Origin of the sequence: Micromonospora sp. NPDC005707 (assembly GCF_040631005.1) — a bacterium.
Lineage (GTDB): Bacteria > Actinomycetota > Actinomycetes > Mycobacteriales > Micromonosporaceae > Micromonospora.
The window spans coordinates 372,916-429,165 of sequence record NZ_JBEXYR010000004.1; the positions used below are offsets into that span (position 1 = coordinate 372,916).

Genomic DNA, 56,250 nt, shown 5'->3' on the forward strand with positions numbered 1-56,250 from the left:
CGCCGGCGTCTGCCGGGAGGCCCGGGTCGCGCACGGGCCGGTCCCCGGCGCCCGCATCGTCTGAGTCCTCCGGCCCGCCGACCCGGTGTCGATCATGGTTGGCGGGCGGCGCGCCGCGCGGTCCGCGTACCCTTGACGGCGGGCGTCCCGGGCACCGGGGCGCCTTGATCATGAAAGGGTGGCTCCGTGGCCAACATCGTCAACCTGGACCGGGTGTCCAAGGGGTACGGCGCCGCCGGGCCGCTGCTCACCGACGTCTCGCTCGGCCTCGACGACGCCGACCGGGTCGGCGTCGTCGGCCTCAACGGCGCCGGCAAGTCCACCCTGCTGCGCCTGCTCACCAAGCAGGAGGACCCCGACGACGGCCGCGTCACCCACCGCCGCGACCTGCGGGTCTCCTGGCTGCCGCAGAACCTGACCCTGGCCCCCGAGGCCACCGTCCGGGACGTGGTGCTCGGCACCGCCTGGCTCGGCCAGAGCATGGGCGCCGAGCACGAGTGGGCCGGCGACGCCGGCGTCCGGGCCATCCTCGACGGCCTCGGCATGCCCCACCTCGGCCTCGACGCGCCCGTCGGGACGATGTCCGGCGGCGAACGCCGCCGCGTCGCGCTCGCCGCCCTGCTGGTCCGCGACGCCGACCTGCTCATCCTCGACGAGCCCACCAACCACCTCGACGTCGGCGGCGTCGACTGGCTGGCCCGGCACCTCGTCACCCGCAAGGGCGCGCTCGTCGTGGTCACCCACGACCGCTGGTTCCTCGACGCCGTCTGCACCACCACCTGGGAGGTCGCCGACCAGACCGTCCGGGCCTACGAGGGCGGCTTCGCCGCCTGGACCCTGGCCCGCGTCGAGCGGCAGCGCGTCGCCGCCGCCACCGAGGCCCGCCGGCAGAACCTGCTCCGCAAGGAGATCGCCTGGCTGCGCCGCGGCCCGCCCGCGCGTACCTCCAAGCCGAAGTTCCGGATCGACGCCGCCAACGCGATCATCGCCGACGTGCCGGAACCCCGCGACACCATGTCGCTGCAACGGCTCGCCACCGCCCGGCTCGGCAAGCAGGTGTACGACCTCGACCAGGTCACCCTGCACGCCGGCCCGAAGGAGATCCTGCACGGCACCACCTGGCAGGTCGGCCCCGGCGACCGCGTCGCCATCCTCGGCCGCAACGGCGCCGGCAAGACCACCCTGCTGCGGATGCTCGCCGGAGTGACCCGCCCCGACGGCGGGCGGTTCGCCGCCGGGCAGACCGTACGCCCCGCGTTCCTCTCCCAGGAACTCGCCGAACTCCCCGGCCACCTGCGCGTCCTCGAAGCCGTCGAGGAGGTGGCCCGGCGGGTGCAGCTCGGCGACCGGGAGATCAGCGCCGCGCAGCTCGCCGAGGTCTTCGGCTTCGACGACCGGCGGCTCTGGACCCCGGTCAGCGACCTCTCCGGCGGCGAGCGCCGCCGGCTCCAGATGCTGCGGCTGCTCGCCGGCGAACCCAACGTGCTCCTCCTCGACGAGCCCACCAACGACCTGGACACCGACACGCTCGCCGCGCTGGAGGACCTGCTCGACTCCTGGCCCGGCACGATCGTCGTGGCCAGCCACGACCGCTACCTGATCGAGCGCGTCACCGACGTCGCGTACGGCATGTTCGGCGACGGCCGGCTGGTGCACCTCCCCGGCGGCGTCGACGAGTACCTGGCCCGCGCCGCCGCGCACGGCGGCCCCGCGCCCGCGGACCTCACCCCGGCCGCGGGCGCCCCGGCCCGCGAGGGCATGTCCGCCGCCGAGGTACGCACCGCCAAGAAGGAGCTCAGCCGGCTGGAACGGCAGATCGCCAAGCTCGAACAGAAGGAGGCGACGCTGCACGAGCGGCTCGCCGCGAACGCCACCGACTACGCCAAGGTCGCCGAGCTGGACGCCCAGCTCAAGGAGGTCCGGGCCGAACGGGACCGCACCGAGGAGGCCTGGCTGGCCCTCGCCGAGGAACTGCCGGCCGGCTGACCCCGACCCGGGGTGGGGGGTGTGCGGCGTCACTGACGGGCGTGCGGGACAATCGCAGGCGACCCCTCTTCCGTTCGGTCTTGGAGACGCACAGATGGCCCACACCCCCGTCAACCACCCCGCGCGGCCTGTCTACCGGGCGATCGGCGGGCTCGTTGGTCTGTACTTCGTCGTCTTCGGCGTGCTCGGCATCATCGCCAGCGCCGGCAACGACGTCCTCGCCCAGGACGACACCAAGGTCCTCGGCCAGGGCACCAACCTCGGCTTGTCGATGCTCGCGATCCTGCTCGGCGCCGCGATCCTGGTCGGCACCGCGATCGGCCGCAACCTCGACGTGGCGATCAACCAGTGGCTGGCCTACGTCCTGATGGTCCTCGGCCTGGCCGAGCTGGCGTTCCTCCACACCGACGCCAACGTCTTCAACTTCTCGATCATGACCGTCATCGTGGTGCTCACGCTCTCCCTGGTGCTCCTGATGGTCGGCATGTACGGCAAGGTCGGCACCGACGACGAGCACGAGGCCTGGCAGAAGGCCCGGCTGGTGCTCTGACCCGCAGCCACCCCCGAAGGCCCGGCGCCCGCCGGGCCTTCGGCGTTTTCCGGGGACGGGAGCGGGTAACTCGGGGGACAATTGCGCCAAATCAGTCAGCAGACCGGAGGCTCCCATGGCGCACTTCCCGGTGAACCACCCCGCACGGCCGCTCTACCGGGTGCTGTCCGGGCTCATCGGCCTCTACATCCTGGTATTCGGCGTCTACGGGGTCTTCGAGACCTGGGGCGACGGGCTCTTCAGCCGGGAGAACACCACGGCCCTCGGCCTCCGCACCAACCTGGCGTTCTCCCTGGTCTCCGTGGTGTTCGGCGCCTTCCTGCTGATCGGCGCGTCCCGCCGCGACAACCTCGGCCACTACATGAACCTGACCGCCGGGGCGGTCTTCCTGGTCACCGGCATCCTCATGATGGCCGTGCTGCAGACGTCGGCGAACTTCCTCAACTTCTCGATGTCCACCGTTCTCATCTCGCTGGTGTTTGGGCTGATCCTGCTCGCCACCGGCCTCTACGACAAGGTCGGCACGGACCAGCACGCCGCGGACGAGCGACGCCGCCGCGAACACCCCGTCGCCGACGCCCACCGCTGAACCGGCTCAGCCCCGCTTACGGACGGTGATCAGACCCGGCTTCGCCTCCAGGTGCGACAGGCCGTTCCAGGCCAGGTTCACCAGGTGCGCCGCCACCGTCTCCTTCCGCGGCTTGCGCACCTCCAACCACCAGCGCCCGGTCAACGCCACCATGCCCACCAGCGCCTGCGAATAGAGCTCCGCCAGCTTCGGGTCGTAACCCCGGCTGGAGAACTCGGCGCCCAGGATGTGCTCCACCTGGTGCGCCACATCGTTCATCACGCTGCTGAAATTTCCCGTCGCCGACATCAACGGCGACTCCCGGACCAGCACCCGGAACCCGCTGGTCTCCTCCTCGATGTACGTCAGCAGGGTCAACGCCGCCTGCTCCAGCAACTCCCGCGGATGCCCCGCCGTCAACGCCGTGGTGATCCGGTCCAGCAGCGAGCGGACCTCCCGGTCCACCACCACCGCGTAGAGCCCCTCCTTGCCGCCGAAATGCTCGTAGACCACCGGCTTGGAGACCTTCGCCCGGGCCGACACCTCCTCGATCGAGGTCGCGTCGAACCCCCGCTCGGCGAAGATCTGCCGGGCGATCGAGATCAACTGCTCGCGCCGCTGGGTCGCGGACATCCGTACCCGGGAGGGCTTCGCCGCCGGGACGGCCCGCCGGCGGGCGGTGCTGGCGTCGCTGCCGGGAACGTCGGTCACCCGGCCCATCCTGCCAAACCCGCCCCAGCAGATCGACCGGTCACCGCGCCGGCCGGCCGCGCACCCGCCCCGGCTCCACCAGCTTCGCCGTGATCCGCTCCGGTTTCGGCCACCGCACCGACCACGCCGCACCGACCTTCTCCAGCAGCCAGATCACCCGCGCCGACGGATCGACCTGCCCGCGCAGCACCCCGTGCCGCGCGCTGGTCGGCTCGGCGTGGTGCAGGTTGTGCCAGCTCTCCCCGAACGACAGCAACGCCAGCGGCCAGAAGTTCGACGCCCGGTCACCCTGCCGCACCGCGAACGGGCGCTCACCGTAGACGTGGCACACCGAGTTGATCGACCAGGTGACGTGGTGCAGCAGCGCGATCCGGACCAGCCCGCCCCAGAAGAACGCCGTCAACGCGCCCTGCCACGACCCGGTGAGCAGCCCGCCCATCGCCGCCGGCCCCAGCACCGAGACCACCACCAGCACCGGGAACAGCCGGTCCACGCGGCGGGTGATCGGATCGGCGAGCAGATCCGGTGCGAACCGCTCCCGGTTCGACAACTCCCGGTTGAACAGCCACCCGACGTGCGCGTGGAACAGCCCCCTGGCCAGCCCGCCGACGCTCTCCCCGAACCGCCACGGCGAGTGCGGGTCGCCCTCCTGGTCGGAGAACGCGTGATGCCGCCGGTGGTCGGCCACCCACTGGATGATCTCGCCCTGCACGGCGAACGAACCCGCCACCGCCAGGGCCGCCCGCAGCCACGGTTTCGCCTTGAACGAGCCGTGCGTGAAGTAGCGGTGGTAGCCGACGGTGATGCCGAGTCCGGACAGCACGTACCAGAACCCGGCCACCAGCACGTCGGTCCAGCCCAGCCAACCGCCCCAGGCCACCGGCACGGCGGCCAGCAGGGCGAGGAACGGGACGGCCACGAAGGCCCACAGGGCGATCAGGATGCCGCGGGACTGGTGGCCCTGGGTGAGTGGCTTCGGGCCGCTCTCCGGGCCGGTCAGGGTGGTCGACATGGCACCTCCCAGCGGTACGGGCTACGCCTACGTCACCGTAACCAGGAACGGGCCGGACCGCAGCGGACACGTCACTCCGTCGATGGCCCGACCTGTCGTACGCCAGTCCTAACCTGTCGAAGTGACCGACCCGCTCACCGCCGAGGCGCGCCGCCTGCGCGTCGAGGAACAGCTCTCCGTCGCGCAGATCCAGGCCCGCCTCGGCATCGGCCGCGACCGGGCTTACACGCTGCTGCGCGGCGTCCCGCCACCCGAGTGGACCCGGCGGCCCCGGGCCCGTGACGCGGTCCGCGCCGAAGCCGAGCGGCTACGGGGCGAGGGGCGGTCGGTCACCGAGATCGCGGCGCAGCTCGGCGTCGCCAAGTCGACCGCGTACCAGTGGGTGCGGCACCTGCCGTTGAACCCGGACGAGGCGACGGCCGAGCGGCGGCGGGCGCATTCGAAGGCGATGACGGACGCCCGCTGGGGCGCGCACCGGCAGGCGCGCGACGCGGCCCGGGCGGCGGAACACGAGCGTGCGGCCGGTGTGGTCGGCGCGCTCGACGAACGTGACCTGCTGGTGCTCGGCGCGGCGATCTACTGGTGCGAAGGAAGCAAGTCGAAGCCGTGGCGAGCACAGGATCGGCTGGAGTTCGTCAACAGTGACCCGGGCCTGCTCGCCCTGTTCCTCAGGTTCCTCGCCGGGTGCGGGATCGGCCGCGAGGTCCCGAGCTACCGGTTGCTCATTCACGAATCCGCCGACGTCGACGCGACCACGCGCTGGTGGGCGGAGCGGCTGAGGCTCCCCGTCGAGCGGTTCGGGCGACCGACCCTCAAGCGGCACAACGCGACGACGGTCCGCCGGAACACGGGCGACGACTACCACGGCTGCCTCGTGATCACCGTGCCTCGCAGCCGCCCGCTCTACTGGCGCGTCGAGGGGCTGATCGCCGGCATCGGGGCCGCCGTGGAGGGGGTCGCCGGTGAGTGACGACCCGTCCGTCCGACGGAGAAACCTCAGGGATGACCTGCTGAGCGCGGCGCAGCGGCTGCGGGCGGAGGGTCGCACGGTCGGCGAGATCGCGGATCGGCTCCGAATTGCGAAGTCGACGGCCTATCGCTGGGTGGGGCATCTCCCGCTCGACGGCTCGTCGGAGGCTGCGGTGCAGCGCCGCCTCGCGGCGGAGGCGCGCCGCGCACCGCATCGGGCCGATCGCCGAGCACGGCGAGAGGAGGCGGAACGCGAGGCGGGGAACCGTGGTGGGCCGCTCAGCTGCGCGTGGACGCGGGGTCGTTCCAGCGGCCGACTCTGAAGCGGCACAATCCGCGGACGACACGGACCAACGTCGGTGCGAACTACCGGGGTTGTCTCGTGGTGCGCGTGCCCCGGTCGCGGGAGCTCTACCTCTGGATAGCGGGCGTGGTGGAGGGTCTGGCAGAGGTGCGTGGCCCCGATCCGAACCACCGGGAGGTGGACGACAGGCGCTAAGCTGTTGGCGACCCTTCGGCCGTGGTGTAACTGGCAACACCCAAGATTTTGGTTCTTGTGTTTCAGGTTCGAATCCTGGCGGCCGAGCAATTCTCTGGTATAGGCGCCCTTCTTGGGGTATCCGGCGGCCTGCCCGGCGGTCTGGTTAGCATGGCCGCGAGACTGTCGCCGTCCCGACTGGAGCCACGTCGTGTCCCAGCCCCACCTCCGCACCGTTGTCGTGCTCGCCGCCGGTGAGGGCAAGCGGATGAAGTCGGACCTGCCCAAGGTGCTGCACCCGCTGCTCGGCCGTACCCTGCTCGGTCACGTGCTGGCCGCGGCCGCGCCGCTCGGCGCGGACCGCCAGGTGGTGGTGGTCGGTCACGGCGCCGACCAGGTGCGCGCGCACCTGGCCGAGGTCGCCCCGGCGGCCACCCCCGTGCTCCAGGAGCGTCAGCTCGGCACCGGGCACGCGGTCCGGATCGCCCTGGACGCGGTCCCGGAGGCCGCCGGCACGGTCGTGGTGATCAACGGGGACGTGCCGCTGCTGCGGCCGGAGACCGTGGCCGCCCTGGTCGAGGCGCACGAGGGTGCCGGCGCGGCGGCGACCGTGCTGGCCGCCGAGGTGCCCGACCCGACCGGCCTGGGCCGGATCGTCCGGGACGTCGAGGGGCGGCTGGCGCAGATCGTCGAGGAGCGCGACGCCACCCCGGAGCAGCGTGCGCTGCGGGAGATCAACGCGGGCATCTACGCGTTCGACGTGGCGCGGCTGCGGGACGCGCTGGGCAAGCTCTCGACCGACAACGAGCAGGGCGAGGAGTACCTCACCGACGTGTTCGGCCTGCTGCGGGACGCGGGGGAGCCGGTGGCGGTGCACTGCGCGGCCGACCACGTGGAGACGCTGGGCTGCAACGACCGGGTCGAGCTGGCCGCGTTGCGCCGGCTGCTGCGGGACCGGGTGAACGAGGGTTGGATGCGGACCGGGGTGAGCATCCTGGACCCGCACACCACCTGGATCGACGTGACGGTGACCGTCGAGCGGGACGCGGTGCTCGACCAGAACACCCAGCTCCAGGGTGCGACGGTGGTCGGCGCGGGCGCGCTGGTCGGCCCGGACACCACGCTGGTGGACACCACGGTGGGCGCGGGCGCGAGCGTGGTGCGCAGCCACGCGGTGGGCGCCGAGGTGGGCCCGGAGGCCAGCGTCGGGCCGTACGCGTACCTGCGGCCGGAGTCGCGGCTGGGCCGCAAGGCGAAGGTCGGCACTTTCGTGGAGACGAAGAAGGCCGCCATCGGCGAGGGTTCGAAGGTGCCGCACCTGTCGTACGTGGGTGACGCGACGATCGGCGAGCACAGCAACATCGGCGCGGCGACGGTGTTCGTCAACTACGACGGGGTGCGGAAGCACCACACCACGATCGGCAGTCACGCGCGTACCGGGGCGGACAACATGTTCGTGGCGCCGGTGCGGGTGGGTGACGGGGCGTACACGGCGGCGGGTTCGGTGATCATCTCGGACGTGCCGGCGGGTGCCATGGCGGTGGCCCGGGGTCAGCAGCGCAACGTCGAGGGCTGGGTGCTGCGCAAGCGGTCCGGCACGGCGGCCGCGGAGGCGGCGCAGCGGGCCCGCGAGGGTGCGTCGGACCCGGCCGGTGCCGCAAGCGAAGGTGACTGAATCCACGGGGGGCCGGAGACCGTGGGAGGACCGGTGAACGCGGGGGATACTGCAACCGAATAGTCCCCGGCTCACCGCCGCCGGGAACCACCGACATACGGGAGCAGACGGGCCCATGGGCAGCATCGTCGCCGAAAACCGCAAGAGCCTGATGCTCTTCTCCGGACGGGGTTTTCCGGAGCTGGCCAAGGAGATCGGTGAGGTGCTCGGCGTCGCGCCGACTCCCTCCGACTCGTACGATTTCGCCAACGGGGAGATCTTCGTACGTTTCAAGGACTCGGTACGCGGTTCGGACGCCTTCGTGGTGCAGTCCGTGACGCACGGGGTCAACACCTGGGTGATGGAGACCCTGATCATGGTCGACGCGCTGAAGCGTGGTTCGGCCAAGCGGATCACCGTGGTCCTGCCGTTCTACCCCTACTCGCGGCAGGACAAGAAGCACCGCGGCCGGGAGCCGATCTCGGCGCGGCTGGTGGCCGACCTGTTGAAGACCGCGGGCGCGAACCGGATCCTGACGGTCGACCTGCACACCGCGCAGATCCAGGGCTTCTTCGACGGCCCGGTGGACCACCTGTTCGCCATGGACGTGCTGGCCGAGTACGTGGAGCACAGGTACGCGGGCCGGCCGATGACCGTGGTGGCGCCGGACTCGGGCCGGGTGCGGGTGGCGGAGCGGTGGACGGACCGGCTGGGTGGCTGCCCGCTGGCGTTCATCCACAAGACGCGGGATCCGCTGAAGCCGAACCAGGTGGTGGCGAACCGGGTGGTCGGTGAGGTCGAGGGCCGGGTCTGCCTGATCGTCGACGACATGATCGACACCGGTGGCACGATCACCAAGGCCGCCGACATCCTGAAGGAGTCGGGCGCGGCGGAGATCGTGGTGGCCTCCACCCACGCGCTGCTGTCGGACCCGGCGACGGAGCGGCTGAAGAACAGCCCGATCAGCGAGGTCGTCGTGACCAACACGCTGCCGCTACCGCCGGAGAAGCAGCTCGACAAGCTGACCGTGCTGTCGATCGCCCCGCTGCTGGCCCGGGCGATCCGGGAGGTCTTCGACGACGGCTCGGTGACGACCCTGTTCGGTGGCCTGAGCTGAGGTCCGGCGCCTGCCGGCGGTGGCCGTCCGAGACGGTCGCCGCCGGCGGGAAAGTCGGCCTGCGGGGTGTCGCCGGCGGTGATATGGGGACTGCCGGATAGCTCGGAAATCCCTCGGGTAGACTGGTGCGGTTGCCACGGCGAGGGTGCCCGGCGGGCTGCTGAAAAGCACCGCACGGAGGCGCCGTCATCGACGCGGTGCTCCGGGCGGTCGTTCATGACCTTGAGCCCCAGCGAGCCCCTCGCCCAGCACCGCCAGACGACAAGCCGCCGCAGCGAAGCATCAGGAGTTTCCCCGTGTCCGAGGTAAAGATCAGCGCCGAGCCCCGTACCGAGTTCGGCAAGGGTGGTGCCCGTCGTACCCGCCGGGCCGGCAAGGTGCCCGCCGTGCTGTACGGCCACGGCGAGAAGCCCAAGCACATCGCGCTCCCGGCGCGTGAGTTCGCCGCCGCGATCCGCAAGGGTGGCGCGAACCAGCTCTTCGCGATCGAGGTCAGCGACGGCACCCAGGTGCTGGCGCTGCCGAAGGCGATCCAGCGTGACCCGATCAAGGACACCTTCGAGCACGTGGACCTGCTGCTGGTCCGCCGGGGCGAGAAGGTCACCGTCGAGGTCCCGGTCCAGCTGACCGGTGAGGCCGCGAAGGACACCCTGATCGTGCACGACCACGACACCCTCACGGTGACCGCCGACGCCACCAAGGTGCCGGACCACCTGGAGGCTTCCATCGAGGGCGCCGAGCCCGGCACCCAGATCACCGCCGCCGACGTCGAGCTGCCGGCCGGTGTCGAGCTGGTCGCGGACGGGGAGCTGCAGGTCGCCTCGGTGACCGCCGCCCCGACCGCCGAGCAGCTCGAGGCCACCCTTCCCGAGGTGGAGGTCGCCGAGTCCGAGGCCGAGGCCGAGGTCGGCGAGGAGACCGCCGAGGCCCCGGAGGGCGCCCCGGCCGAGGGCGAGCCGGCTGCCGAGGAGCCGAAGACCGAAGCCTGATCGTTTCGCAGGCTGTGCGACAGGCGTCCCCGGTTGCCGGGGGCGCCTGTCGGCGTATCGGAGACGGACCGGCGGGGCCGGGCGGAAGGGACGTGTGGTGACGGACGAGGCGGGGCCGTGGCTGGTGGTCGGCCTGGGCAACCCCGGTCGGGAGTACGCGGGGAACCGGCACAACGTCGGCTTCATGGTGGCGGAGCTGCTGGCCGGCCGGCTGGGCGGGAAGTTCGGCCGGCACAAGCGGGCGGTGGCCGAGGTGGCCGAGGGGCGGCTGGGTTTCGGCGGCCCGAAGCTGGTGCTGGTGAAGCCGCTGACGTACATGAACCTCTCCGGCGGCCCGGTGGTCGGGCTGGCGCAGTTCCACAAGATCCCGCCGGGGCGGGTGATCGCGGTGCACGACGAGCTGGACATCCCCTACGGCCAGCTGCGGGTGAAGTGCGGCGGCGGCGAGGGCGGCCACAACGGCCTGCGCTCGATGTCGAAGTCGCTGGGCACCAAGGACTACGTGCGGGTGCGGTTCGGCATCGGCCGGCCGCCGGGCCGGCAGGACCCGGCTGACTACGTGCTGTCGGACTTCTCCGCGGCCGAGCGCAAGGAACTGGAGTTCCTGGTGGACCGGGCGGCGGACGTGGTGGAGTCGGTGGTCACCAAGGGTGTGGAGCCGACGCAGAACCTCTACCACGGCGCCTGAGGCGCCGGGCGGGGCATCCCGGGCGGGCCGGTCCGGTGCCGGTAGTCTGCGCCTTCTGACGTGCGACGGCGGGCGACGGGAGCGGGAACACCATGGGCAGTCCTCCGATGATCGACGGGGCGTTCGCCCGCTGGTTGGCGGCCCGGGCCGGGCAGGCGCTGATGGGCCTGCGCGCGGAGCTGGGCTTCGCCGACGCGGGGGCGCTGAAGTCGGCCGGGGACAAGGTCTCGCACGATCTGATCCGCACCGAGCTGGCGAAGTGGCGGCCGGCGGACGCGGTGCTGTCGGAGGAGGACGAGGGCTCCCGGCTGGCCTGGACGGCCGAGGTGAGCAGCGACGCGGTGTCCCGGCTGAACGCCGACCGGGTGTGGATCATCGACCCGCTGGACGGCACCCGGGAGTTCGCCGAGGAGGGCCGCTCGGACTGGGCGGTGCACGTGGCGCTCTGGTCGCGCAGCGCGCCGACGCCGCACGGTCTGGTCGCGGGCGCGGTGGGGCTGCCGGCGCAGCACCGGGTGCTGGGCACGGACTACCCGCCGGCGTACCCGCCGATGACCCTGGAGGCCGCCACGGCGGGCGGCGCGAGGACCATCCGGTTGGCGGCCAGCCGTAGCCGTCCGCCGGTTTTCCTGACCGATCTGGCAGAGGACATCGGCGCGCATCTGGTTCCGATGGGCTCGGCGGGCGCGAAGATCGCCGCTGTGGTCACCGGCGAGGTCGACGCGTACATCCACGCGGGCGGTCAGTACGAGTGGGACTCCGCCGCTCCGGTCGCTGTGGCGACGGCCACCGGACTGCACGCTTCCCGGATCGACGGATCTGCGCTGAAATACAACGAGGCCGACCCACGCCTGCCCGACCTGCTGGTCTGCCGCAAGGATCTCGCCAGCCGGTTGCTTGCAGCGCTGCAGAGGCATTCCGGGTAGCCTGAGCGTTCTTCTTCACGAGTCCGACCGGAAAGGTCTGGAATTCCGATGTGCGGATCCGAGCGAATCGAGTTCGTGTCATGACGGCCACCGCCGCGTACCAGGTGTCGCATCTGGACGCTCTCGAGGCGGAGAGCATCTTCGTGATGCGAGAGGTCGTCGCCGAGATGGAGCGCCCCGTGCTGCTCTTCTCCGGCGGCAAGGACTCGATCGTGATGCTCCGGTTGGCCCAGAAGGCGTTCGCCCCGGCCAACATTCCCTTCCCGGTGATGCACGTCGACACCGGGCACAACTTCCCCGAGGTTCTCGAATACCGGGACCAGCGCGTGGCCGAGCTGGGTCTCCAGCTCATCGTGGCCAGCGTGCCGGAGGCCCTCACCAAGGGGCTGGTGCGCGAGTCGGCCGACGGCATGCGCAACCGGATCCAGACCCCGGTGCTGCTCGACGCGGTGGAGAAGCACCGCTTCGACGCGCTGTTCGGCGGCGCGCGCCGGGACGAGGAGAAGGCCCGGGCCAAGGAGCGGGTGTTCAGCTTCCGCGACGAGTTCGGCCAGTGGGACCCGAAGAACCAGCGCCCCGAGCTGTGGGCGCTCTACAACGGCCGGCACCACCCGGGCGAGTCGATCCGGGTGTTCCCGCTCTCCAACTGGACCGAGCTGGACGTCTGGCACTACATCGCCCGGGAGCGGATCCCGCTGCCGTCGATCTACTACGCGCACCAGCGCGAGGTGATCGAGCGCGACGGCATGCTCTACGCGGTCAACGAGTTCTTCCGGGGCCGCGCCGGTGAGCAGCCGTTCAAGGCCCAGGTGCGGTACCGGACCGTGGGTGACGCCTCCTGCACTGCGGCGGTCCGCTCGGACGCCGACACGGTGGAGAAGGTGATCGAGGAGGTGGCCGCCACCCGGATCACGGAGCGCGGCGCGACCCGCGGCGACGACCGGGTCAGCGAGGCCGCCATGGAGGACCGCAAGCGGGAGGGCTACTTCTGATGAGCGTCGAGACTGTTGCGCCGGCCGAGGCCGACGCGTCGGCCCGGCCGATGGACCTGCTGCGGTTCGCCACCGCGGGCAGCGTCGACGACGGCAAGTCGACCCTGATCGGCCGGCTGCTGTACGACACGAAGTCGCTCTTCACCGACCAGCTCGCCGCGGTCGAGGCGGTCAGCGCGGCCCGGGGCGACGAGTACACCAACCTGGCGCTGCTCACCGACGGCCTGCGCGCCGAGCGGGAGCAGGGCATCACCATCGACGTGGCGTACCGCTACTTCGCCACGCCGCGGCGGAAGTTCATCATCGCCGACACCCCGGGGCACATCCAGTACACCCGGAACATGGTCACCGGCGCCTCCACGGCCGACCTGGCGCTGATCCTGGTGGACGCGCGCAAGGGCCTGGTGGAGCAGTCCCGCCGGCACGCGTTCCTCTGCTCGCTGCTGCGGGTGCCGCACCTGGTCCTGTGCGTGAACAAGATGGACCTGGTCGACTGGTCGCAGGAGGTGTTCGAGCAGATCGCCGACGAGTTCACGGCGTTCGCCGCGAAGCTCGACGTGCCGGACCTGACCGTGGTGCCGATCTCCGCGCTGCAGGGCGACAACATCGTCACCCGTTCGGAGAACATGCCCTGGTACGAGGGCCCGTCGCTGCTGCACCACCTGGAGCGGGTGCACATCGCGTCGGACCGCAACCTGGTCGACGTCCGCTTCCCGGTGCAGTACGTGATCCGGCCGCAGTCCACCACCGTCACCGACTACCGGGGCTACGCGGGCCAGGTGGCCTCGGGCGTGCTCAAGGCCGGCGACGAGGTGATGGTGCTGCCCTCGGGCTTCACCAGCCGGATCGCCGCCGTGGAGACCGCCGACGGCCCGGTGGACGAGGCGTTCCCGCCGATGTCGGTGACCGTCCGGCTGGCCGACGAGATCGACATCTCGCGCGGCGACATGATCTGCCGGCCGAACAACGCCCCGGCCGTCGCGCAGGACATCGAGGCGATGATCTGCTGGATGGACGAGACCCGCCCGCTCCAGGTCGGCGGCCGGTACGCCATCAAGCACACCACCCGCTCGGCGCGGGCGATCGTGCGCGGGCTGCACTACCGGCTGGACGTCAACTCGCTGCACCGCGACGAGACGGCCGGCGAGCTGAAGCTCAACGAGATCGGCCGGGTGCGGCTGCGGACGACGGTCCCGCTGCTGGCCGACGAGTACCGGCGCAACCGCACCACGGGCGGGTTCGTCATCATCGACGAGGCCACCAACCGCACGGTCGGCGCCGGCATGATCGTCGAGGCCGGCTGACCGCTGCCCACGTGTGAGGAGGGGCCCCCGGTCGACCGACCGGGGGCCCCTCCTCGTCGTCAGTCGAGGCGGGTCGCGCCGGGGGAGGGGAGAACGGTGAGCGTGCCGGGCGCGGCGAAGCCGCGGTCGGCGTACGCGGCCGTCACGGCGGCCGCCACGGCGTCGGCGGCGTCCGCGTCGACCAGGGCGAGCACGCAGCCACCGAAGCCGCCGCCGGTCATCCGCGCCCCGTACGCCCCGGCGGCCAGGGCCGCGTCGACCGCGGTGTCGATCTCCGGAACGGTGATCTCGAAGTCGTCCCGCATCGAGGTGTGCGAGGCGGTCAGCAGCGGGCCGATGTCGCGGACCCGGCCGGCGCGCAGCAGCTCGACCGTGTCGAGCACCCGCTGGTCCTCGGTGACGACGTGCCGGACCCGGCGGCGGGTCTCGTCGTCGTCGAGGCGGGCCAGCGCGGCGTCCAGGTCGGCGGTGGCGACGTCGCGCAGCGCGGCCACCCCGAGCGCCTCGGCGGCCCGCTCGCAGGACTTGCGGCGGGCGGCGTACTCGCCGTCGGCGTGCCGGTGCGGGGCGCGGCTGTCGACCACCAGCACGGCCAGCCCGGCGGCGTCCAGGTCGAACGGGATCTGCTCGACCTCCTCGGTGCGGCAGTCGAGGAAGAGGGCGTGCCCGGACCGGCCGCGGATCACCGCGGACTGGTCCATGATGCCGGTGGGCGCGCCGACGTAGTCGTTCTCGGCCCGCTGGGCGAGCCGGGGCCGGCGGTCGGCGGGGAGGTCCAGCCCGCCGAGGTCGACCAGGGCGGCGAGCACCGCCGCCTCGATGGCCGCCGACGAGGAGAGCCCGGAGCCGACCGGCACGTCGGAGGCGATGGCCAGCCGGGCGCCGGGGACGTCGTGGCCGGCGGCGCGCAGCGCCCAGACCACCCCGGCCACGTAAGCGGCCCAGCCGTCGACGCGGCCCGGCTCGTCGGCCTCGGCGGGCCCGAACTCCACCGGCTCGTCGTCCAGCTCCGACCAGACGGCCCAGCGCCCGTCGTCGGCGACCGCCGCGGCGACCACGGTACGCAGCGGCAGCGCGAAGGGCAGCACGAACCCGTCGTTGTAGTCGGTGTGCTCGCCGATCAGGTTGACCCGGCCGGGAGCCGCCCAGCGGCCAGCCGGCTCCGCGGCGTACCGCTGCCGGAAGCCGGCGGTGGCGCGGGCCGCGACGTCACTTCCCACGCTCATTGCTGTCCCAGGATGTGCGTGCGGTAGAACTCCCACGCGTCGCCGACCATGTCCTGGAGGGTGGGCTTCTCCGGCACCCAGCCCAGCTCGGCGCGGGCCAGCGCGGAGGAGGCGACCAGCTCGGCGGGGTCGCCCTCGCGACGCGGGGCCACCTCGACCGGCACCGGGTGCCCGGTGACCTCGCGGACCACCTCGATCACCTGCCGGTTGGTGAAGCCGTTGCCGTTGCCCAGGTTGTAGATCCGGTGCCGGCCCCCGGTGGCCGCGTCGAGAGCCAGCAGGTGCGCGCGGGCCAGGTCCGCGACGTGGATGTAGTCGCGAACGCAGGTGCCGTCGGCGGTCGGGTAGTCGTCGCCGAAGAGCTGGAGCTTGTCGCGCCGGCCGGCGGCCACGTCGAGGGCGAGCGGGATGAGGTGGGTCTCGGGGTCGTGCCGTTCGCCGATGGTCCGCCCGTCGTGCCGGTAGGCCCCGGCCACGTTGAAGTAGCGCAGCGAGACGGCGGCCAGGTCGTGCGCGACCGCCTCGGAGGTGAGCGCCATGTCGACGGCCAGCTTCGTCGCCCCGTAGGTGTTGGTGGGGGCCTTGACGGCGGTCTCCGGGATGGGCAGCTCGGTGGGGTTGCCGTAGACGGCGGCCGTGGAGGAGAAGACCAGCCGGGGCACCCGGGCGGCGCGGACCGCGTCGATCAGGGCGAGCGAGCCGACCGTGTTGGTCTGCCAGTAGAGCTCCGGCTTGACCATCGACTCGCCCGCGGCGATCAGGGCGGCGAAGTGCAGCACGCCGTCGAACCCGGCGTCGGGGGTGAGCACCCGGGCGGCCTCGTGGATCGGCAGGTCGACGTGGGTCGCCTCGGGGGCGAGCGCCTCCCGATGACCGGTGCGCAGGTCGTCCAGGACGGTCACCTGGTGACCGTGGTCGAGCAGCATCCGGGTCACCACGCTGCCGATGTAACCGGCGCCGCCGGTGACGAGCAGTTTCACGTCGCTCCTCCTGCCTGGCCGCGCGCCGCGGCGGCCGTCCGTGATCACCCTAAGGCCGCGGGCGGTGTCGCGGCTGCGGGTGGGGCGTCCGCTATTCCATCATCATCCTTCATGATTGAACAGATCCGAACATCGCCCCGGCTGCCCGGCGCCCGCTGTCTACCATCCTTGTCATGCGGGAGGGAGGTGGTCCCGGGCCCCGGCGACGCCCGCCGGGGCGGCCGAGACGCGAACCCGGACCCGTGGCCCGCACCGTGGCCCGGCTCGTGGTGCGCGCCGCCGACGGCGCCACCCGCCTGGTCACCGACCTGCTCGGGGCCAGCCCGACCGCCGGCCGGGAGCGGATCAGCGAGGCCGAGCTGCGTGACCTCGTCGCGGCCAACACGGTGCTCGACCCGGACGAGCGGCGGATCATCGACGAGGTGCTGGTGGCCGGCGCGCGGCTGGTCCGCGAGGTGATGGTGCCGCGCACCGAGGTGGTCTTCCTCGCCACCGGGCTCACCGTGGCCGAGGCCGAGCGGCTGGTCCGCGCCGAGCCGCACACCCGCTACCCGGTGGTCGACGGCACCCACGACGACGTGGTCGGGTTCGTCCACCTGCGCGACGTGCTGCTGCGCCCCGAGCGGGACCCGCGCGCCACGGTCGGCGAGCTGACCCGGGAGGTGAAGCGGCTCCCGGGCAGCAAGCGGGTGCTGGCCGCGCTCACCGAGATGCGCCGGGAGGGCCACCACCTGGCCGTGGTGGTCGACGAGTACGGCGGCACCGCCGGCATCGTCACCTGCGAGGACCTGGTCGAGGAACTGGTCGGGGAGATCCACGACGAGGACGACGTCCCGCCCGACCCGGCCCACGCTGGCCTGCCCGCCGTGGTCGACGGCCGGCTCAACCTGGCCGACTTCGCCGAACGCACCGGGGTGCCGCTGCCCGCCGGGCCGTACGAGACGGTCGGCGGCTTCGTGATGGCCGCCCTCGGCCGGCTGCCGGTCACGGGCGACGAGGTGCCGGTGGCCGTCGACCCGGACGACGCCGGCGGACCCGACCCGGACGACCCGCCCGGCGGCTGGCTGCTGCGGGTGGTGGCCCTCGACGGGCGGCGGGTGTCCCGCCTCGCCGTCTCCACGGTCCGCCTGCCCGAGCCCCGGCGCGAGGTCACGGCCCCGCTCCCGCCCGTGTCCACCCGACCCACCGGCCCGTCATGACGGACGCCGGGGCTTGCTGACAGAATTGCCGGCATGTCCGACGTACCCGCCCGCCCACGCGTCTTCTCCGGCATCCAGCCGACGGCCGACTCGTTCCACCTCGGCAACTACCTGGGCGCGGTACGGCACTGGGTGGCCCTGCAGGAGAGCCACGACGCGTTCTACTGCGTGGTGGACCTGCACGCGATCACCGCGGGGCACGACCCGAAGGTGCTCAAGCAGCGCACCCGGGTCGCCGCCGCGCAGCTCTTCGCGGTCGGTCTCGACCCCGAGCGCAGCACCCTCTTCGTCCAGTCGCAGGTGCCCGAGCACCCGCAGCTGGCCTGGGTGCTCGGCTGCATCACCGGCTTCGGCGAGGCGAGCCGGATGACCCAGTTCAAGGACAAGTCGCAGAAGCAGGGCAGCGAGCGGGCCAGCGTCGGCCTGTTCACCTACCCGATCCTCCAGGCCGCCGACATCCTGCTCTACCAGGCCCACGCGGTGCCGGTCGGCGAGGACCAGCGGCAGCACCTGGAGCTCTCCCGCGACCTGGCCCAGCGGTTCAACTCGCTGTTCGGCCCCACCTTCACGGTGCCCGCCCCGCACATCGTCAAGGACACCGCGAAGATCACCGACCTGCAGGACCCGACGGCCAAGATGTCGAAGTCGTCCTCCTCCCCGGCCGGCATCATCGACCTGCTGGAGGATCCGGCCCGCTCGGCTAAGAAGATCCGCTCGGCCGTCACCGACACCGGGCGTGAGATCGTCTTCGACGCCGAGGGCAAGCCGGGCATCACCAACCTGCTCACCATCTACTCGGCGCTCTCCGGACGCGGCATCGACGACCTCGTCGCCGCGTACGACGGCAAGGGCTACGGCGACCTGAAGAAGGACCTCGCCGAGGTGGTCCGGGAGTTCGTCACCCCGATCCAGGAGCGCACCCGCGCCTACCTCGACGACCCGGCGCAGCTCGACAAGCTGCTCGCGCAGGGCGCCGAGAAGGCCCGCGCGGTGGCCGCCGCGACGCTGCACACCGCGTACGAGCGGATCGGCTTCTTCCCCCCGGTCCGGTTCGAGTAGCGGCCCGGCGGGAACGGGTGTCGCAGTCGGTGGCCGGAGGGATGGCGCACAGCGTGGATGGCAGGGACGGGGCACCGGACGTCGGTGACACCATCCAGATCGGGATCGCGGTCGACATCCCGGAGCCGTGGGGCGGCATGCTCACCCGCCGGCGGATCGAGGCGGGCGACCCCCAGGCCGTCCCGGCGCACGTCACCCTGCTCGGGCCCACCGAGATCCCGGTGCGCGCGCTGCCGGCCGTCGAGGAGCACCTGACCCGGGTGGCCGCCACCCACCTGCCGTTCACCCTGCACCTGCGGGGCACCGGCACGTTCCGGCCGGTCACCCAGGTGGTCTTCGTGGCGGTGGCCGCCGGGATCAGCGAGTGCGAAGTGCTCGCCGCGGCCATCAACGCGGCCCCCGAGCTGCACCGCGAGGCGCGTTTCCCGTACCACCCGCACGTCACGGTGGCCCAGGACGTGCCGGCGGAGGTGCTCGACAAGGCGTACGAGGACCTGGCCGACTTCTCCGCCCTCTTCGAGGTGGAGGCGTTCACGCTGTTCTCGCACAGCGGGGCCGCCCGGTGGCAGCCCCGCCGCGACTTCCGCCTCGGCGGCTGAGCTGAGCACGCGGTCGGCCTGCCTCCCGGGAGCGGGCGGATCGGTGAGGATGGCGGGGTGAACGTCATCGGCCGGATCGAGGCGGCGCTCGGTCGACGCGTCGACGCGGCCCGGGCCCGGTCGTCGGTCTTCGACCACGTGTGGCGGGCCGGCACGCTCTACGCCGACCTGCTCGCCGGTCGGCTGGCCGCCGCCATCGCCTACTACGGCTTCTTCGCCGTGTTCGCGCTGGCCCTGGTCGGCTACTGGATCTTCGGCGCGGTCCTCCAGGGCAACCACGAGGTCAGCAACGCGGCGGGCGACTTCCTGGAGGGGAACCTGCCGTTCCTCGACACCACGCAGATCGCCGAGAGCAGCAACACGGTCGGCGTGGTCGGCCTGGTCATCCTGGTCTTCACCGGGATCGGCTGGGTCGAGGCGATCCGCTCCTCGCAGCGGCTCATGTACGGCTTCAACCAGCAGCCCGGCAACCTGGTGGTCCGCCGCCTGGTCGACCTGGGCGTGCTGGTCGCGGTCTTCGTGCTGCTCGGCGTCTCGGTGGCCGCCGTGGACGCGCTGGAGTCGCTGCTGCGCTTCCTGCTGCGCAGCACCGGGTCGGTGGGCCTGACCACGGTCAGCGCGGTCCTCAGCGTGGTGGTCAACGCGGTGCTGGCCACCGCGCTGCTGGTGGCGGTGCCGCGGCTGCGGATGAGCCGCCGCCGGCTGCGCCCCGCCGTGCTGGCGGTCGCCATCGGCATCACGCTGCTCAACACCGTGGGGCGCTACTACGTGGTGCGCACCGAGCGCAACCCCGCCTACACCGTGGTGGCCACGGCGGTGGGGCTGCTGCTCTACCTCTACCTGCTCAACCAGATGGTGCTCTTCGGTGCGGCGCTGGCCGCCACCAGCCGCTACGGCCGGGTGGTGGACCTGGCCGAGGGCGGCGGGCGGGACGTGGACGTGGAGGTCGACGAGGCGACCGACCCGGGAACGCCGGGAGGAGCGGGATGAGCACGCGGATCCGGATCGAGCAGGACTCGGCGGTGCCGCCGTACGAGCAGGTGCGCGGGCAGTTCGCCGCGATGATCGGCGACGGTCGGCTGCCGGTGGGCACCCGCCTGCCCGCGGTCCGGCAGCTCGCCGCCGACCTGGGCCTGGCCGTGAACACGGTGGCGCGGGCGTACCGGGAGCTGGAGTCCGCCGGGCTGGTGCAGACCCGCGGCCGGCACGGCACCGTGGTGGCCCCCGGGCGCGACGACGCCACCGACCGCCTGCACCGCGCCGCCACGGCGTACGCCGCCGAGGCGCTCCGCCTGGGCGTCCCGCCGGACCGCGCCGTCGCCCTGGTCCGTGCGGCTCTGGACGCCGGTACGCACGGGTGAGAGCGACCGCCGGAGAGGGGGGAGTTGGCGTGAATGAGGCGCACGTCCGTGCCGCGACCGACCATGATGGGCCGGTGGGCGCACTCGTGACACTCGACCTGCCGGACGACTCGCCGATGCTGGGCCTGCCGTGGATCATCACCTTCGGCCCGCTCGGCGACGACGACGAGTGGGAGCCGGTGGTCTGCGGCCCGTACGAGCGGCCGCACGCGCTCGCCCTGGCCGAGGCGGTGGTGGCCGAGGAGCAGCTCATGGCGGTGGTGGAACCGCTGCTGCCGGCGCTGACGCCCGAGGAGATCCGCGGCGAGATCGCCGCCGCGCAGATCGCCGCCGAGGACGAGGCCGCCCAGGTCGACCAGGCGGACCTCTACGGCGACTTCGAGGACGTCATCGACGACGAGCTGGAGCTGGCCGCCGAGCGGGAGCCGGAGCCGGCGGCACCGCCCAGCCGGGACGAGGTCCGGGCCGGTCTCGCCCGGATCGCCGAGCTGCTGACCAGCAGGGGAGCCTGAGGGGTCAGCTCGGCGGCCCGTTGAGCACGCAGAACTCGTTGTCCTCCGGGTCGGCGAGCACCACGAAGCCCTCCGTGCCGGTCTGCCCGACGTCGACGCGTCGGGCGCCGAGCCCGATCAGCCGGTCGACCTCGGCCACCGGGTCCCCGTCGGAGACCAGGTCCAGGTGGAGCCGGTTCTTGCCGCGCTTCGGGGTGCCGCTGCCCTGCAACCAGACGGTCGGGCCGGAGCCGCCGGGCGGTGGATAGAGCTTCGCGCTGCCGTCACGGCCCTGCCGGACCGTGTAGCCGAGGGTGGCCGACCAGAACCCGGCCATCCGGTCGACGTCGCTGACATCGAGCGTGTACTGCGCCATGTGTGCGGTCATCACCACGTGGTACCCCACGGTCCCAGATGGACACCGACCCCCCGGGAACGAGTCCCCGAGGGGCCGGTGCCACCTCACCCCCCACCACAAGGGGTCGGTAGCCCAGCCGCCCGTCGGCGCGGGGCACAACGGACGACCAGGTCAATGGCGGGTTACCCGGCTCAGCGCCGTTCGAACCACGCAGCCGCGTCCACCGGCAGAACGTGCCCGTCGCCCCGCTCGGTGACCTCCGCGCTGGCGACGACCGGCCGGCCGTGGCCGGCGACCGTCACCTCCGCGCCGCTGAGGTTGACCACGCAGGTCAGCTCGGCGTCCCCGGCGGCGCGGCGGAACGCCAGCACCCCGGGTTCGGTCTCCAGCCAGGTGATGCCGCCGGTGCCGGCCAGGGCCGGGTGCTCGTGCCGGATCCGCAGCGCGGCCCGGTAGAGCTCCAGCGTCGAGCCGGTCACCCCGGCCTGGGCGGCCACCGAGAGGGCCCGCCAGGTCGCCGGGGCCGGCAGCCAGCTCAGCTCGCTGCCGTCCGGACCGAAGCCGTACGGGGCCAGCTCGCCGCTCCACGGGATCGGCACCCGGCAGCCGTCCCGGCTCTCGCCGGTGCGCAGGAACGCCGGGTCCTGCCGCAGCTCGTCGGGGAGGTCCAGCACCTCGGGCAGGCCCAGCTCCTCGCCCTGGTAGACGTAGGCGCAGCCGGGCAGGGAGAACATCAGCAGGGCGGCGGCCCGGGCACGGCGCAGGCCGACCTCGCCGTCGCCGTACCGGGTGACGTGCCGCTGCCGGTCGTGGTTGGAGAGCACCCAGGTGGTCGGCGCGCCCACGATGGTCGACTCGGCGAGCGCCGTGTCGATCACCTTGCGGAACGAGTCGGCCGACCAGGTGGCGTCGAGGAAGTCGAAGCTGAACGCCTGGTGCAGCTCGTCCGGGCCGATGTAGCGGGCGAGCCGCTGCGGGGTCTCCGCCCACGCCTCGGCGACCGCCATCCGCCCGCCCGGGTAGCTGTCCAGGATCGGCCGCCAGGCGCGGTAGATGTCGTGCACCTCGTCCTGGTCGAAGTAGGGCAGCCGGCCCTTGCCCAGCAGCTCGGACTGGCGCCGGCCGGTGGTCATCGAGTTGAAGCCGACGTCCGGCAGCCCCTCGGCCTTGATCATCCCGTGCGCCACGTCGATCCGGAAGCCGTCCACGCCCCGGTCGAGCCAGAACCGCAGGATGTCCTCGAACTCGGCGCGCACCTCCGGGTGGCGCCAGTTGAGGTCGGGCTGGGCGGGGTCGAACAGGTGCAGGTACCACTGGCCGTCGGCCACCCGGGTCCAGGCGGGGCCGCCGAAGATGCTCTCCCAGTCGTTCGGCGGCAGCTCGCCCTGCTCGCCCCTGCCCTCGGCGAAGAGGTAGCGCTCGCGCTCGGCGGAACCGGGGCCCGCGGCGAGGGCCGCGATGAACCACGGGTGCGCGCTGGAGGTGTGGTTGGGCACCAGGTCCACGATGATCCGCAGGCCCAGGCCGTGCGCGTCGGTGATCATCGCGTCGAAGTCGGTCAGGTTGCCGAAGATCGGGTCCACGTCGCGGTAGTCGGCCACGTCGTAGCCGGCGTCGACCTGCGGCGAGGTGTAGAAGGGGGTCAGCCAGAGCGCGTCCACCCCGAGCTCGCGCAGGTACGGCAGGCGCCGCCGGATGCCCTGGAGGTCCCCGACGCCGTCCCCGTTCGCGTCCGCGAAGCTGCGGACGTACACCTGGTAGACGACCGCGGACCGCCACCAGTCGTCGTCGGCGGGCAGCGGCGTGGGGTGGGGGGCGGAGGTCATCGGTGTGGATCCCCGTTCTGTGGCGCGGGACGGCAGGGCGTCTGAGCAGAATGCCGCCCGAGCGCTGCAAGAGTCAAGCATTCCTTGCGCAAGAACTGACGGCAAGCGGTCAGGCGGGGACGGCCAGGGTGGGATCGACCGAGGAGGGGCGCTGGCGGTTCGCGCCGCCGGCCGGACGGGCCACCGCGGTCGAGCCCCGCACCACCAGCTCGGGGCGGAACAGGTACTCGGAGTTCGGCGCGGCGTGCCCGTTGATCTCGTCGACCAGGGCGCGGACGGCGGCCACCGCCATGGCGGCGACCGGCTGGCGCATGGTGGTCAGCGGCGGGTCGGTGAAGGCCATGAGCGGGGAGTCGTCGTAGCCGACCACCGAGACGTCGGCGGGGACGCTGAGACCGCGCTGCCGGGCGGCCCGGATCGCACCCAGCGCCATGAGGTCCGAGCCGCAGACCAGACCGGTCACGCCGCGCTCGATGAGCCGGCCCGCGGCGGCCTCGCCGCCCTCGACACCGAACAGGGAGAGCTCGGCCAGCTCGCCGACCTCCGCCTCGGTCGTGCCGACCAGCCGGGTCATCGCGGCGCGGAAGCCGGCCACCCGGCGCTGCACCGGCACGAAGCGGTCCGGGCCGGTGATCAGGCCGATCCGCCGGTGGCCGAGCGCCACGAGGTGCGCGACGGCCAGCTCGGTGGCCTCGCCGTCGTCGCACGAGACGAAGGGCGCCGCGATGCCGGGCGCGTATCCGTTGATCATGACGATCGGCAGCGGGCGGGCGATCAGCGCGCGGTACCGGTCGTGGTTGGCGGCGGTGTCGGCGTGCAGGCCAGAGACGAAGACGATCCCGGAGACCTGCCGGTCGAGCAGCATCTCGACGTACTCGTCCTCGGTGACCCCGCCGGGGGTCTGCGTGCAGAGCACCGGGGTGAACCCGCTCTGCGCCAGCGTCGACTCGATGACCTGGGCGAAGGCCGGGAAGATCGGGTTGTCCAGCTCGGGCACGACGAGGCCGACCAGCCCGGCGCTGCGCTTGCGCAGCCGGGCGGGGCGCTCGTAGCCGAGCACGTCGAGGGCGGTGAGGACGGCCTGCCGGGTCTCGGGGGCCACTCCGGGGCGGTCGTTGAGCACCCGCGACACCGTGGCCTCGCTGACTTCGGCCTGTTGGGCGATGTCGGACAGTCGAGCGCGCATGGCGGCACTTTAGCTCACGAGCAAGTTCTTGCGTACGCTCCTGCAAGCCCTTCCATTCTCTGCAACCTCTTGCTAACGTCCCCGCAACATGCGAGAGCAGCGGCGCAGCATCCCCGCGCCGGTCAGCAAGAAATTTCCGAGGTTCCCACTGGCGGGCCGCCCTTCCCCCGGCAGGCCGCCATGACGACAGGAGTACCGATGCGCATCCGTACCGCGGGTGTGGTCGCTGTCCTCGGCCTGGCGCTCGCCGCGTCCGGCTGCGGCGGCAGCGACAGCGACAAGCCGGCCGCCAAGGAGTCCGCCAAGGCCACCGGTGGCAAGCTGGTCATCTGGGCCGACGACAAGCGGACCGCGGCCCTGAAGCCGTTCGCCGAGGAGTTCGGCAAGGAGAACGGCGTGACCGTCGAGGTCCAGGCCGTCTCCAAGGACCTGCAGACCAACTTCGTCACCGCCTCGCAGCAGGGCAGCGGTCCGGACGTCGTGGTCGGCGCGCACGACTGGATCGGCAACCTGGTCCAGAACGGCGCCATCGACCCGGTGCAGCTCGCCGCCGAGCAGAAGAGCGCGTTCAACGAGACCGCCGTCAAGGCCGTCACCTTCAACGGCCAGCTCTACGGCGTCCCCTACGCCACCGAGAACGTCGCGCTGATCCGCAACACCGAGCTGGCCCCCGAGGCGCCGAAGACGATCGAGGACCTGGTCGCCGCCGGCAAGAAGCTCAAGGCCGAGAAGAAGGCCAGCGAGATCCTCTGCCTCCAGTCCGGCCAGAACGGCGACGCGTACCACATCTACCCGCTGTACACCTCGGGCGGCGGCTACCTGTTCGGCACCGCGGCCAACGGCGACTACGACCCGAAGGACCTGGGCGTGGGCAAGCCGGAGTCGATCGCGGCCTTCCAGAAGATCGCGAAGCTCGGTGAGAAGGGCGACGGCGCGCTGAAGCGCTCCATCACCGGCGAGAACTCCATCGCCACCTTCACCGGCAAGAAGTGCGCCTTCCTGGTCTCCGGCCCGTGGGCCATCGCGGACGCCAAGAAGGCCAACATCAAGTACGACATTTCGCCGGTCCCCGGCTTCGCCGGTGGCAAGGAGGCCCAGCCGTTCGTGGGCGTCCAGGCGTTCTACGTCGCCGCCAAGGGCAAGAACAAGGCCCTGGCCCAGGAGTTCGTCACCAACTACGTGACGAAGCCCGAGCTGGCCGTCGCGCTGTACAAGGCCGAGCCGCGCCCGCCGGCGCTGACCGCCGCCTTCGACCAGGTCAAGGGCGAGGACCCGGACCTGGCCAAGTTCTCCGAGGCCGGCAAGAACGGTCAGGTGCTCCCGGCGATCCCGGCCATGGCCGCGATCTGGGACCCGTTCGGCAAGGCGGAGGCCGCCATCATCGGTGGCGCCGACCCGGCCAAGACGATCACCGCCGCGGGCAAGACCATCGCGGGTCAGATCAAGTAATGAGCACGTCGCTGTCCGGCCCGGGGTCTGCTGAGCAGGCCCCGGGCCGGGAGCCCGTTCGCCGCGGGCTCCCGCGCACGTCCCGTACCGCGCGGAACCACGCGCCGATCACCGCGACCGGCCTCGTCGTCAAGGTGGTCCTGCTCGGCCTGGTGGCCGGGATCGCGATCTGGGCGGCGTTCCCGCTCGTCGAGGCCGAGCACTGGGTCGGGCTGGGCATCCTCGCCGCCACCACCGCGGGCCTGTTCTACCTCTACCTCGGCCGCCGCCACATCCCGGCCAAGTACCTGGTCCCCGGCACGCTCTTCCTCATCGCCTTCCAGGTCTTCCCGGTGCTCTACACGGCGAGCACCGCGTTCACGAACTTCGGCGACGGCCACCGCGGCAGCAAGGACGACGCGATCGTCGCCATCCAGACCTCCTCGGTGCAGCAGGTCCCCGGCTCCACCGAGTACTCCCTCTCCATCGCCACGAAGGGCGACCCGGCCACCGGCGCGCTGGTGTTCCTGCTCAGCGACCCGAAGACCAGGGAGGTCTTCGCGGGCGACGCGGGCGGGCTGCGCAAGCTCGACGCCGGTGACGTCACGGTCAGCCCGACCGGCAAGATCACCGAGGCCGCCGGCTACACCGTGCTCAACTTCGGTCAGGCCAGCGGCCGCAGCAAGGACATCACCGACCTGGTGGTGCCGACCGCCGGTGGCGCGGTCCGCTCCAACGGCCTGTCCCGTGCCTACGAGGGCAAGGCCGTGCGGGCGTACGACGCGGGCTGCGACTGCGTCAAGGACAGCGAGACCGGCAGGACCTGGACCGCCGACCCGGCGAACGGCTCCTTCGTCGCCTCCGACGGGGAGCGGCTCGCCCAGGGCTGGAAGGTCAACGTCGGGCTGAAGAACTTCACCCGGGTGCTCACCGACCCGGACATCTCCAGGCCGTTCTTCGGGACCCTGCTGTGGAACTTCGCCTTCGCGATCGGCTCGACCGGGCTCACCTTCCTGCTCGGCATGGCCATCGCGCTCGCCCTGCACTCGCCCCGGATGCGCGGCACCAACCTCTACCGGGTCCTGCTGATCCTGCCGTACGCCATGCCGTCGTTCGCCATGCTGCTGGTCTGGCGGGACATGTTCAACACCGACTTCGGCCTGATCAACAACCTGTTCGGGCTGGACATCGACTGGTTCGGCGGCACCTGGTCGGCGCGGATCGCGGTGCTGCTCGTGCAGCTCTGGCTCGGCTACCCGTACATGTTCCTGGTCGCCACCGGCGCGCTCCAGGCGATCCCGCGCGAGCTGACCGAGGCCACCTCGGTCGACGGCGCCAGCCCGTGGCAGTCGTTCCGCGCGGTCACCCTGCCGCTGCTGCTGGTCGCGCTCTCGCCGCTGCTCATCGCCTCGTTCGCGTACAACTTCAACAACGTCAACGCGATCCTGTTCACCACGGAGGGCGGGCCGTTCGCGCCGGACAACCCGACCAACGGCGCCACCGACCTGCTCATCACCTACACCTACCGGCTGGCCTTCGGCGCGCAGGGCGCCGAGTACGGGCTGGCCACCACGGTCTCGATCTTCATCTTCGCGATCGTGGCGATCGTGGCGGCGATCAGCTTCTCGCGGACCCGCAAGCAGGAGGAGGTCTACTCGTGACCACCTTGTCGGACGCCGCCGTCGCCAACCGGGCCGGGACGGGGAGGTCGAAGGGACGCTGGTTCGCCCAGGTGGGCTGGCGGCACGTGGTCGGGGTGCTGGCCGTGGCGTTCAGCCTCTTCCCGATCCTGTTCGTGATCTCCGCGGCGCTCAACCCGCTCGGCACGCTCTCGTCGACGGAGCTGCTGCCGACCGGGGCGTCCCTGGAGAACTTCACGAACCTGTTCCAGAAGACGCCGTTCGCCCACTGGTTCCTCAACTCGCTGCTGCTCGCCGGCGTGGCCAGCTTCGCGTCGATCTTCCTGTCGGCGCTGGCGGCGTACGCGTTCTCCCGGATGCGGTTCGCCGGTCGCCGGGTCGGGCTGCTCGCGCTGCTGCTGATCCAGATGTTCCCGCAGTTCCTGGCCATCGTGGCGATCTTCCTGATCTTCACGACGGTCACCGGCCTGTGGCCGGCGATCGGCTTCAACACCCCGTGGGGCCTGTTCCTGCTCTACATGGGCACCGCGCTCGGCGCGAACACCTGGCTCATGAAGGGCTTCTTCGACACCCTGCCGAAGGAGCTGGACGAGTCGGCGACCATGGACGGCGCCTCGCACGCCCAGGTCTTCTTCCGGATCATGCTGCCGCTGGTGGCGCCGATCCTGGCGGTGACCGGGCTGCTCGCCTTCATCGGCTCGATCAACGAGTTCATCATCGCCAACGTGTTCCTCACCGAGCCGGACTCGAAAACCCTGGCGGTCGGGATGTTCGGCATGGTGGCCGGCGAGCGCAACAACAACTTCGGGATGTTCGCGGCGGGCACCCTGCTCACCGCCATCCCGACGGTGCTGGTGTTCCAGCTGCTCCAGCGCTACATCGTCTCCGGCCTGACCGCCGGAGCCGTCAAAGGCTGAGCCTCCTCGGCTCACGCTGCGGCAAGGGCGTCGTGTCGACGTACACCGGAGCGGTTTCCGGGCGGACCGCCGCGGTCGGGTGACCGGCCGCGGCGGGTGCCCGCCCACTCCCCGTCCGCACCGACGCGAAGGGCATGCCCATGTCTTCTCTCCAGCCGCACCACGACGGATCCGCCACCTACGTCCCCGAGCAGGAGCCCGCCCTCGGGCAGACCGTCCCGGTCTTCGTCCGGGTGCCGGCCGGCGCCGACGTCCGCCAGGTGCACGTCCGGACCACCGGCGACGGCGAGCCGCGCTTCGCCGAGGCGGTGGTCGACCGCAGCGAGGGTGGTGACGTGTGGTGGCGGGCCGACGTCGAGGTGCGCAACCCGGTCAGCAACTACCGGTTCCTGCTCGACGGCCCGGCGGGCGCCCGCTGGCTGAACGCGGCCGGTTCCGTCGACCACGACGTGCCGGACAGCGCCGACTTCAAGCTGGTCAGCTACGCGCGGCCGCCGGCCTGGGCCCGGGACGCGGTGATCTACCAGATCTTCCCGGACCGGTTCGCCCGCTCGGCCGCCGCGGCCGGCCGGACGGCGCCGGACTGGGCGATCCCGTGCGACTGGGACACCCCGGTGATCGGGCGCGGTCCGGAGACGCCCCGCCAGTTCTACGGCGGCGACCTCGACGGGATCACCGAGCGCCTCGACCACCTGGACCGGCTCGGGGTGAACACCGTCTACCTCACGCCGATCTTCCCGGCCCGCTCCAACCACCGGTACGACGCGGCCAGCTTCGACACCGTCGACCCGCTGCTCGGCGGGGACGCCGCCCTGGCCCGGCTGGCCGACGCGGTGCACGCCCGGGGCTGGCGGCTGCTCGGCGACATCACCAGCAACCACACCGGCGACGCCCACCACTGGTTCACGGCCGCCGTCTCCGACGTGCACGCGCCCGAGCGGGAGCTGTACTACTTCGACCTGGCGGGGTCGGACTACGAGTCGTGGAACGGGGTCAAGTCGCTGCCGAAGCTCAACTGGGGCAGCGCCGAGCTGCGCCGCCGCTTCGCCACCGCCGAGGACTCCCTGCTGCGCCGCTGGCTGCGCTCGCCGTACGCGCTGGACGGCTGGCGGGTGGACGTGGCGAACATGACCGGCCGGCGGGGCGCGGACGCGTACACCCACGAGGTGGCCCGGCTGCTGCGCGAGGTGGTCGCCGACACCCGGGCCGACGCTCTGCTGCTCGCCGAGCACGGCCACGACCACACCGGTGACCTGGACCGGGACGGCTGGCACGGCACCATGAACTACGTCGGCTTCACCGACCCGGTCTGGTCCTGGCTGCGGCAGGGCGACGGCACGCTGCCGAACTTCCTCGGCACCCCGGGCGGGGTGCGGCGGCGGGACGCGGGAGCGGTGCTGGCCACCATGAACACCTACCGGTCGCTGATCTCGTGGCGGTCGTACACGCACTCGTGGCAGCTGCTCGGCTCGCACGACTCGGCCCGGATCCGCACCGTGGTCGGCGACGCGGCCCGGCAGGAGGTGGCCGCCGGCCTGCTCGCCACCATGCCCGGCACCCCGGTGGTCTTCGCGGGCGACGAGCTGGGCCTGACCGGCGCCAACGGGGAGGGGTCGCGTACCCCGATGCCGTGGCACCGGCCGGAGAGCTGGGACCGGCGGACCTTCGACGCGTACCGGTCGCTGCTGGCGCTGCGCCGCGACGAGCCGGCGCTGCGGCACGGCGGCCTGCGCTGGGTGCACGCCGACGCGGACACGCTGGTCTTCCTCCGCGAGGCGCCGGCCGGCACGGTGCTCGTGCTGGCCCGCCGGGCGGCCGGCACCCCGGTCCGGCTGACCGGCCTGCCGGCCGGCGAGAACGTGTACGGCGGTGCCCCGGCGCTGCGCCCGGACGCTGACGGCGCGGTCACCCTCCCCGCCGACGGCCCCACCTTCCAGGTCTGGCGCCTCGCCTGAAGCCGGAGGAGGGGCCTTCCTGGCGAAGGGGGCCCCTCCTAACCGCGGTGGGCGGCGAGGAGGGCGCGGACTCCGGCCAGATAGGTGTGCCGGTCCGGGGAGCCGGTCAGGATGCGCTGCAGGATGTAGCCGGGGACCAGGCCGAACAGGGCCGCGCCGACCGCCTCCGGGTCGGCGTCCGCGGGCAGCTCGCCGGCCGCCTGGGCGCGCCGGGCCAGGGTGGTGAAGTGGGTGCGGAAACTCGCGTACGTCCGGCCGACGAACTCGGCGAGAGCCGGGTCCCGCTGCGCCTCGCCCCACACCTGGATGGCCAGCGGCAGCACGCCGTCGGGGTCGGACTGCCCGTCGACGTAGGTGAGGGCCCGGTGCAGCGCGTCGACCAGCGGCAGCGGCGGGTCGGCCTCGGCCAATTCGGCGAAGAGCCCCTCGGCGCCGCCGATCACCGACTGGGCGATCGCGGTGATCAGGTCGTTCTTGCTCGGGAAGTAGCGGTAGACCGCGCCGACCGAGAGCCCGGCCTCCCTGATCACGTCCTGCATCGAGGTGTTGTGGAAGCCGTCGCGCCGGAAGCAGCGCCGGGCCGCGTCGAGGATCTGCTGGCGGCGGGCCGCGAGGTGTTCGTCCGATACGCGTGGCACGACCCACAGTGTAAAGCGAACATTCGTTCTTGACGGCGGGCCGTCCGGCGGCGCACCCTCAGGTCAAGAGAACGAACGTTCGTTTTAAGGAGGCGGGGATGTCCGCTCACCCGACCCGGATCCGCTCGCCGTGGCTGCTCGCCGCGCTGCTCGCCAGCCTGGCGGTGGTGGTGCAGGCGCTGCTCGTACCCCTCTTCGCGGCGCCGGCCGCCCACCTGGCGCCGCGTGACCTGCCGATCGCCGTCGCCGGGCCGGCGCCCGCGGCCGCCGAACTGGCCGCCCGGCTCGCCGCGGCCCGCCCGGGTGGCTTCGCCGTCGCCACGCTGCCGGACGCGGCGGCCGCCGACCGGGCCCTGCGCGACCGGGAGGCGTACGCCGCCTTCGTGGTCGGCCCGGACGGCGTCGCCCTGCACACCGCCCCGGCCGCGAGCCCGACCGTGGCCGCACTGCTCACCGAGGCCGCCGCGCAGCTCTCCGCCGGCCGCCCCGTGCCGGTGGTACAGGTCGTGCCGGCCGACCCGGACGACCCCCGCGGGGCCGGCTTCGCCGCCGGGTTCCTGCCGCTGGCGCTGACCGGCATGCTGGCCGGGGCGCTGCTCACCGTGCTGGTCGCCCGGCGGGCGGCGCGGCTGGCCGGCCTGCTCGGCTTCGCGGTCCTGGCCGGCCTCGTGGGCGCCGCGGTGCTGCACGGCTGGCTCGGCGTCCTCGACGGCGACCTGTGGCGGGAGGCGGGCGCCATCGGACTGTTCGCGCTGGCCGCGGCGGGCACCGTGGCGGGCCTCGGCGCGCTGCTCGGCGCTCCCGGGATCGGGCTCGGCGCGCTGCTCGTCTTCCTGGTCGGCAACCCGCTCTCCGCGGTGGGCGCCGCGCCCGAGCTGCTGCCGCAGCCCTGGGGTGCGATCGGGCAGTACCTGCCGGTCGGAGCGGGCGCCACGTTGCTGCGCTCGGCCGCGTTCTTCGACGGGGCGGGCGCCGGCCGGCCGGTGGCCGTGCTGGCCGGCTACGCCCTGGTCGGCCTCGCCCTGGTCCTCGTCGGCCGCCGCCCCGCGCGGGTCGGCGCGGGCGGCCCCGCGGCGGAGCAGCGGCCCGCCGAGGTCACGGTATGACGGCACCTCGGCGGGCCGGCTACTACAAGTCGTCGTTGATGGGGGAGGATGTCTGGCGTGGAAGCTCTCCGACTGATCCTTCTCTACGTCCATCTGATCGGGTTCGCGTTGCTGCTGGGCGGCTCGATCGCCCAGTACGTCAGCGGCCGGTTGCGCATCAACGCGGCCATGCTCTGGGGCTCGGTGATCGGGCTGCTGACCGGAATCGGTCTCGCCGCCCCGCTGCGCGACGGCGACGAGCCGGCGCCCGCCAAGCTTGTTACCAAGTTGGTGCTCGCGCTGCTGATCTTTGTCATGGTCTTCTTCTCCCGTAAGCGGGAGTCCGTGAACCGCGGGCACTTCCTTGCGATCGTCGGGTTGACGCTGGTCAACGCGGCGGTGGCGGTCTTCTGGCGTTAGCCCTCCGGCACAGCGGGAAGACCACGGAAAACGGACGTTCGCGACACCTCTCCGGAGGGCCGTCGGCACGAAAGGTGATGTGCCCCACGCATCGGTTACGTAGGGGTAACGACCGTTCAACAGTCGTGCACGATTGTCGGCCGGTGGGTGGGCGCGGGCGTACGCTCCCGTCCGTAACGTGGGACGCCGGCGGCACACCGCAGGCCGGCGCAAGGGCTGCCACCGCGCACGACGCGGTGTGCAATGGGAAGGAGACGTCTTGCGCTCTGTGCGTGGGATGCGGATCGCCTCCGCCATCGTGGCGGGTGGCCTCGTACTGGGCGCCGCCGCATGTGGTGAGGCTCCCAAGGACGACAAGAACGCCGGCGGCAACGGCGGCAAGAAGTTCAGCGCCTGCATGGTGACCGACGTGGGCGGCATCGATGACAAGTCCTTCAACACCTCCGCCTGGAAGGGCCTGCAGGAGGCGAAGAAGGAGAACGACAACATCGACATCAAGAACGTCCAGTCGAAGGCCGAGGCGGACTACGAGGTCAACCTGACCGGGTTCGTCAACCAGAAGTGCGACTTCATCCTGGCCGTCGGTGGCCTGATGCAGGACGCCACCAAGAAGGCCGCCACGGCGAACCCGAACCAGCAGTTCGGCATCGTGGACGCGAACCCGGGCGTCGGCAACGTCTACCCGATGCAGTTCGACACCGCGCAGGCCGCCTTCCAGGCCGGTTACCTCGCCGCCGGGATGAGCAAGTCCGGCAAGGTCGGCACCTACGGTGGCCTCCCGATCCCGCCGGTCACCATCTTCATGGACGGCTTCGCCGACGGCGTGGCGTACTACAACAAGGCCAAGAGCAAGAACGTCCAGGTCATCGGCTGGGACAAGGCCACCCAGAAGGGCTCCTTCACCAACGACTTCGTCAAGCAGGACGAGGGCAAGAAGGTCTCCGACGCGCTGGTCGCCCAGGGCGCGGACATCATCATGCCGGTCGCCGGCGGCGCCGGCCTCGGCACCACCGCCGCGGCGCAGGCCTCGGGCGGCAAGTACTCGGTCGTCTGGGTGGACGTCGACGGCTGCGAGAGCACCCCGAACTGCCCGGCGCTCGTCACCACGGTCGTCAAGAACATCCCGGACGCCGTCAAGGACGCCGTGCTGAAGGCCGCCACCGGCGAGAAGCTCCAGGCTCAGCCGGGCTTCGTCGGCACCCTGGCCAACAACGGCGTCTCGATCGCCCCGTACCACGACTTCGACAGCAAGGTCCCCGCTGACCTGAAGGCCGAGGTCGACAAGATCAAGGCGGACATCGCCGCCGGCACCATCAAGGTCACCTCGAAGGCCCAGCCGACCAAGTGACCGCTCCGCCGGCCGCCGCGGTGAGATCATCGGCAGCGGGGGCCGGCGGGCACCAGGTTTGACGATCCGGCCGCCTCGGCGCACGCGGGAAACAGCCCGCGCGACGCCGGGGCGGCCGGTCACCTTGATCCCCCTCTGACCCCACCCGGCGCGGTGGCGGCGCGGCAGCCGCTACGCTGCACCATCGCTCGCACTCCAGGAGGTTGCGCTGAGACTCGAACTGCGCGGCATCACCAAGCGGTTCGGTGATCTGGTCGCCAACGACCACATCGACCTGACGGTGGAGCCTGGAGAGATCCACGCCCTGCTCGGCGAGAACGGCGCCGGCAAGTCGACCCTGATGAACGTGCTGTACGGGCTGTACCAGCCCGACGAGGGCGAGATCCTGGTCGACGGCAAGCCGCTGAAGCTGAAGGGCCCGTCCGACGCGATCGCCGCCGGGATCGGCATGGTGCACCAGCACTTCATGCTGGTGCCGGTCTTCACCGTGGCCGAGAACGTGATGCTCGGCGCGGAACAGACCAAAGGGAGCTTCACCGGCTTCCTCGACCGGCGGCGGGCCCGGCGCGAGGTCGCCGAGGTTTCCGAGCGGTACAACCTCCGGGTCGACCCGGACGCGGTGATCGAGGACCTGCCGGTCGGCATCCAGCAGCGGGTGGAGATCGTCAAGGCCCTCACCCGCGACGTCGACCTGCTCATCCTCGACGAGCCGACCGCCGTGCTGACCCCGCAGGAGACCGAGGAACTGCTCACGGTCATGCGGTCGCTCAAGGAGGCCGGCAAGTCGATCGTGTTCATCACCCACAAGCTGGGCGAGGTCAAGGCGATCGCCGACCGGATCACGGTGATCCGGCGCGGGAAGACGGTCGGCACCGCCGAGCCGAGCGCCAGCCGCGACGAGCTGGCCGCGCTCATGGTGGGCCGCAGCGTCCGGCTGACCGTGGACAAGAAGCCGGCCCAGCCGGGCAAGCCGATGCTCCAGGTCGCCGGCCTGGTCGTCGACGACGACCGGCAGGTACGCGCGGTCGACGGCGTGGACCTGACCGTGCACGCCGGTGAGGTGCTCGGCATCGCGGGCGTGCAGGGCAACGGGCAGACCGAACTGATCGAGGCGATCATGGGGCTGCGCCCGGTGCTCGCCGGCTCGATCACCCTGGACGGCCAGGCCGTGCACGGCTGGACCACCAAGAAGGTGCTCCGCGCCGGCGTCGGGTACGTCCCGGAGGACCGCAGCGTCGACGGCCTGGTCAAGGAGTTCTCCGTCGCGGAGAACCTGGTGCTGGACATCTACGACCAGCCGCCCTTCGGCAAGGGCCTCTCGCTCAAGCCGGACGCCATCGCCAGGTCGGCGAAGGAGCGGATCGAGCAGTTCGACGTCCGCACCTCCTCGGCCGACGCGGCGGTCGGCACCCTCTCCGGCGGCAACCAGCAGAAGGTGATCGTGGCCCGGGAGCTGTCCCGGCCGCTGAAGCTCTTCATCGCCGCCCAGCCCACCCGGGGCGTGGACGTCGGCTCGATCGAGTTCATCCACAGCCGGGTCATCCGCGAGCGGGACATCGGCACCGCCGTCATGGTGGTCTCCAGCGAACTGGACGAGGTGATCGGCCTGGCCGACCGGATCGCGGTGATGTACCGCGGCCGGATCATCGGCGTGGTCGGCCCGGACACCCCCCGCGAGGAGATCGGCCTGCTGATGGCCGGCATCACGCCGGACACCGCCACCCCGACCGCTGACGGCCCTGGCAACGAGGACGAGGCATGACCAACCCAGACCCGGTGTCGGGCTCCCCCGACAAGGAGCCGGCGACCGAGGCGCAGGAGGCTCGGCAGGAGGCCCGGGCCACGCCGCCCGCGCCCGCCGGCGACACCGAGCGGGCGGTGCCCGCCACCGCGACGAAGCAGCCCCCGGCCGGTGAGCCCCGCCCCACGCTGGGCCGGCTCTTCCTGGACAACCTCTGGGCGGCCAACACGGTCACCGTGACCGTGCTCGCGGTGCTGCTCGCCATGCTGGTCGGCGCGGTGCTGATCATCGTCTCCGACCCGGAGGTGCTGGCCACCTACGGCTACATCACGGCCCGGCCGGCGGACGCGTTCAACGCGAGCTGGACCGTGGTCAGCGAGGCGTACGCGAACCTGTTCAAGGGCGCGATCTTCGACCCGGACGCGGTCGGCTTCACCGCCGCGATGGGCCCGATCTCGGAGACGCTCACCTACACGGCGCCGCTGGTCTTCACCGGCCTGGCGGTCGCGCTCGCCTTCCGCGGCGGCCTGTTCAACATCGGCGCCCAGGGCCAGGCCACCGTCGGTGTCATCCTGGCCGCCCTCGCCGGCTTCGCGCTGCCGCTGCCGCCCGGGGTGCACCTGCTCGTCGCGCTGATCGCCGGCGCGCTCGGCGGCGCGCTCTGGGGCTTCATCCCGGGCATCCTCAAGGCGCGCACCGGCGCCCACGAGGTGATCAACACGATCATGCTCAACTACGTAGCGGTCTACTTCCTGTCCTGGATCATCATCCAGAGCGGGGTGCAGAACCCGAACCGGTCGGACGCGATCAGCAAGCCGGTCGAGTCCTCCGCCCAACTGCCCCGGCTGCTCGGCGCCGACCTGCGGGTTCACGCCGGCATCCTGGTCGCGGTGCTCGCCACCTGGTTCATCGCCTGGCTGCTGAACCGCTCGACGCTCGGCTTCGAGCTGCGCGCGGTCGGCGAGAACCCGGACGCCGCCCGGACCGCCGGCATCAGCGTGACCAAGACGTACGTGCTGGTCATGGTGATCTCGGGTCTGCTGGCCGGGCTCGGCGGGTCGAACATGGTGCTCGGCTCGACCGCGAACGCGCTGACCCCGCTGGTGATCGCGCAGATCGGCTTCGACGGCATCCTGGTCGCCCTGCTCGGCCGGGTGAAGCCGTGGGGCGTGCTGCTGGCCGCGCTGCTGTTCGGCGCGCTCCAGGCCGGCGGCAACCGGATGCAGTCCTATTCCGGGATCTCGCTGGAACTGGTCACCGTGCTCCAGGCGCTCATCGTCATCTTCATCGCCGCGCCGGCCATGGTGAAGGCGATCTTCCAGCTCCGGGCGGCCCGCGCGGCCCGCCTGCAGACGAGCCTCGCGAAGGGCTGGTGAGCATGTCCACCACCGCTGTCCCCGAGGTCGCCGTGACCGCGGTCGACGAGGGCTTCTGGACGCGCGCCCGCAAGGCCGGAGCCGTCCTGCTGGGGCTGGGCGTGCTCGCCACCGTGCTGTTCGGCGCGCTCGCCACCGGCCAGCAGGCCCGCTTCACGCTCAGTGAGACCGAGGGCGGCGCCGCCCTGGAGATCAACGGCACGGTCGGCGCGATCCTCTTCGGCATCATCGCCGCCGCGGCCGGGGCCGCCCTGCTCGCCGGGGTGCCGAAGCGCTGGTTCACCCTGGTGCTCGGCGTCGGGCTGGTCGCCTTCGTGCTGAGCTTCCTGTGCTGGCAGGTCTCCGCCGCCCCCGAGGGCCGCAACTTCATGCCGCTGGTCAACGTCGTACGGGGCACGTTCATCCTGGCCCTGCCGCTGATCTTCGGCGCCCTGGCCGGCGTGCTCTGCGAGCGCTCCGGCGTGGTGAACGTGGCGATCGAGGGCCAGTTGCTGATGGGCGCCTTCTCCGGCGCGCTGTTCGGCAGCATCTCCGGCAGCGTCTGGGTGGGCCTGGTCGCCGCCGCGATCGGCGGCGCGCTGATCTCGCTGCTGCTGGCCGTCTTCGCCATCCGCTACCTGGTCGACCAGGTGGTCATGGGCATCGTGCTCAACCTGCTGGCGGTCGGCGTCACCGGCTTCCTCTACGAGCGGCTCATGCAGACCGACGCGACGAAGTACAACAGCGCGCCGCGGTTCAGCAACTGGGAGATCCCGCTGCTCAAGGACATCCCGCTGATCGGTCCGGCGCTGTTCCGGGGCAACATCTTCCTCTACGTCGGCCTGCTGCTGGTGCTGGTCATCCACATCGCGCTGTTCCGTACTCGGTGGGGCCTGCGGACCCGGTCGGTGGGTGAGCACCCGACGGCCGCCGACACGGTCGGCGTGAAGGTGCTGCGACTGCGCTACCGCAACGTGATCATGGCCGGGCTGGTGGCCGGTGTCGGTGGCGCCTCGTACACGCTGGCGCTCTACTCGTTCACCAAGAACATGATCGGCGGTAAGGGCTTCATCGCCCTGGCCGCGCTGATCTTCGGCCGGTGGAGCCCGACCGGTGCGCTGCTCGCCGCGCTCTTCTTCGGGTTCGCCGACCAGCTCGCCACCTACCTGGGCGCGATCGGCAGCAGCATCCCGAGCCAGTTCCTCGCGATGCTGCCCTACCTGGCGACGATCCTGGCGGTGGCCGGGCTGGTCGGCAAGGTCCGGGCGCCGGCCGCCGACGGCAAGCCGTACATCAAGGGCTGACCGCCCGCGACGCAGCGTGCCCGGCGGGGTTGGACCCGCCGGGCACGGTCGTCTCCGGCCGCCACCGCGACCGATCAGCGTGAATTGGGCAGAATGGGAGTCGTGATGGAGATCGACTGGGAGCGGCTGCGGGCCGCCGCCACCGAGGTCATGCGGCACGCGTACGTGCCCTACTCGAAGTTTCCCGTCGGGGCGGCCGCCCTGGTCGACGACGGCCGGGTGGTGGTCGGCTGCAACGTGGAGAACGCCGCGTACGGCGTGGTCCTCTGCGCCGAGTGCGGGGTGGTCTCCTCGCTGCACGCCACCGGCGGCGGCCGGATCGTGGCGCTGTCCTGCGTCGACGCCACCGGCGAGCCGCTCATGCCGTGCGGCCGCTGCCGGCAGCTGCTGTGGGAGAACGGCGGCCCGGAGTGCCTCATCGAGGCGAAGGGCGGCACGCTGCGGATGGCCGAGCTGCTGCCGCACGCGTTCGGCGTGGAGGACCTGGAGGCGGTGACCGGCGAGACGCCGGTGCCGGTGGTCCCGGAGCGGCTGGCCGCCTGGCGGGGGCGGGGCACGGTCTTCGTGCACCCGGACCTCTCCGCCGGGCAGCAGGTCTGGACGGCGTACTGGGAGCGGTCGGCCGGGGACACCGAGGGCGCCGAGACCGGCGTGCTGGAGGAGGGCCCGACCTGGGACGATCCGGCGGAGGCGATCACCTGGGGGCTGGCCCGGACGCCGCGCGTCGTCGTGGTGGACGCGTCGGGCACCATCTTCTGGGCCGGCGAGGGCGAGCCGCCCCTGGAGATCCCGATCCGCTGGTCCCCGGCCTGAGCTGCGGCACCGCTTCCGGAACGACGAGGAAAGATCATCTGATGAGTGCATTCACGGCGGTTGACGTCATCCGGGCCAAGCGGGACGGGGGCGTGCTGAGCGACGGCCAGATCGACTGGGTGGTCGACGCGTACACCCGGGGGTTGGTGGCCGACGAGCAGATGTCGGCGCTGGCCATGGCGATCCTGCTGCGCGGCATGACCGCGCCGGAGATCGCCCGGTGGACCGCCGCGATGATCGCCAGCGGCGAGCGGCTGGACCTGTCGCCGGTGGCCCGGCCGACCGTGGACAAGCACTCGACCGGCGGCGTCGGCGACAAGATCACCCTGCCGCTGACCCCGCTGGTCGCGGCCTGCGGCGCGGCCGTGCCGCAGCTCAGCGGCCGGGGCCTCGGCCACACCGGCGGCACCCTGGACAAGCTGGAGTCGATCCCCGGCTGGCGGGCCGCGCTGAGCAACGACGAGTTCATCGCCCAGCTGCGCGACGTCGGCGCGGTGATCTGCGCGGCCGGCGACGGGCTGGCCCCGGCGGACCGCAAGCTGTACGCGCTGCGCGACGTCACCGGCACCGTCGAGGCCATCCCGCTGATCGCCAGCTCCATCATGAGCAAGAAGATCGCCGAGGGGACCGGGGCCCTGGTGCTCGACGTGAAGGTGGGCTCCGGCGCCTTCATGAAGAACGTCGACGACGCCCGGGAGCTGGCCCGGACCATGGTGGAGCTGGGCGGGGCGCACGGGGTGCGCACGGTCGCCCTGCTCACCGACATGTCCACCCCGCTGGGCCTGGCCATCGGCAACGCGGTCGAGGTGACCGAGTCGGTCGAGGTGCTGGCCGGCGGCGGCCCGGCCGACGTGGTAGAGCTGACCCTGGCGCTGGCCCGGGAGATGCTGGCCGCGGCCGGCCTGCCGGACGCCGACCCCGAGGCGGCGCTGCGCGACGGCCGGGCCATGGACTCCTGGCGCACGATGATCCGGGCGCAGGGCGGCGACCCGGACGCCCCGATGCCCACGGCCCGCGAGGTCGAGGTGGTCACCGCGACCGACGACGGCTACGTCGCCGGGATCGACGCGTACGCCATGGGTGTGGCCGCCTGGCGGCTCGGCGCCGGCCGGGCCCGCAAGGAGGACCCGGTGAGCATCCCGGCCGGCGTGGTGCTGCACAAGCGCCCCGGCGACCGGGTGCGCGTCGGCGAGCCCCTGTACGAGCTGCGGGCCGAGCACGCCGAGCGGATCCCGGCGGCGCTGGCCGAGGCGGAGCGGGCGGTCCGGATCGCACCGGACGCCCCCGCCGCGACGCCGCTGGTGATCGAGCGGATCGGCTGATCCTTCCCGGTCATGGTGCGGCGCCGACCGAGCCGCTATTGTCGCAGGCCAAGGGGGGACCGACCGGCGATGAGCCGTTGCGAGCAGACAGGGACCTGAGCCGTGCGCGTACCCGCCCCCGATCCCCGGGCCGTTCGTGAGGCGAGCCTCGACGAGCTGTCCCGGCTGGGCCTTCCGCTGCCGCCCCCACAGTTCCCGCTGGTGTGGGAGCCGGGGGACGAGATCGAGCTGCGCCCCACCCCGGAGATCGAGGCGCGGATCGCGGTGCTCCACGTGATCCTGGCCCGCTGCTTCGGGATGCCGGCGCAGGCGGCGATGAGCTGGCTGCTGGAGTCGCACCTGGTCGAGATGGTGACCCCGCCGGAGTGGCAGTTCGTGATGGGGGGCAAGGGCGACCACCGGTCGTTCGTGCTGCACCACGACGCGCTCTTCTCGCTGGCCTGGGTGCTCGGGCTGGCCAAGGAACTGGACCCGACGGTGCCGGTGGACGAGCGGCTGGTCGAGCGGATGCCGAACCTGGTCACCGGGGAGAACTTCGGCCAGTGGCGGGCCCGGATCCTGGCCGCCCCGCAGCACCCGGCCGACGCGGCCGCCCTGCTCGACCTGCACTACTGCCTGGACTGGGCGTACCTGGAGGTGGAGGAGGCCGGCCGGGCCCTGCCCGGGCTCGTGGACGCCAACGCCATCGGCCAGCGCCGGTGGGCGCTGGAGTGGGCCGTGGTGCTGCGCGGGCCGTACCACGACGAGCCGCCGGGCTGGGAAGAGGTCGACCTGTCCACCTGAGCGTCAGCGCGGCCGGTGCACGCCGAGCCGCACGGCGAGGGTGACCGGCACCGGCTCGGGCAGCGCGGCGATCCGCTCGGCGAGCCGGGCCGGGTCGGCGTGCCAGGCGCTCGGACCCATCCCGACCAGCGTGGCCACCTCGCCGCGGCTCAGCTCCAGCCGGGCCCGGTGCTCGGTGGCCGACTCCTCGGCGAAGTGGGCGCTCAGGCTGCCGGCGACCCGGTCGGCCTTCTCCGGGTCCACCCGGAGCAGGTTGAGCGCGTCGACCAGCTCGGCGAGGTGATCCGCGGTCGGGGTGACCACCAGCAGCGCGCCCGCCGGGTCGAGCACCCGGTGGAACTCGGCGCCGTTGCGCGGCGCGAAGACGTTCAGCAGCACCGTCGCGGAGCGGTCGGCCAGCGGCAGCCGCTGCCAGGTGTCGGCCAGCGCCGCGGCCGCGCGCGGATGGGCCCGGGCCGCCCGGCGCAGCGCCGGCTTGGCGACGTCGAGGGCCAGGCCGACCGCGTCCGGCAGCGCCGCCAGCACCGCCGCGAGGTACCAGCCCGTGCCGGCTCCGGCGTCCACCACCAGGGGGTACGCCTCGTCGGCGCCGTCACTGCCGGCCGGGTTCGCGGCGGGCCGGGCATCCTCCGCGCCCTCCACGACCCGCGCCGCGCCGTACACGATCCGCCGGGCCGTGTCGGCGAGCGCGGCGGCCACGGTGGCGTAGTGGCCGGCGGCCAGGAAGTCGGCGCGGGCGGCGACCATCTCGGCGCTGTCCCCGGTGTGCGGGGCGCGGCCGGCGAGCAGGTTCACGTACCCCTGCCGGGCGATGTCGAAGCTGTGCCGGCGCGGGCAGCGCAGCGCCCGGGCGGTGCCGGCGGCGGTCTCGGCCAGCGGCTCGCCGCAGACCGGGCAGCGCAGCCGGGCCAGGATGCGCTGGTCCACGTCAGCCCTCCGCCGCGGTCGGGCGGCCGGACAGGCGGTCGACCACCCGCTGGGTCAGGGCACCCAGCGCGTCGATCTCCTCGGGGGTCAGCAGGTCGATGAGGTGCCGGCGGACCGCGGCGACGTGGCCCGGGGCGGCGGCCCCGATGGCGGCCCGGCCGGCCGGGGTCAACACCACGATGGAGCCGCGGCCGTCCGAGGGGTGCTCCTCCCGGGTGACCAGGCCGCGCTGCTGCATCCGGGCCAGGTGGTGGGAGAGCCGGCTGCGCGACCAGAGCATCCGGTCGGCCAACTCGCTGAGCCGCAGCCGCTGGTCGGGCGTCTCGGAGAGGTCGGAGAGGACGTCGTAGTCCGGCTCGGAGAGGCCGGCGTCCTGCATCAGATCCCGGGCCAGTTCCAGGTCGAGCAGGCGGCGCATTCGGCGATAGCCGCGCCAGGCCCGGTTTTCCCGCTCGTCCAACCACCGTGGTGCGTCCATGCGCCGAGCCTAACCGACTTGTTGACATGTCACCAAGCTCGCCCTAAGGTGGATGACATGTCAACCACATTGCCCACGCGGCTGGTGCGGCTCCTGGCCGGCCTGTTCCTCTTCGGCGCCAGCGTGGCGCTGATGGTCCGGGCGGATCTCGGCCTGTCCTCCTGGGACGTGCTGCACCAGGGCATCGCCGACCGGACCGGCCTGCCGCTCGGGTGGGTCGTCAACGGCGTGGCGCTGCTGGTCCTGCTGCTCTGGTTTCCGCTGCGCCAGCGGCCGGGCGTGGGAACAGTGGCCAACGTGGCGCTGGTCGGCCTGGCGCTCGACGCGGTCCTGGCGGTGCTGCCGCCACTGTCCGCACTTCCCGCCCGGATCGGCCTGCTGGTCCTCGGCGTGCTGCTCAACGGGGTGGCCACCGGCCTCTACCTCGGCGCCCGCCTCGGGCCCGGGCCCCGTGACGGCCTGATGACCGGCCTCGCCGCGCGCGGCCTGCCCGTCGGCCGCGTCCGCACCCTGATCGAGCTGGTGGTGCTGGCCCTCGGCTGGCTGCTCGGCGGCACGGTCGGTCCCGGCACCCTGCTGTACGCCCTGGCCATCGGGCCGCTCGCCCAGTTCCTCATCCCCCGACTCGCCGTGCCGGCCCCCGGCCGTCCCGCCCCGACAGGAGTGACCTCGCCATGCCCCGCCTGAACGTGATCGTCGCCAGCACCCGACCCGGCCGGGTGGGCCGCCGCCTCGGCGACTGGTTCGCCGAGGCGGCCGTCCGCCACGGCGCCTTCGACGAGGTGCGCCTCGTGGACCTCGCCGAGGTCGGGCTGCCGTTCCACGACGAGCCGCACCACCCCTCGGAGGGCGTCTACCTGCACGAGCACACCCGGTCGTGGAGCGAGACCACCGCCGCCGCCGATGCCTTCGTGCTGGTGATGCCGGAGTACAACTACGGCTTCAGCGCGCCGCTGAAGAACGCGATCGACTACCTCTACCACGAGTGGCGGCACAAGCCGGTGGGCTTCGTCAGCTACGGCATGACCTCCGGCGGCCTGCGGGCGGTCCAGATGATCAAGCAGGTGGTGACCACGTTGAACATGGTGCCGGTCAACGAGGCGGTGGCGATCTTCCTGCGGCAGGCGCTGGACGAGGCCGGCGGACTGCGACCGGATCCGGGCCGGGAGGCCGCCGCGGACCAGATGCTCGACCAGCTGGCCCGGCTGGCCGTCGCGCTCGCGCCGCTGCGGGTGCCCGCGTGACCGCCCGGCTGTGGGAGCTGTTCGGCGAGCGAGGGCGCGGGACCCTGGTGACCCTGCGCCGGGACGGCCGGCCGCAGCTCTCCAACGTCGACTACCTGGCCGAGCCGGGGCTGATCCGCTGCTCCACGACGGGCGACCGGGCGAAGGTGCGCAACCTGCGGCGCGATCCGCGGGCCAGCTTCCACGTCAGCACCGCCGACGGCGGGGCGTACGCGGTGGCCGAGGGGCGGGTGGACATCACCCCGCCGGCCGCGGCGGCCGACGACGCCACGGTCGAGGAACTGGTCGAGGTCTACCGGCGGATCCGGGGCGAGCACCCGGACTGGGCGGACTACCGGGCGGCCATGGTGGCCGACGGCCGGCTGGTGCTCCGGCTCACGGTCGAGCGGGTGTACGGCTGGCGGCCCTGAGCCGGCCCGGTCCGGTGCCGCTTTCCGACGGTCGGTGACTAGGGTCGGTGCATGGCAATCTCGTACGAGGACATCGTCAAGGTCCCGAAGGCGCTGCTGCACGACCACCTCGACGGCGGTCTGCGGCCCGCGACGATCGTCGAGCTGGCCGCCGAGGCCGGCCACGAGCTGCCCACCAGTGACCCGGACGCGCTGGGCCGCTGGTTCGCCGAGGCGGCGAACTCCGGTTCGCTGGAGCGCTACCTGGAGACCTTCGCGCACACCGTGGCGGTCATGCAGACCGGGCCCGCGCTGCGCCGGGTGGCCCGCGAGTGCGCGCTCGACCTGGCCGCCGACGGGGTGGTCTACGCCGAGGTCCGGTTCGCCCCCGAGCAGCACCTGGAGCAGAACCTGACCCTGGACGAGGTGGTCGACGCGGTGGTCACCGGTTTCCGGGAGGGCAGCGCCCTGGCCGCCGAGGCGGGCACCCCGATCCGGGTCGGGACGCTGCTCACCGCGATGCGGCACGCGGCCCGCTCGCAGGAGATCGCCGAGCTGGCCGTGCGGCACCGGGACACCGGGGTGGTCGGGTTCGACATCGCCGGGGCGGAGGCGGGTTTCCCGCCCACCCGGCACCTGGACGCCTTCGAGTACCTTCAGCGGGAGAACTTCCACTTCACCATCCACGCCGGAGAGGCGTTCGGGCTGCCGTCGATCTGGCAGGCGATCCAGTGGTGCGGCGCGGACCGGCTCGGGCACGGCGTCCGGATCGTCGACGACATCACGCCCGGGAACCCGCCGGTGCTGGGCCGGCTGGCCGCGTACGTGCGGGACAAGCGGATCCCGCTGGAGCTGTGCCCCTCCTCCAACGTGCAGACCGGGGCCGCCGCGTCGATCGCCGACCACCCGATCGGGCTGCTGCGCGACCTGCGCTTCCGGGTGACGGTCAACACCGACAACCGGCTGATGAGCGGCACCTCGATGTCCCGCGAGATGGCCCTGCTGGTGGACGCCTTCGGCTACGGCTGGAAGGAACTCCAGTGGTTCACCATCAACGCCATGAAGAGCGCCTTCATCCCGTTCGACGAGCGGCTGAAGATCATCGACGAGGTGATCAAGCCGGCGTACGCCAAGCTGATCGGCTGATCACGGCTGCCGCGGGTGGCCGGCGAGCAGAGCGGCTACCCGCCGCAGCACCTGCCCGGCCCGGGCCGCCTCGGCGCCCAGCCCGGTCTGCCGGCGCAGCACCGCCGGCTCCGCCCGCAGCAACGCCACCCCGCGCCGGATCAGCACGCGGGGCGCCTTGCGCTGTTCGGCCAGATCGCGGGCGAGCCGGCGGACGAAGGTGGCCCCGCGGGGGCGGCGCAGCGCGTACGCCCCGGCGAGCAGGCCCCGGCGGCGGCACTCCGCGACGATCTCGGCGGCGAAGATCCCTTCGGCGACGAAAAGTGGCGATCCGTCGACGTCGAATGGCCGGGTGGCCACCCGGCGGTCCGCGCCGATCGCATAAACCGGCACTTCGGCCTTGCCGTCCCGGGCCAGTCGGGCGATTGTGTCCACCGCTGTGTCCGCATCCCAGGCCAGCGGGGACTCCCAGTCCACCTCTCCGTTTCGACGCGGCAACGTAGGGTCATCGCCGTCCTTGTAGAAGTCGTCGAGACAGAGGACAGGAAGTCCGGTTCGCTGGGCTATATACGACTTTCCGGAGCCGGAAGGGCCAGCGAGCAGGACGACGCGGTGCGGGTGTTCCATTACTTTGAGTGACTCCGGCCAGACGGATTGCTATCAAATTGCATCAACATCTCATCACACCTCCGGCGAGGGACAACCTGGGCTTTCTCTTTGCGGGGCGGCGTGATGGAATCTCGGAGGTCCGACCCGCCGGGTCGGTCGCTCGGCGTTGCCCACAGGCGACGCCGGACGCGGTAATGCGAGGGCGGTGACGTGAGCAAACGGCCAACGACGGCGGGCTCCTTCCTGTCGCGTCTGAGCCGGCCGGCCAGCCGGCTCCGCGACATGCCGATCTGGTCCAAGCTCGGCCTGATCATGATCGTGCCGACCATCGCGACAGTCGTGGTCGGCACCAGCGGTCTGGTCGACCACCTGGAGACGCTGAACAATGCCAACCGAGCCGGTGACCTGGCGAACCTGATCTCCTACTCGGGTGACCTGGCCGACACGCTCCAGGACGAGCGGGTCACCTCGGTGCTCTTCCTCAGCTCGACGGAAGTGCAGACGCGGGCGCAGTACCAGGAGGCCTACAACCGGGCGAACCAGCGGGTCGACCAGGCGAAGTCGCCCTACTCCCGACAGCGGCTCGAGATCAACGATCTGCCGCGCACGTTCGAGGCCCGGCTGAAGGCCGTCGACGACGGGCTCTCCGATCTCCCGGGCACCCGCAGCCAGGTCCTCAACGGCAAGCTCACCGGCGACGAAGCGCAGACGTCGTACGAGGGTCTGATCACCAACCTGCTCTCGGTCCGCGACTCGGCCATCCAGCTCGCCGGCGACAACGACCTGAGCGACCGGATGCGCGCCGCGGCCGCGGTCGCCCGGCAGAAGGAATACCTGGCCCAGCGCCGCGTGATCGTGCACGAGGTGCTGAACGGGAAGCGCCTCACCCCGAACCTGCGCGAGCAGTTCATCGAGAGCCGCACCGGCCAGACGCAGGCGTTCCAGAACTTCAAGGCGGTCGCCAACCAGACCGACTCGGAGTTCTTCGACCAGACCGTCAGCGGCTCCGACCTGCGCAAGGCGGAGCGCTACACCAGCCAGATCGCTGCGACCAACGACGGCGACCTGTCGAAACCGCCGTTCTCGACCGACGACTGGGACGCCACGATGGTGGCGTACGCCAAGCTGATCCTCACGGTCGAGAACCGGCTGGACGGCAACGTGGTCCGCCAGGCCGACGAGCTGCGGTCGGACACCCAGCGCCAGGTGTTCCTGGAGACCGGCCTGCTGCTGAGCATGCTGCTGCTGGCCATCCTCTTCGCGTACCTGGTCGCCCGCTCCATGGCCCGCTCGCTGCGTGAGCTGCGTCAGGGCGCCCTCTCGGTGGCCCAGTACGGCCTGCCGCAGGCGGTGGCCCGGCTGCGCGACCCGCAGGTCACCGGGCAGCTCTCCCCGGTGCAGCTGGCCAACCAGATCGCCGAGCCGCTGCCGGTACGCAGCAAGGACGAGTTCGGCCAGGTGACCGAGGCGTTCAACGCCGTCCACCTGGAGGCCGTCCGCACCGCGGCCGAGCAGGCCGCCCTGCGGGCCTCCGTCGCGACCATGTTCGTCAACCTGGCCCGCCGGTCGCAGATCCTGGTCGACCGGCTGATCGGCCACCTCGACCGGCTGGAGCGCGGCGAGGAGGACCCGGACCGGCTGGCCGAGCTGTTCCAGCTCGACCACCTGGCCACGCGGATGCGCCGCAACGACGAGAACCTGCTGGTCCTCGCCGGCGCGGACTCCACCCGCGTGCAGCGCGAGCCGGCCGCCCTGATCGACGTGCTCCGCGCCGCGCAGTCCGAGGTCGAGCACTACACCCGGATCGAGTTCGGCGTGATCGACCGGGACATCGAGGTCGCCGCGCACGCGGTCAACGACCTCGTGCACCTGGTCGCCGAGCTGTTCGACAACGCCACCGCCTTCTCCCCGCCGGACTCCCAGGTCATGGTGGAGGCCCGGCGCGTGGGTGACCGTGCCTCCCTCTACGTCGAGGACCGGGGCATCGGCATCAGCCACGACCAGCTCCGCGAGCTGAACGAGCGGCTGGCCACGCCGCCACAGGTCGATGTGGCGGTCTCCCGGATGATGGGCCTCGTGGTGGTCGCCCGGCTGGCCTCCCGGCACGGCGTCAAGGTCGAGCTGCGGCCCGGCGCCGACCGGGGCACCGTCGCCGACGTCACGCTGCCCACCTCGGTCCTGGTGCCGCGCGCCCTGGCCGGCCGCGGCCAGTCCGCGCCGGCCCTCCCGGCCGCCGGCCCGCAGCACGGCGGTCCCGCCCCGGCCTTCGGCCAGGGCGGTCCCGCCCCGGCCTTCGGCCAGGGCGGTCCCGCCCCGGCCTTCGGCCAGGGCGGTCCCGCCCCGGCCTTCGGCGCCCTGGCCGCCCTGGGCAACGGCCCGCACACGCCGCCGGTCCCGCACCCCGGTGCGTCCGGCAACCAGGTCACCCTGGGCGGGCGGTCCTTCGACCCGGCGTCGCGCAACGGCTCCGGCACCCCGGCCAACGCGGGCGGGGCCCGGTCGATGCCGGCCTGGTCCGACCTGACCGGCGCCGGCCCCCTGGCCGGCGGTGACAACTTCAGCCCGCGGAACTCGAACGGCCAGCCGATCGACCCGCTGCCCCAGCGGCGCAACCCGGCCGAGGGCGACCCGGCCACCACCGGTCAGCAGCCGGCCATCCCGCGGCAGCTGCCGAGCAGCCCGGAGGCCCGGCCGTACAACCCGCCGCCGGTCTCCGCCCCGCCGGTCCCGCCGGTCTCCGGTGTCCCGGTCTCGGGCTACCCCGTGTCCGGCTCGCCGGCTCAGGGCTACCCGGTCTCGGGTGCGCCGGCCTCCGGTTACCCCGTGTCGGGTGCGCCGGGCTACCCCGTGTCGGGTGCGCCGGGTTACCCCGTGTCGGGTGCGCCGGCCTCCGGTTACCCCGTGTCGGGCGTGCCCGCCTCCGGTCAGCCCGTGTCGGCCGCCCCGGCCGCCGGCTACCCGGTCTCGGTGCCTCCGGCGAACCAGCTGCCGCAGCGCCCCGCCCCGCCGGCTCCGGCGCCGCACGTCGGCGCTCCGCCGGTCTGGCCGCCGGTCGCCACGCCCGACCAGGCCGCGGCTCCGGCCGTGCCGGAGCGGCTCGCCGCCGGTCTGGACATGACCACCGAGCTGCCCCGGGTCACCCGCCCGGAGACGGCACCGGCCGCCAACCGGCCGGCGCCGGCCCCCGCGCCGCGCCCGGCAACCCCGCAGCAGCCGGGCAACCGCCAGCGGTACGCGGACGAGACGATGGAGCTGCCGATCTTCCGGGAGCTCGAGTCGGCCTGGTTCCGCACCAGCCGGCCGGGGCCCAAGGAGGAGGCGGCGGCAGCGCAGCCGGCCGCAGCGCAGCCGGCCGCGTCCAACGGCGCCGCGACCCAGCAGTTCGCCAAGGTCGACGCCGCCGGTCGGGCCGTGCAGCAGACACCACCCGGGACGACAGGTAACACACCGATGGCACAGACTCCGACGGCCGGCGGAGCGCCGCAGGGCAACGGCGCGACGAACGGGGGTGCCCGTCCCGGTCACGCCGGTGCGCTGCCGACCCGGCAGCCCTCCGTCCCGCCGCAGCCCGGTTGGCAGACCGCGGCCGACGACGGTTGGCGGGCCGCCTCGGCGGCCACCGAGGTCCCGGTCGAGGAGACCACCCAGAAGGGCCTGCCGAAGCGGACGCCGATGGCGCAGCTCGTGCCCGGTGGCGTCGAGAAGCCGTCCACGTCGGTGCAGCGCCGCACGCCGGAAGGTGTACGGGGTCTGCTCTCGGCCTACCATCGGGGCGTGCAGCGGGGGCGCAACAACCCGACCGACAGCAACTCCACCGGCCCGGAGGGAACTCCGGGCGGGCAGCAGTCCTCGCAGTCTGGCTCAGGCCCAGTGGCCGGGAGCGGGCAGAAGGAGCAACAAGGATGACTACTACGCAGGATCTCGGATGGCTGCTGGCCAACTTCGCCGACCGGGTGCCCGGTGTGGCGCACGCGGTCGCCGTCTCCGCCGACGGCCTGCTCCTCGCGGCGTCCCGTGATCTCCCGCGGGACCGCGCGGACCAGTTGGCGGCGATCTCGTCCGGTCTGGTCAGCCTGACCCAGGGCGCGGCCCGCTGCTTCGAGGGCGGCGCGGTGCTCCAGACCGTCGTCGAGATGGACAACGGCTTCCTGTTCCTGATGTCCATCTCGGACGGCTCGTCCTTCGCCGTGCTCGCCGCGCGCAGCTGCGACGTCGGGCAGGTCGGTTACGAGATGGCCCTGCTCGTCGACCGGGTGGGCGACGCTCTGACCCCGCAGCCGCGCACGGCTGTCGGGATGATGGGCTGAACGACGCGCTGACCGGTGGGTCAGAAGCGGCAACAACTACGACAAGGACGAACACCACCGGGGCGAGCCGGTGCCGGGTACGAAGGAGGTGAGCGGCGACATGGTTGATCGTGACGAACCGACCGGAGCGTTGGTCCGTCCATACGCCGTGACCCGCGGTCGTACCCGCCCCCGGCTCGAGATCGCCCTGGAGGCGCTCGTCGAGACGACGGTGCGCGGCCGGTCGGTTGCCACTGGCAACGGTGGCCAGGGCCGGGAGCACCAGTACATCGCCGCGCTGTGTGACGGACGTGTGCAGTCGCTCGCCGAAATTGCGGCGCGGATGCAGCTTCCGCTCGGCGTGGCCCGGGTGCTCATCGCCGACATGGCGACGGACGGCCTGGTCGCGGTCCACGAGCCGACCATTTTGGACGACTCTGACGACGCGGTGGGCACTGAACTGCTGGAGAGGGTGCTGAGTGGACTTCGCAGGCTCTGACATGTCGCACCGGCCGCCTGCCCCGAGCGGGCGCGTGACGTCGGCGAAGATCGTTATCGCCGGTGGATTCGGCGTCGGCAAGACGACGCTGGTCGGCTCGGTCTCGGAGATCACGCCGCTGACCACCGAGGCGATCATGACCTCCGCCGGCGTGGGCGTCGACGACACCCGGCAGGTGCCGGGCAAGACGACGACCACGGTGGCCATGGACTTCGGTCGTATCTCGATCGACCGCGATCTGATCCTGTACCTGTTCGGTACGCCGGGTCAGACCCGGTTCTGGTTCATGTGGGACGAACTGGTGCGGGGCGCTATCGGCGCCGTCGTGCTGGTCGACACCCGCCGGCTGGCCGACTGCTTCGCCGCCATCGACTTCTTCGAGCACCGGCGGCTGCCGTACCTGGTGGCCATCAACTGCTTCGACGGGATGCAGTACCACGACCCGCAGGACGTCCGGGACGCGCTCGCGATCTCGTCGGACGTTCCGGTGGTGGCCTGCGACGCCCGTAACCGGGAGTCGACGAAGCACGTGCTGATCTCGCTGGTCGAGTACGTGCTCACCATGCGGCGCTCGCGGGCCGTCGCCCCCGCCTGACCCGGTGACGAAGCGCCCGGCGGCCATCGGCCACCGGGCGCTTCTCGCTGTCTGCCGTTCGGTACGCAGCGCAGCCGGGCGGTGACCGTCCCGCCGGGACGGTCACCGCCCGGACGGTCAGGCGTACGGGCGCCAGGCGCCCTGTGTGAGCACGTAAACGGCAAGCGAATCGGGCTCCATGCCACCGTGCCGGGCCGCCGTGAAGGCGTATCCGCCGGCGATCCCCTCGGCCACCTGGGTCTGCAGGAACGCCCGCAACCGTCCACGGTCGAGGCTCGCGGCCAGCCGGGCCGACGCGGCGACGAGCTGGAGCGCGTCCGAGGCGTACGGGGCGAAGGTGTTCGAGGTGCCGTACCGCTGGGTGTAGCGGTAGGTGAAGTCCCGCCGCTCCAGATCGGCCGTGCTGGTCGCGGTCAGCGTGGAGCCGGACAGGCAGGCCGGGTGCACGGCGTACGCACCCTCGACCGCGGCGGCGTTGGCGGCGCTGAGCGTGTCCTCGGCGACCGCGCCGGCGTCGAAGAAGAGCGGCCCGCGGTAACGGGCCCGGCGCAGCTCCCGGGCGGCCACGCCGGAATCCGGTGCGGCGCCCCAGACGATCACCCCGTCCGGCTTGGCGGCGGCGATCCGCCGGGCGGCGGCGGCGAAGCTCCGCCCGGTGGCGGGCAGCCGGATCGTGCGGACCAGGTCGGCGTCGCTGCCGGCCAGCGCGGCGCGCACCGCCTGCACGCCGGAGTCTCCGTGCAGCCCGTCGGCGGCCAGCAGGGCCACCCGCCGTACGCGCTGCGTCCCGACGAGGTCGGCCAGCCGGCGGGCCACGTCGACGGCGTCCGGGGTGAGCTGGAAGCTGAAGGTCCGTTCGTCGAGCGGCAGCACGACGCCGTCCCCGAGGCCCAGCGAGAGGAAGGGGGTCTTGACCTTCTCCGCCGCCTCGGCGAGGGCCACCGAGGTCTCCGCCAGGGTGCCGCCGACCAGGGCCTGCGCGCCGGCACGGGTCAGCTCGGCCGCCTGCCGGGCCGCCTCCCGGGGGTTGCCGCGGTTGTCACGGATGTCGAGACGGACCGACCGCCGCAGGTTGCCCACCGGGATGCCGGTCTTGTTCAGCGCGTCCGCGGTGATTTCGAGGGCCCGCTGCTGGGGAATGCCGAGCGCGGCGCCCCGGCCGGTGAGTTCCAGGCTGGCGCCGATGATCAGGTCCTGGCTGGCGGAGGCGCTGCTGGCCGAGGACTCGTCGTCCGGCCGCTCGCCCTGCTGCCCGCAGCCGGCGAGCAGCAGGCTGCCGGCCGCCGCGGCGAGGACACCCCGACGGGTGAACACGGAGGAGCCGATTGCCGGTGTCGCCATTGGAGCCGCCTTCCCACCCCCGGCGAACATCCGCCGCCGGCTGGTCCGCCGGTATGCTCCCGGCCGGCCGCGTCCGGCGTCAAATTATCCGGGTGTGGGCAGGAACACGCAGGTGGGGCGCGACTCCGATCAGGACCGGTAGCCCGCGGACCGGTACTCGTACTCCCGGTCGTCGTCGCGGTCGCCGGTGTCCCGGCTGAAGTCCCAACCGCCGGCGGCCTCCCGGCCGGGGCGACCGCCGACGGCGAAGCCGCCGATCTCCTGCCCGCGCCGCCAGCCTCGGAAGTAGCCGGTGGTGTTCTCGGCGAGGCTGGCCGCGTTGCGGACGATCCGGAGTGGACGCTCCTCCCGGAGCGGCGAGCCCGGCACCAGGTTGGCCTGCGGGACCCGCTTTGGCAGGCCGGCCTTGGTCTCGTCGCCCACCGACGGGCGGGCCGCCTGCTCGGCCGCCTGCCAGCCGGTGTCCGCGGTGGTCGCCCAGTCGAGGTCGGCCTCGTCGCCGTGCCCGACGAACCAGGCGGACTTCGCCTGCGCGAAGATCAGCAGGTCGCCGTCGCCCTCGTCGGAGACCGGCGGCGGCCGGTGCTCCTTCGGCGCGGGACGCCGCTCCAGCGGGGCGGGCGCCTCCACGCGGGGCGCCGGGCGGCTCGGCCGGTTGGCGTCCGGCCGGTCGACCAGCCGCAGCGGCGGCGCGTCCAGACCGGGGTCGGTCGGCGGGTCCAGCTGGTCGCGCAACGCGCGGTCGGCCAGCGGCGGCGGCTCCACGAGCCGCAGCATCGGCGGCTCCTGCGGCAGGTCGTCGGCGAGCCACGGCGGGGTGACCCGGCCCGGGTCGCTCGGCGCGTCCACCCCCCGCCCGTACGGGTAGGCCGGCGCCTCCTTGGCCCGGTCGTCCTGGTCCTCGCCGGTGTTGACCAGCGGCCAGTTGGCCCGGGAGCCCGGGGGAGCGGCCTCCTGGCCGGGGCGGGGCGTCGGCACCGGGATGGTCAGGTCGGTGGCGCTGAAGCCGCCGGTCGGTGGCTCCTGGTTGGTCTTCGGCCGGGGCGGGATGACCGTCCGCTGCCGCTCGGCCCGGGCCTTGTTGATCGCCGCGGTGGTCAGTGTCGGGCGGAACGGCTCCCCGGCCTCGGCCGGCGGCACGGCGCCGCGCTGCGCCGGGGCGATCGGGGTGATCCCGGGCGGCGGCGGTGGCGGGGCGGAGATGGGGCGGTTGGTCGGCCCGTCCACCCGCGACGGCAGCGGGGCGCCGGTCGGCTCGGGGCGGGCGTGCGGCGCGGAGGCCGGCCGACCCAGGGAGGCGGCCGGTGCGACCGGCGAAGGGGCGACGGGCGGCGGCGCGACCGGCGCCGGGGCCACCGGGGGCGGGCCGAGGGGGCGCGGTGCGGGCGGGGCGGCCGGACCGGCCGGCTCGGGACGGCTGCGCCGACCCACGAGCCCGGAGACCGGCTCGGGACGGCTGCGTCGCGCGGCCTGCTCCGCGACGGGCTCGGACTCGGCCGGGCGCAACGGGCGCAGCCCGGCGGCGGACGGGACCAGCTCGTCGACCTGCTCGCCGCGGCGCGCGGCGGCCCGGCGGCCGGGTGCCGGAGCGGGCGTGGTGACCCGGGCACTGAGCGCGCCCACAAGCGCGTCGCAGCCGGCGTCGCACGCCCGGACGGAGGCGACCGCCTGCCGCACGGTCTCGGCGACGGCGGCGGTGAGCGCCCGGTTGACGGTGGCCCGCCGGGGCGTCTCGGAGATGGCGACCCGCAGCGCGGTCACCGCGTCGTTGATGGTGTCCGCGTCCGCCACACCCTCGGCGGCCAGGTGGGCGGCGACGGCGTCCGCCGCCACCGCGACCTCGCGGCCCCGGGTCACCGTGCCGGTGAGCATGCCCGGCTCGGGCAGCGCGTCGAGGATGGCCAGGGAGACCGGCTCGGCCGGGTCGGGGTACGCGCGCAGCGCGGCCGGGTAGAGCTCGCGGAGCACCTCGCGCAGCGCCACCGCGGCGGAGTGCCGGCCGCTGGCCAGTGCCGCGTGCGCGGCGAGGACCTGCTTGTAGTTGGCGAGGTCGCGCGGCGCCGGGAGGGTCACCGCGGAGAGCGCGCCGGCCTGGAGCGCGCGGGCCAGCCCGACCGCGCGGCGCTCGGCCGGCGGGGACTGCATCTCCTCCAGCGAGTCGTCATCGGCGAAGCGCTCGGCGAAGTCGTCGACCGAGTCGTCGTCCGCGATCGCCAGCGGCCGGCCCGCCGCGCTCAGCAGCGAGGTGACGGTGTGGTCGTCGCTGTCGGCCGCGATGGCCGCACCGCTCGGCCCGCCCGACCGCTCCACGAGCAGCGCGACCAGCTGGGCGTAGCCAGCCGGGTCGTCACCGATCTCGCAGACATGCAGCAGACGGCCTGCGTCGTCGACCACAGCGGACGTCAGCGTCGATCCGACCGAAGCCGACCGGTCGGCGGAATCCGCCGAGGCCAGACCGCAGTACACGCGCACGAGCGCCACGGCGTCGTCCTCCTCCCGGGACACAGGTCTTGCTCTGCCAGAGACTGATGCTCCCCGCTCCGGGTCAGTCGCGCCAGTCCACAACAGCAGAGATCTTGCCGACAATGGTGCGCCAACCCAAACTTGCGGTTTGTGCCCCGATTTTCTTCAGCCGGCGCCGGCCCAGGAATCCACCGATTCCGCCGTTGACAGAAGCGCGCAGCGCCTCGTCCAGGTCGTCCAGGCTGGACCCCGCGGAGAGCATGTCGAGCACCGCCGGTAGCCGCAGGGCGTACGCCAGGTCACGGGCGACCTCGCCGGCCTCGATCAGCAGCGTCGGGTCCCACGCGTCGTGGCCGCCGCGGAGATTCTCCACTACCAGGTCGAGCTCGTAGGTGTCCTCGTCCAGCGGGGCGATGTCGGCCGGTTCAACCCGTTCAGACAGTTCATTCCAGCTGTCCAGTTGAGACAGGTCGTTGGGCGCACCGGAACGGATGAAACTGACCAGCGACTCCGGGGTCTTGAACAGCAGCAGCTTGCCGCGGTGGGTGAGGAAGGCCGGCACCTCCTCGTCGCCCGCGGCGGCGTCCGCCTCGTCCTCGTCCGCCTCGTCCTCGTCCGCCTCGGCGGTGTCCGCCTCGTCCGTGGTCTCGTCGGCGGCCGCCTCGGCCTTGCCGCGCCGGCCGCGCCCGGCCCGCTTCTCGTCGTCGGCGTCCTCGTCCTCCTCGGCGGCGAGGGCGGCGAACTCCTCGTCGAGGATCACCACCTCCTCGTCGTCCTCGGCCTCGACGACCTGGCGACGGGCCAGGAAGGGGTCGTCCTGGTCGCGCTCGGCGACGTCGGTCGGAGTCAGCTCCCGCGCCGGCCGGTAGGCCCGCAGCGTGAAGCCCGTGCCGGCGGGCAGGGCGATCTCCACCGGGTCGATCCGCAGCTCGTCCCAGAGCGCGCGGTCGGCCGCCGGGCGGTCGACCTCGACCTCGTCTGCTGCGGCCGACGCGGTGGTGTCGTCGAGCTCGGGCTCGTCGGCGTCGGGCCGTTGGGGCGACTGGCGGGCCACGCTGACCTCCGTGTGCTTCGGGTTGCCCACCCGGCGGCGGTCGGCCGCCGAGTGACTCTGCGCACATACCCTAGTGGGCGTCCCACCGTCGCCGGGAGCCGCACCCCGGTGGCGTCCCGACCCGCGGACAAGTAGTCTTGCTACACATGAAGGCCCAGGCGCTGCACGGACACCTGGATGCGCTGCTGCTCGCGGTGCTGGAGCAGGGCGCGCTGCACGGCTACGCGATCATCGAGGCGCTCCGGGCCCGCAGCGGCGGCAC

The 56,250-nt window shown here is 72.7% G+C and carries 54 protein-coding genes, 1 tRNA gene and 1 pseudogene (2 of these 56 cut by a window edge); 42 read left to right on the forward strand and 14 right to left on the reverse strand.

The features are described 5' to 3' along the window. From ABZ452_RS09655 to ABZ452_RS09670, 4 genes are all read left to right on the forward strand, one after another. On the forward strand, positions 1-64 hold the final stretch of the coding sequence (locus tag ABZ452_RS09655) for a 4-(cytidine 5'-diphospho)-2-C-methyl-D-erythritol kinase (protein ID WP_357940761.1). It extends 890 nt beyond the left edge of the window; 64 of the gene's 954 nt are visible here — the last part of the coding sequence; its start codon lies beyond the left edge, outside the window; the stop codon is at positions 62-64. A 122-nt stretch (positions 65-186) separates the two neighbouring features. Continuing rightward, positions 187-1,986: an ABC-F family ATP-binding cassette domain-containing protein gene (locus ABZ452_RS09660; protein WP_357940763.1), complete on the forward strand. Its 1,800-nt coding sequence runs from the start codon at positions 187-189 to the stop codon at positions 1,984-1,986. Positions 1,987-2,080: 94 nt separating this feature from the next. Continuing rightward, complete coding sequence (locus ABZ452_RS09665; RefSeq protein WP_357940765.1) at positions 2,081-2,536, forward strand: DUF4383 domain-containing protein; 456 nt, start codon at positions 2,081-2,083, stop codon at positions 2,534-2,536. 115 nt (positions 2,537-2,651) lie between these two features. Then, entirely contained in the window at positions 2,652-3,125 is a 474-nt protein-coding gene (locus ABZ452_RS09670) for a DUF4383 domain-containing protein (RefSeq protein ID WP_357940767.1), read from the forward strand. A 6-nt stretch (positions 3,126-3,131) separates the two neighbouring features. On the opposite strand, the gene ABZ452_RS09675 is transcribed toward ABZ452_RS09670, so the two are convergent. Further along, complete coding sequence (locus ABZ452_RS09675; RefSeq protein ID WP_357940769.1) at positions 3,132-3,815, reverse strand: TetR/AcrR family transcriptional regulator; 684 nt, start codon at positions 3,813-3,815, stop codon at positions 3,132-3,134. Between the two features lie 40 nt (positions 3,816-3,855). Beyond that, positions 3,856-4,827 carry an acyl-CoA desaturase gene (locus ABZ452_RS09680; RefSeq protein ID WP_357940771.1) on the reverse strand — a complete coding sequence of 324 codons (972 nt, stop codon included), beginning with the start codon at positions 4,825-4,827 and terminating at the stop codon, positions 3,856-3,858. 121 nt (positions 4,828-4,948) lie between these two features. On the opposite strand from ABZ452_RS09680, the gene ABZ452_RS09685 reads away from it, so the two are divergent. From ABZ452_RS09685 to cysN, 10 genes and pseudogenes are all read left to right on the forward strand, one after another. Next, entirely contained in the window at positions 4,949-5,797 is an 849-nt protein-coding gene (locus tag ABZ452_RS09685) for a helix-turn-helix domain-containing protein (protein ID WP_357940773.1), read from the forward strand. Beyond that, positions 5,790-6,119, forward strand: a complete 330-nt coding sequence (locus tag ABZ452_RS09690; RefSeq protein ID WP_357940775.1) for a helix-turn-helix domain-containing protein — start codon at positions 5,790-5,792, stop codon at positions 6,117-6,119. Before ABZ452_RS09685 ends, ABZ452_RS09690 begins: the two co-directional genes overlap by 8 nt. A gap of 191 nt (positions 6,120-6,310) precedes the next feature. After that, a tRNA-Gln gene (locus tag ABZ452_RS09695) sits at positions 6,311-6,382 on the forward strand. Between the two features lie 103 nt (positions 6,383-6,485). After that, positions 6,486-8,012 (forward strand): annotated as a pseudogene (gene glmU / locus ABZ452_RS09700) (bifunctional UDP-N-acetylglucosamine diphosphorylase/glucosamine-1-phosphate N-acetyltransferase GlmU). Between the two features lie 52 nt (positions 8,013-8,064). Continuing rightward, entirely contained in the window at positions 8,065-9,045 is a 981-nt protein-coding gene (locus tag ABZ452_RS09705) for a ribose-phosphate diphosphokinase (RefSeq protein ID WP_154229876.1), read from the forward strand. 296 nt (positions 9,046-9,341) lie between these two features. Continuing rightward, on the forward strand, positions 9,342-10,034 hold the full coding sequence (locus tag ABZ452_RS09710; RefSeq protein ID WP_357940777.1) for a 50S ribosomal protein L25/general stress protein Ctc: 693 nt from the start codon (positions 9,342-9,344) through the stop codon (positions 10,032-10,034). Between the two features lie 97 nt (positions 10,035-10,131). After that, entirely contained in the window at positions 10,132-10,722 is a 591-nt protein-coding gene (gene pth / locus ABZ452_RS09715) for an aminoacyl-tRNA hydrolase (protein WP_357940779.1), read from the forward strand. 92 nt (positions 10,723-10,814) lie between these two features. Continuing rightward, positions 10,815-11,648: an inositol monophosphatase family protein gene (locus tag ABZ452_RS09720; RefSeq protein ID WP_357940781.1), complete on the forward strand. Its 834-nt coding sequence runs from the start codon at positions 10,815-10,817 to the stop codon at positions 11,646-11,648. A gap of 80 nt (positions 11,649-11,728) precedes the next feature. Further along, complete coding sequence (gene cysD / locus ABZ452_RS09725) at positions 11,729-12,640, forward strand: sulfate adenylyltransferase subunit CysD (RefSeq protein WP_357940783.1); 912 nt, start codon at positions 11,729-11,731, stop codon at positions 12,638-12,640. Then, on the forward strand, positions 12,640-13,944 hold the full coding sequence (gene cysN / locus ABZ452_RS09730; protein WP_357940785.1) for a sulfate adenylyltransferase subunit CysN: 1,305 nt from the start codon (positions 12,640-12,642) through the stop codon (positions 13,942-13,944). The genes cysD and cysN overlap by 1 nt, the downstream gene beginning before the upstream one ends. Before the next feature lie 59 nt (positions 13,945-14,003). On the opposite strand, the gene galK is transcribed toward cysN, so the two are convergent. Together galK and galE are read right to left on the reverse strand one after the other, a co-directional pair. Further along, positions 14,004-15,170 carry a galactokinase gene (gene galK / locus ABZ452_RS09735; protein WP_357940787.1) on the reverse strand — a complete coding sequence of 389 codons (1,167 nt, stop codon included), beginning with the start codon at positions 15,168-15,170 and terminating at the stop codon, positions 14,004-14,006. Then, positions 15,167-16,150, reverse strand: coding sequence for a UDP-glucose 4-epimerase GalE (galE, locus tag ABZ452_RS09740; RefSeq protein WP_357940789.1), 984 nt, complete (start codon positions 16,148-16,150; stop codon positions 15,167-15,169). The genes galK and galE overlap by 4 nt, the downstream gene beginning before the upstream one ends. A 173-nt stretch (positions 16,151-16,323) precedes the next feature. Between galE and ABZ452_RS09745 the strand changes: the two genes are divergently transcribed. The 6 genes from ABZ452_RS09745 (at position 16,324) to ABZ452_RS09770 (ending at position 20,880) form a co-directional block, all read left to right on the forward strand. Further along, positions 16,324-17,349 carry a hemolysin family protein gene (locus ABZ452_RS09745; protein ID WP_357940791.1) on the forward strand — a complete coding sequence of 342 codons (1,026 nt, stop codon included), beginning with the start codon at positions 16,324-16,326 and terminating at the stop codon, positions 17,347-17,349. 33 nt (positions 17,350-17,382) lie between these two features. Then, a complete protein-coding gene (gene trpS / locus ABZ452_RS09750) occupies positions 17,383-18,408 on the forward strand; it encodes a tryptophan--tRNA ligase (RefSeq protein WP_357940793.1) in 1,026 nt (341 codons plus the stop codon). Between the two features lie 41 nt (positions 18,409-18,449). Beyond that, positions 18,450-19,007 (forward strand): 2'-5' RNA ligase family protein, encoded by a 558-nt coding sequence (locus ABZ452_RS09755; protein ID WP_357940795.1) that lies wholly within the window; start codon positions 18,450-18,452, stop codon positions 19,005-19,007. Between the two features lie 57 nt (positions 19,008-19,064). Beyond that, positions 19,065-19,997, forward strand: coding sequence for a YihY/virulence factor BrkB family protein (locus tag ABZ452_RS09760; protein WP_357940797.1), 933 nt, complete (start codon positions 19,065-19,067; stop codon positions 19,995-19,997). Continuing rightward, a complete protein-coding gene (locus ABZ452_RS09765) occupies positions 19,994-20,368 on the forward strand; it encodes a GntR family transcriptional regulator (RefSeq protein WP_313723154.1) in 375 nt (124 codons plus the stop codon). Before ABZ452_RS09760 ends, ABZ452_RS09765 begins: the two co-directional genes overlap by 4 nt. A 74-nt stretch (positions 20,369-20,442) precedes the next feature. After that, positions 20,443-20,880, forward strand: a complete 438-nt coding sequence (locus ABZ452_RS09770; RefSeq protein ID WP_357940800.1) for a hypothetical protein — start codon at positions 20,443-20,445, stop codon at positions 20,878-20,880. 4 nt (positions 20,881-20,884) lie between these two features. On the opposite strand, the gene ABZ452_RS09775 is transcribed toward ABZ452_RS09770, so the two are convergent. The 3 genes from ABZ452_RS09775 to ABZ452_RS09785 form a co-directional block, all read right to left on the reverse strand. Next, positions 20,885-21,247: a VOC family protein gene (locus tag ABZ452_RS09775; RefSeq protein ID WP_357940803.1), complete on the reverse strand. Its 363-nt coding sequence runs from the start codon at positions 21,245-21,247 to the stop codon at positions 20,885-20,887. Positions 21,248-21,408: 161 nt separating this feature from the next. Beyond that, positions 21,409-23,043: a glycoside hydrolase family 13 protein gene (locus ABZ452_RS09780; RefSeq protein ID WP_357940805.1), complete on the reverse strand. Its 1,635-nt coding sequence runs from the start codon at positions 23,041-23,043 to the stop codon at positions 21,409-21,411. A 109-nt stretch (positions 23,044-23,152) separates the two neighbouring features. After that, positions 23,153-24,229 carry a LacI family DNA-binding transcriptional regulator gene (locus ABZ452_RS09785; protein WP_357940807.1) on the reverse strand — a complete coding sequence of 359 codons (1,077 nt, stop codon included), beginning with the start codon at positions 24,227-24,229 and terminating at the stop codon, positions 23,153-23,155. A gap of 198 nt (positions 24,230-24,427) precedes the next feature. Here ABZ452_RS09785 and ABZ452_RS09790 point away from each other — a divergent pair, with 198 nt between their 5' ends. From ABZ452_RS09790 to ABZ452_RS09805, 4 genes are all read left to right on the forward strand, one after another. Continuing rightward, a complete protein-coding gene (locus tag ABZ452_RS09790) occupies positions 24,428-25,678 on the forward strand; it encodes a maltose ABC transporter substrate-binding protein (RefSeq protein WP_357940809.1) in 1,251 nt (416 codons plus the stop codon). Next, positions 25,678-27,318, forward strand: coding sequence for an ABC transporter permease subunit (locus ABZ452_RS09795; protein ID WP_357940811.1), 1,641 nt, complete (start codon positions 25,678-25,680; stop codon positions 27,316-27,318). Before ABZ452_RS09790 ends, ABZ452_RS09795 begins: the two co-directional genes overlap by 1 nt. Next, complete coding sequence (locus tag ABZ452_RS09800) at positions 27,315-28,214, forward strand: sugar ABC transporter permease (protein WP_357940813.1); 900 nt, start codon at positions 27,315-27,317, stop codon at positions 28,212-28,214. Before ABZ452_RS09795 ends, ABZ452_RS09800 begins: the two co-directional genes overlap by 4 nt. A gap of 134 nt (positions 28,215-28,348) precedes the next feature. Then, positions 28,349-30,169 carry a glycoside hydrolase family 13 protein gene (locus tag ABZ452_RS09805; protein ID WP_357940815.1) on the forward strand — a complete coding sequence of 607 codons (1,821 nt, stop codon included), beginning with the start codon at positions 28,349-28,351 and terminating at the stop codon, positions 30,167-30,169. A 38-nt stretch (positions 30,170-30,207) separates the two neighbouring features. Here ABZ452_RS09805 and ABZ452_RS09810 read toward each other — a convergent pair whose 3' ends face one another. Then, positions 30,208-30,807, reverse strand: coding sequence for a TetR/AcrR family transcriptional regulator (locus tag ABZ452_RS09810; RefSeq protein WP_357940817.1), 600 nt, complete (start codon positions 30,805-30,807; stop codon positions 30,208-30,210). A gap of 98 nt (positions 30,808-30,905) precedes the next feature. Between ABZ452_RS09810 and ABZ452_RS09815 the strand changes: the two genes are divergently transcribed. The 9 genes from ABZ452_RS09815 (at position 30,906) to ABZ452_RS09855 (ending at position 40,978) form a co-directional block, all read left to right on the forward strand. Continuing rightward, positions 30,906-31,913 carry a hypothetical protein gene (locus ABZ452_RS09815; RefSeq protein WP_357940819.1) on the forward strand — a complete coding sequence of 336 codons (1,008 nt, stop codon included), beginning with the start codon at positions 30,906-30,908 and terminating at the stop codon, positions 31,911-31,913. A 57-nt stretch (positions 31,914-31,970) separates the two neighbouring features. Beyond that, positions 31,971-32,312 (forward strand): hypothetical protein, encoded by a 342-nt coding sequence (locus tag ABZ452_RS09820; RefSeq protein WP_357940821.1) that lies wholly within the window; start codon positions 31,971-31,973, stop codon positions 32,310-32,312. Between the two features lie 277 nt (positions 32,313-32,589). Then, positions 32,590-33,660, forward strand: coding sequence for a BMP family ABC transporter substrate-binding protein (locus tag ABZ452_RS09825; RefSeq protein WP_357941067.1), 1,071 nt, complete (start codon positions 32,590-32,592; stop codon positions 33,658-33,660). Between the two features lie 268 nt (positions 33,661-33,928). After that, positions 33,929-35,422, forward strand: a complete 1,494-nt coding sequence (locus tag ABZ452_RS09830) for an ABC transporter ATP-binding protein (protein ID WP_357941069.1) — start codon at positions 33,929-33,931, stop codon at positions 35,420-35,422. Beyond that, positions 35,419-36,777 (forward strand): ABC transporter permease, encoded by a 1,359-nt coding sequence (locus ABZ452_RS09835; protein ID WP_357940823.1) that lies wholly within the window; start codon positions 35,419-35,421, stop codon positions 36,775-36,777. The genes ABZ452_RS09830 and ABZ452_RS09835 overlap by 4 nt, the downstream gene beginning before the upstream one ends. Positions 36,778-36,779: 2 nt before the next feature. Further along, positions 36,780-38,060 carry an ABC transporter permease gene (locus ABZ452_RS09840; RefSeq protein WP_357940825.1) on the forward strand — a complete coding sequence of 427 codons (1,281 nt, stop codon included), beginning with the start codon at positions 36,780-36,782 and terminating at the stop codon, positions 38,058-38,060. A 105-nt stretch (positions 38,061-38,165) separates the two neighbouring features. Beyond that, on the forward strand, positions 38,166-38,873 hold the full coding sequence (locus tag ABZ452_RS09845) for a cytidine deaminase (protein ID WP_355054178.1): 708 nt from the start codon (positions 38,166-38,168) through the stop codon (positions 38,871-38,873). A gap of 41 nt (positions 38,874-38,914) precedes the next feature. Next, positions 38,915-40,195: a thymidine phosphorylase gene (locus ABZ452_RS09850; RefSeq protein ID WP_357940827.1), complete on the forward strand. Its 1,281-nt coding sequence runs from the start codon at positions 38,915-38,917 to the stop codon at positions 40,193-40,195. Positions 40,196-40,297: 102 nt separating this feature from the next. After that, the gene (locus tag ABZ452_RS09855) at positions 40,298-40,978 is read left to right on the forward strand and encodes a DUF4272 domain-containing protein (RefSeq protein ID WP_355053754.1); all 681 of its coding nucleotides are present in this window, start codon (positions 40,298-40,300) and stop codon (positions 40,976-40,978) included. A 3-nt stretch (positions 40,979-40,981) separates the two neighbouring features. Here ABZ452_RS09855 and ABZ452_RS09860 read toward each other — a convergent pair whose 3' ends face one another. Both ABZ452_RS09860 and ABZ452_RS09865 read right to left on the reverse strand, forming a co-directional pair. After that, a complete protein-coding gene (locus ABZ452_RS09860; protein ID WP_357940829.1) occupies positions 40,982-41,905 on the reverse strand; it encodes a putative RNA methyltransferase in 924 nt (307 codons plus the stop codon). Position 41,906: 1 nt separating this feature from the next. Continuing rightward, on the reverse strand, positions 41,907-42,383 hold the full coding sequence (locus tag ABZ452_RS09865) for a MarR family transcriptional regulator (RefSeq protein ID WP_357940831.1): 477 nt from the start codon (positions 42,381-42,383) through the stop codon (positions 41,907-41,909). Positions 42,384-42,440: 57 nt separating this feature from the next. Here ABZ452_RS09865 and ABZ452_RS09870 point away from each other — a divergent pair, with 57 nt between their 5' ends. The 4 genes from ABZ452_RS09870 to ABZ452_RS09885 are packed head-to-tail and all read left to right on the forward strand — an operon-like array spanning position 42,441 to position 45,162. Beyond that, positions 42,441-43,070, forward strand: coding sequence for a hypothetical protein (locus tag ABZ452_RS09870; protein ID WP_357940833.1), 630 nt, complete (start codon positions 42,441-42,443; stop codon positions 43,068-43,070). Beyond that, positions 43,058-43,627, forward strand: a complete 570-nt coding sequence (locus tag ABZ452_RS09875) for an NAD(P)H-dependent oxidoreductase (protein WP_357940835.1) — start codon at positions 43,058-43,060, stop codon at positions 43,625-43,627. The genes ABZ452_RS09870 and ABZ452_RS09875 overlap by 13 nt, the downstream gene beginning before the upstream one ends. After that, the gene (locus ABZ452_RS09880) at positions 43,624-44,037 is read left to right on the forward strand and encodes a PPOX class F420-dependent oxidoreductase (protein WP_357940837.1); all 414 of its coding nucleotides are present in this window, start codon (positions 43,624-43,626) and stop codon (positions 44,035-44,037) included. The genes ABZ452_RS09875 and ABZ452_RS09880 overlap by 4 nt, the downstream gene beginning before the upstream one ends. Positions 44,038-44,088: 51 nt before the next feature. Beyond that, positions 44,089-45,162, forward strand: a complete 1,074-nt coding sequence (locus tag ABZ452_RS09885; RefSeq protein ID WP_357940839.1) for an adenosine deaminase — start codon at positions 44,089-44,091, stop codon at positions 45,160-45,162. Here the strand turns inward: ABZ452_RS09885 and ABZ452_RS09890 are convergent, their stop codons facing one another. Next, positions 45,163-45,576, reverse strand: a complete 414-nt coding sequence (locus tag ABZ452_RS09890; protein WP_357940841.1) for a hypothetical protein — start codon at positions 45,574-45,576, stop codon at positions 45,163-45,165. 384 nt (positions 45,577-45,960) lie between these two features. Here ABZ452_RS09890 and ABZ452_RS09895 point away from each other — a divergent pair, with 384 nt between their 5' ends. The 4 genes from ABZ452_RS09895 (at position 45,961) to ABZ452_RS09910 (ending at position 51,130) form a co-directional block, all read left to right on the forward strand. Beyond that, positions 45,961-49,656 carry a nitrate- and nitrite sensing domain-containing protein gene (locus ABZ452_RS09895; RefSeq protein WP_357940843.1) on the forward strand — a complete coding sequence of 1,232 codons (3,696 nt, stop codon included), beginning with the start codon at positions 45,961-45,963 and terminating at the stop codon, positions 49,654-49,656. Beyond that, the gene (locus ABZ452_RS09900; RefSeq protein ID WP_111134940.1) at positions 49,653-50,057 is read left to right on the forward strand and encodes a roadblock/LC7 domain-containing protein; all 405 of its coding nucleotides are present in this window, start codon (positions 49,653-49,655) and stop codon (positions 50,055-50,057) included. The genes ABZ452_RS09895 and ABZ452_RS09900 overlap by 4 nt, the downstream gene beginning before the upstream one ends. 100 nt (positions 50,058-50,157) lie before the next feature. Continuing rightward, entirely contained in the window at positions 50,158-50,535 is a 378-nt protein-coding gene (locus ABZ452_RS09905; RefSeq protein ID WP_091261430.1) for a DUF742 domain-containing protein, read from the forward strand. Between the two features lies 1 nt (position 50,536). Then, complete coding sequence (locus tag ABZ452_RS09910; RefSeq protein WP_091260490.1) at positions 50,537-51,130, forward strand: ATP/GTP-binding protein; 594 nt, start codon at positions 50,537-50,539, stop codon at positions 51,128-51,130. A 117-nt stretch (positions 51,131-51,247) separates the two neighbouring features. Here ABZ452_RS09910 and ABZ452_RS09915 read toward each other — a convergent pair whose 3' ends face one another. From ABZ452_RS09915 to ABZ452_RS09925, 3 genes are all read right to left on the reverse strand, one after another. Continuing rightward, positions 51,248-52,471, reverse strand: a complete 1,224-nt coding sequence (locus ABZ452_RS09915; RefSeq protein ID WP_357940845.1) for an ABC transporter substrate-binding protein — start codon at positions 52,469-52,471, stop codon at positions 51,248-51,250. Positions 52,472-52,600: 129 nt separating this feature from the next. Continuing rightward, on the reverse strand, positions 52,601-54,976 hold the full coding sequence (locus ABZ452_RS09920; protein WP_357940847.1) for a transposase: 2,376 nt from the start codon (positions 54,974-54,976) through the stop codon (positions 52,601-52,603). Positions 54,977-55,016: 40 nt separating this feature from the next. Then, positions 55,017-56,018 (reverse strand): DNA primase, encoded by a 1,002-nt coding sequence (locus tag ABZ452_RS09925; RefSeq protein WP_357940849.1) that lies wholly within the window; start codon positions 56,016-56,018, stop codon positions 55,017-55,019. Between the two features lie 116 nt (positions 56,019-56,134). On the opposite strand from ABZ452_RS09925, the gene ABZ452_RS09930 reads away from it, so the two are divergent. Beyond that, positions 56,135-56,250, forward strand: the 5' end (the start) of a protein-coding gene (locus ABZ452_RS09930) for a helix-turn-helix transcriptional regulator (RefSeq protein ID WP_357940851.1). 226 nt of this gene lie beyond the right edge of the window; 116 of the gene's 342 nt are visible here — the first part of the coding sequence; its start codon is at positions 56,135-56,137; its stop codon lies off the right edge, out of view.

Coding starts and splice junctions, on each gene's coding strand:
- ABZ452_RS09780 (WP_357940805.1), bottom strand. CDS start 23,043: ATGACCTCCGCCCCCCACCCCACGCCGCTGCCCGCCGACGACGACTGG.
- ABZ452_RS09790 (WP_357940809.1), top strand. CDS start 24,428: ATGCGCATCCGTACCGCGGGTGTGGTCGCTGTCCTCGGCCTGGCGCTC.
- ABZ452_RS09915 (WP_357940845.1), bottom strand. CDS start 52,471: ATGGCGACACCGGCAATCGGCTCCTCCGTGTTCACCCGTCGGGGTGTC.
- ABZ452_RS09840 (WP_357940825.1), top strand. CDS start 36,780: ATGTCCACCACCGCTGTCCCCGAGGTCGCCGTGACCGCGGTCGACGAG.
- ABZ452_RS09785 (WP_357940807.1), bottom strand. CDS start 24,229: ATGCGCGCTCGACTGTCCGACATCGCCCAACAGGCCGAAGTCAGCGAG.
- ABZ452_RS09835 (WP_357940823.1), top strand. CDS start 35,419: ATGACCAACCCAGACCCGGTGTCGGGCTCCCCCGACAAGGAGCCGGCG.
- cysD (WP_357940783.1), top strand. CDS start 11,729: ATGACGGCCACCGCCGCGTACCAGGTGTCGCATCTGGACGCTCTCGAG.
- ABZ452_RS09850 (WP_357940827.1), top strand. CDS start 38,915: ATGAGTGCATTCACGGCGGTTGACGTCATCCGGGCCAAGCGGGACGGG.
- ABZ452_RS09670 (WP_357940767.1), top strand. CDS start 2,652: ATGGCGCACTTCCCGGTGAACCACCCCGCACGGCCGCTCTACCGGGTG.
- ABZ452_RS09765 (WP_313723154.1), top strand. CDS start 19,994: ATGAGCACGCGGATCCGGATCGAGCAGGACTCGGCGGTGCCGCCGTAC.
- ABZ452_RS09665 (WP_357940765.1), top strand. CDS start 2,081: ATGGCCCACACCCCCGTCAACCACCCCGCGCGGCCTGTCTACCGGGCG.
- ABZ452_RS09775 (WP_357940803.1), bottom strand. CDS start 21,247: ATGACCGCACACATGGCGCAGTACACGCTCGATGTCAGCGACGTCGAC.
- ABZ452_RS09885 (WP_357940839.1), top strand. CDS start 44,089: ATGGCAATCTCGTACGAGGACATCGTCAAGGTCCCGAAGGCGCTGCTG.
- ABZ452_RS09805 (WP_357940815.1), top strand. CDS start 28,349: ATGCCCATGTCTTCTCTCCAGCCGCACCACGACGGATCCGCCACCTAC.
- ABZ452_RS09870 (WP_357940833.1), top strand. CDS start 42,441: ATGTCAACCACATTGCCCACGCGGCTGGTGCGGCTCCTGGCCGGCCTG.
- ABZ452_RS09865 (WP_357940831.1), bottom strand. CDS start 42,383: ATGGACGCACCACGGTGGTTGGACGAGCGGGAAAACCGGGCCTGGCGC.
- ABZ452_RS09910 (WP_091260490.1), top strand. CDS start 50,537: ATGTCGCACCGGCCGCCTGCCCCGAGCGGGCGCGTGACGTCGGCGAAG.
- ABZ452_RS09745 (WP_357940791.1), top strand. CDS start 16,324: ATGCGGGAGGGAGGTGGTCCCGGGCCCCGGCGACGCCCGCCGGGGCGG.
- ABZ452_RS09875 (WP_357940835.1), top strand. CDS start 43,058: ATGCCCCGCCTGAACGTGATCGTCGCCAGCACCCGACCCGGCCGGGTG.
- ABZ452_RS09720 (WP_357940781.1), top strand. CDS start 10,815: ATGGGCAGTCCTCCGATGATCGACGGGGCGTTCGCCCGCTGGTTGGCG.
- galK (WP_357940787.1), bottom strand. CDS start 15,170: ATGAGCGTGGGAAGTGACGTCGCGGCCCGCGCCACCGCCGGCTTCCGG.
- cysN (WP_357940785.1), top strand. CDS start 12,640: ATGAGCGTCGAGACTGTTGCGCCGGCCGAGGCCGACGCGTCGGCCCGG.
- ABZ452_RS09905 (WP_091261430.1), top strand. CDS start 50,158: ATGGTTGATCGTGACGAACCGACCGGAGCGTTGGTCCGTCCATACGCC.
- ABZ452_RS09845 (WP_355054178.1), top strand. CDS start 38,166: ATGGAGATCGACTGGGAGCGGCTGCGGGCCGCCGCCACCGAGGTCATG.
- ABZ452_RS09795 (WP_357940811.1), top strand. CDS start 25,678: ATGAGCACGTCGCTGTCCGGCCCGGGGTCTGCTGAGCAGGCCCCGGGC.
- ABZ452_RS09755 (WP_357940795.1), top strand. CDS start 18,450: ATGGCGCACAGCGTGGATGGCAGGGACGGGGCACCGGACGTCGGTGAC.
- ABZ452_RS09680 (WP_357940771.1), bottom strand. CDS start 4,827: ATGTCGACCACCCTGACCGGCCCGGAGAGCGGCCCGAAGCCACTCACC.
- ABZ452_RS09825 (WP_357941067.1), top strand. CDS start 32,590: ATGCGGATCGCCTCCGCCATCGTGGCGGGTGGCCTCGTACTGGGCGCC.
- ABZ452_RS09705 (WP_154229876.1), top strand. CDS start 8,065: ATGGGCAGCATCGTCGCCGAAAACCGCAAGAGCCTGATGCTCTTCTCC.
- ABZ452_RS09900 (WP_111134940.1), top strand. CDS start 49,653: ATGACTACTACGCAGGATCTCGGATGGCTGCTGGCCAACTTCGCCGAC.
- ABZ452_RS09815 (WP_357940819.1), top strand. CDS start 30,906: ATGTCCGCTCACCCGACCCGGATCCGCTCGCCGTGGCTGCTCGCCGCG.
- trpS (WP_357940793.1), top strand. CDS start 17,383: ATGTCCGACGTACCCGCCCGCCCACGCGTCTTCTCCGGCATCCAGCCG.